Source organism: Nocardioides luti (assembly GCF_014212315.1).
Taxonomy (GTDB): Bacteria; Actinomycetota; Actinomycetes; order Propionibacteriales; family Nocardioidaceae; genus Nocardioides; species Nocardioides luti.
Genome location: NZ_JACKXE010000001.1, coordinates 733395 through 789705 on the forward strand (window position 1 = coordinate 733395; position 56311 = coordinate 789705).

56 protein-coding genes and 1 riboswitch (2 of these 57 only partly in view) are annotated in these 56311 nt (G+C 73.9%); of the genes, 25 read left to right on the plus strand and 31 right to left on the minus strand.

Annotated features, from left to right (window positions below):
* Both H5V45_RS03440 and H5V45_RS03445 read left to right on the plus strand, forming a co-directional pair.
* Positions 1-667: the 3' portion of a polyprenyl synthetase family protein gene (locus H5V45_RS03440; RefSeq protein ID WP_185251654.1), read on the plus strand. It extends 410 nt beyond the left edge of the window; 667 of the gene's 1077 nt are visible here — the last part of the coding sequence; its start codon lies off the left edge, out of view; the stop codon is at positions 665-667.
* A gap of 70 nt (positions 668-737) precedes the next feature.
* Entirely contained in the window at positions 738-1286 is a 549-nt protein-coding gene (locus tag H5V45_RS03445; protein WP_185251655.1) for a GNAT family N-acetyltransferase, read from the plus strand.
* Here H5V45_RS03445 and H5V45_RS03450 read toward each other — a convergent pair.
* The 4 genes from H5V45_RS03450 to H5V45_RS03465 are packed head-to-tail and all read right to left on the minus strand — an operon-like array spanning position 1264 to position 3307.
* Positions 1264-1935: a nucleotidyltransferase domain-containing protein gene (locus H5V45_RS03450; RefSeq protein WP_185251656.1), complete on the minus strand. Its 672-nt coding sequence runs from the start codon at positions 1933-1935 to the stop codon at positions 1264-1266. The two genes, H5V45_RS03445 and H5V45_RS03450, sit on opposite strands and share 23 nt — an antisense overlap.
* 52 nt (positions 1936-1987) lie before the next feature.
* Positions 1988-2428, minus strand: coding sequence for a barstar family protein (locus H5V45_RS03455; protein WP_185251657.1), 441 nt, complete (start codon positions 2426-2428; stop codon positions 1988-1990).
* Entirely contained in the window at positions 2425-2889 is a 465-nt protein-coding gene (locus H5V45_RS03460; RefSeq protein ID WP_185251658.1) for a guanyl-specific ribonuclease, read from the minus strand. The genes H5V45_RS03455 and H5V45_RS03460 overlap by 4 nt, the downstream gene beginning before the upstream one ends.
* Positions 2890-2893: 4 nt before the next feature.
* Complete coding sequence (locus H5V45_RS03465; RefSeq protein WP_185251659.1) at positions 2894-3307, minus strand: Rv2175c family DNA-binding protein; 414 nt, start codon at positions 3305-3307, stop codon at positions 2894-2896.
* Positions 3308-3465: 158 nt separating this feature from the next.
* Between H5V45_RS03465 and H5V45_RS03470 the strand changes: the two genes are divergently transcribed.
* The 8 genes from H5V45_RS03470 to H5V45_RS03505 all read left to right on the plus strand — a co-directional run bounded on the left by H5V45_RS03470 (position 3466) and on the right by H5V45_RS03505 (position 13844).
* Complete coding sequence (locus H5V45_RS03470) at positions 3466-4254, plus strand: transglycosylase SLT domain-containing protein (RefSeq protein ID WP_185251660.1); 789 nt, start codon at positions 3466-3468, stop codon at positions 4252-4254.
* 105 nt (positions 4255-4359) lie between these two features.
* Entirely contained in the window at positions 4360-6414 is a 2055-nt protein-coding gene (pknB, locus tag H5V45_RS03475; protein WP_185251661.1) for a Stk1 family PASTA domain-containing Ser/Thr kinase, read from the plus strand.
* A gap of 183 nt (positions 6415-6597) precedes the next feature.
* Complete coding sequence (locus tag H5V45_RS03480; protein ID WP_185251662.1) at positions 6598-7506, plus strand: deoxyribonuclease IV; 909 nt, start codon at positions 6598-6600, stop codon at positions 7504-7506.
* Positions 7503-8396: a DMT family transporter gene (locus H5V45_RS03485; protein WP_343061400.1), complete on the plus strand. Its 894-nt coding sequence runs from the start codon at positions 7503-7505 to the stop codon at positions 8394-8396. Before H5V45_RS03480 ends, H5V45_RS03485 begins: the two co-directional genes overlap by 4 nt.
* A gap of 225 nt (positions 8397-8621) precedes the next feature.
* Positions 8622-9671, plus strand: coding sequence for a 3-deoxy-7-phosphoheptulonate synthase (aroF, locus tag H5V45_RS03490; RefSeq protein WP_185251663.1), 1050 nt, complete (start codon positions 8622-8624; stop codon positions 9669-9671).
* Positions 9672-9748: 77 nt separating this feature from the next.
* Entirely contained in the window at positions 9749-10843 is a 1095-nt protein-coding gene (locus H5V45_RS03495; protein ID WP_185251664.1) for an NADase-type glycan-binding domain-containing protein, read from the plus strand.
* Between the two features lie 70 nt (positions 10844-10913).
* Positions 10914-12839 (plus strand): zinc ribbon domain-containing protein, encoded by a 1926-nt coding sequence (locus tag H5V45_RS03500; RefSeq protein ID WP_185251665.1) that lies wholly within the window; start codon positions 10914-10916, stop codon positions 12837-12839.
* Between the two features lie 210 nt (positions 12840-13049).
* The gene (locus tag H5V45_RS03505) at positions 13050-13844 is read left to right on the plus strand and encodes an alpha/beta fold hydrolase (protein WP_185251666.1); all 795 of its coding nucleotides are present in this window, start codon (positions 13050-13052) and stop codon (positions 13842-13844) included.
* Positions 13845-13854: 10 nt separating this feature from the next.
* Here the strand turns inward: H5V45_RS03505 and H5V45_RS03510 are convergent, their stop codons facing one another.
* The 10 genes from H5V45_RS03510 to H5V45_RS03555 all read right to left on the minus strand — a co-directional run bounded on the left by H5V45_RS03510 (position 13855) and on the right by H5V45_RS03555 (position 25054).
* The gene (locus H5V45_RS03510; protein ID WP_185251667.1) at positions 13855-14817 is read right to left on the minus strand and encodes a hypothetical protein; all 963 of its coding nucleotides are present in this window, start codon (positions 14815-14817) and stop codon (positions 13855-13857) included.
* Between the two features lie 11 nt (positions 14818-14828).
* Positions 14829-15764 (minus strand): hypothetical protein, encoded by a 936-nt coding sequence (locus H5V45_RS03515; RefSeq protein WP_185251668.1) that lies wholly within the window; start codon positions 15762-15764, stop codon positions 14829-14831.
* 36 nt (positions 15765-15800) lie between these two features.
* A complete protein-coding gene (locus tag H5V45_RS03520; protein ID WP_185251669.1) occupies positions 15801-16619 on the minus strand; it encodes an ABC transporter permease in 819 nt (272 codons plus the stop codon).
* Positions 16616-17596 (minus strand): ABC transporter ATP-binding protein, encoded by a 981-nt coding sequence (locus H5V45_RS03525; RefSeq protein ID WP_185251670.1) that lies wholly within the window; start codon positions 17594-17596, stop codon positions 16616-16618. The genes H5V45_RS03520 and H5V45_RS03525 overlap by 4 nt, the downstream gene beginning before the upstream one ends.
* A complete protein-coding gene (locus H5V45_RS03530) occupies positions 17593-18696 on the minus strand; it encodes a LolA family protein (RefSeq protein ID WP_185251671.1) in 1104 nt (367 codons plus the stop codon). Before H5V45_RS03530 ends, H5V45_RS03525 begins: the two co-directional genes overlap by 4 nt.
* 44 nt (positions 18697-18740) lie before the next feature.
* Entirely contained in the window at positions 18741-19736 is a 996-nt protein-coding gene (locus H5V45_RS03535) for a threonine aldolase family protein (RefSeq protein ID WP_185251672.1), read from the minus strand.
* Entirely contained in the window at positions 19733-21067 is a 1335-nt protein-coding gene (locus H5V45_RS03540) for a class II 3-deoxy-7-phosphoheptulonate synthase (protein WP_185251673.1), read from the minus strand. The genes H5V45_RS03535 and H5V45_RS03540 overlap by 4 nt, the downstream gene beginning before the upstream one ends.
* 81 nt (positions 21068-21148) lie before the next feature.
* Positions 21149-22603 (minus strand): APC family permease, encoded by a 1455-nt coding sequence (locus H5V45_RS03545; protein ID WP_185251674.1) that lies wholly within the window; start codon positions 22601-22603, stop codon positions 21149-21151.
* 87 nt (positions 22604-22690) lie between these two features.
* Positions 22691-23719 carry a 6-phosphofructokinase gene (locus H5V45_RS03550; RefSeq protein WP_185251675.1) on the minus strand — a complete coding sequence of 343 codons (1029 nt, stop codon included), beginning with the start codon at positions 23717-23719 and terminating at the stop codon, positions 22691-22693.
* Between the two features lie 96 nt (positions 23720-23815).
* Positions 23816-25054: an MFS transporter gene (locus H5V45_RS03555; RefSeq protein WP_343061401.1), complete on the minus strand. Its 1239-nt coding sequence runs from the start codon at positions 25052-25054 to the stop codon at positions 23816-23818.
* Positions 25055-25143: 89 nt separating this feature from the next.
* Between H5V45_RS03555 and H5V45_RS03560 the strand changes: the two genes are divergently transcribed.
* Genes H5V45_RS03560 through H5V45_RS03570 form a run of 3 tightly spaced genes read left to right on the plus strand, consistent with a single transcriptional unit; the run spans position 25144 to position 28147 of the window.
* The gene (locus H5V45_RS03560; protein WP_185251676.1) at positions 25144-25998 is read left to right on the plus strand and encodes a DUF1028 domain-containing protein; all 855 of its coding nucleotides are present in this window, start codon (positions 25144-25146) and stop codon (positions 25996-25998) included.
* Complete coding sequence (gene glpK, locus H5V45_RS03565) at positions 25995-27482, plus strand: glycerol kinase GlpK (RefSeq protein WP_185251677.1); 1488 nt, start codon at positions 25995-25997, stop codon at positions 27480-27482. The genes H5V45_RS03560 and glpK overlap by 4 nt, the downstream gene beginning before the upstream one ends.
* Entirely contained in the window at positions 27482-28147 is a 666-nt protein-coding gene (locus H5V45_RS03570; protein WP_221633895.1) for a class I SAM-dependent methyltransferase, read from the plus strand. Before glpK ends, H5V45_RS03570 begins: the two co-directional genes overlap by 1 nt.
* A 17-nt stretch (positions 28148-28164) precedes the next feature.
* On the opposite strand, the gene H5V45_RS03575 is transcribed toward H5V45_RS03570, so the two are convergent.
* The 7 genes from H5V45_RS03575 to H5V45_RS03605 all read right to left on the minus strand — a co-directional run bounded on the left by H5V45_RS03575 (position 28165) and on the right by H5V45_RS03605 (position 33308).
* The gene (locus H5V45_RS03575) at positions 28165-29070 is read right to left on the minus strand and encodes a hypothetical protein (RefSeq protein WP_185251678.1); all 906 of its coding nucleotides are present in this window, start codon (positions 29068-29070) and stop codon (positions 28165-28167) included.
* 145 nt (positions 29071-29215) lie between these two features.
* Positions 29216-29695 carry a GNAT family N-acetyltransferase gene (locus tag H5V45_RS22230; protein WP_185251679.1) on the minus strand — a complete coding sequence of 160 codons (480 nt, stop codon included), beginning with the start codon at positions 29693-29695 and terminating at the stop codon, positions 29216-29218.
* Positions 29692-30183 (minus strand): hypothetical protein, encoded by a 492-nt coding sequence (locus H5V45_RS03585; RefSeq protein ID WP_185251680.1) that lies wholly within the window; start codon positions 30181-30183, stop codon positions 29692-29694. Before H5V45_RS03585 ends, H5V45_RS22230 begins: the two co-directional genes overlap by 4 nt.
* Positions 30173-30862 carry a response regulator gene (locus tag H5V45_RS03590; protein WP_221633896.1) on the minus strand — a complete coding sequence of 230 codons (690 nt, stop codon included), beginning with the start codon at positions 30860-30862 and terminating at the stop codon, positions 30173-30175. Before H5V45_RS03590 ends, H5V45_RS03585 begins: the two co-directional genes overlap by 11 nt.
* 9 nt (positions 30863-30871) lie before the next feature.
* Positions 30872-31405, minus strand: a complete 534-nt coding sequence (locus tag H5V45_RS03595; RefSeq protein WP_185251681.1) for a flavin reductase family protein — start codon at positions 31403-31405, stop codon at positions 30872-30874.
* Positions 31402-32547, minus strand: coding sequence for a MacS family sensor histidine kinase (gene macS / locus H5V45_RS03600; RefSeq protein ID WP_185254442.1), 1146 nt, complete (start codon positions 32545-32547; stop codon positions 31402-31404). The genes H5V45_RS03595 and macS overlap by 4 nt, the downstream gene beginning before the upstream one ends.
* Positions 32544-33308, minus strand: a complete 765-nt coding sequence (locus H5V45_RS03605; RefSeq protein ID WP_185251682.1) for a 1-acyl-sn-glycerol-3-phosphate acyltransferase — start codon at positions 33306-33308, stop codon at positions 32544-32546. Before H5V45_RS03605 ends, macS begins: the two co-directional genes overlap by 4 nt.
* A 108-nt stretch (positions 33309-33416) precedes the next feature.
* On the opposite strand from H5V45_RS03605, the gene H5V45_RS03610 reads away from it, so the two are divergent.
* The 3 genes from H5V45_RS03610 to H5V45_RS03620 all read left to right on the plus strand — a co-directional run bounded on the left by H5V45_RS03610 (position 33417) and on the right by H5V45_RS03620 (position 35949).
* Positions 33417-34187, plus strand: a complete 771-nt coding sequence (locus H5V45_RS03610; RefSeq protein ID WP_185251683.1) for an alpha/beta hydrolase — start codon at positions 33417-33419, stop codon at positions 34185-34187.
* 61 nt (positions 34188-34248) lie between these two features.
* A complete protein-coding gene (locus H5V45_RS03615) occupies positions 34249-34656 on the plus strand; it encodes a hypothetical protein (protein WP_185251684.1) in 408 nt (135 codons plus the stop codon).
* Positions 34657-34704: 48 nt separating this feature from the next.
* Positions 34705-35949 (plus strand): ornithine cyclodeaminase, nickel-pincer nucleotide-dependent, encoded by a 1245-nt coding sequence (locus tag H5V45_RS03620; RefSeq protein ID WP_185251685.1) that lies wholly within the window; start codon positions 34705-34707, stop codon positions 35947-35949.
* On the opposite strand, the gene H5V45_RS03625 is transcribed toward H5V45_RS03620, so the two are convergent.
* The 5 genes from H5V45_RS03625 to H5V45_RS03645 are packed head-to-tail and all read right to left on the minus strand — an operon-like array spanning position 35934 to position 39976.
* Positions 35934-36914 (minus strand): ROK family protein, encoded by a 981-nt coding sequence (locus tag H5V45_RS03625; protein WP_185251686.1) that lies wholly within the window; start codon positions 36912-36914, stop codon positions 35934-35936. The two genes, H5V45_RS03620 and H5V45_RS03625, sit on opposite strands and share 16 nt — an antisense overlap.
* 5 nt (positions 36915-36919) lie before the next feature.
* Positions 36920-37861 carry an ROK family glucokinase gene (locus H5V45_RS03630; protein ID WP_185251687.1) on the minus strand — a complete coding sequence of 314 codons (942 nt, stop codon included), beginning with the start codon at positions 37859-37861 and terminating at the stop codon, positions 36920-36922.
* On the minus strand, positions 37858-38295 hold the full coding sequence (locus H5V45_RS03635; protein ID WP_185251688.1) for a hypothetical protein: 438 nt from the start codon (positions 38293-38295) through the stop codon (positions 37858-37860). The genes H5V45_RS03630 and H5V45_RS03635 overlap by 4 nt, the downstream gene beginning before the upstream one ends.
* Positions 38292-39494 carry a TRC40/GET3/ArsA family transport-energizing ATPase gene (locus H5V45_RS03640; protein WP_185251689.1) on the minus strand — a complete coding sequence of 401 codons (1203 nt, stop codon included), beginning with the start codon at positions 39492-39494 and terminating at the stop codon, positions 38292-38294. The genes H5V45_RS03635 and H5V45_RS03640 overlap by 4 nt, the downstream gene beginning before the upstream one ends.
* A 29-nt stretch (positions 39495-39523) precedes the next feature.
* Complete coding sequence (locus H5V45_RS03645) at positions 39524-39976, minus strand: SRPBCC family protein (protein WP_185251690.1); 453 nt, start codon at positions 39974-39976, stop codon at positions 39524-39526.
* 150 nt (positions 39977-40126) lie between these two features.
* Here H5V45_RS03645 and H5V45_RS03650 point away from each other — a divergent pair, with 150 nt between their 5' ends.
* The 9 genes from H5V45_RS03650 to H5V45_RS03690 all read left to right on the plus strand — a co-directional run bounded on the left by H5V45_RS03650 (position 40127) and on the right by H5V45_RS03690 (position 51195).
* Positions 40127-41917, plus strand: a complete 1791-nt coding sequence (locus H5V45_RS03650) for an AMP-binding protein (RefSeq protein WP_185251691.1) — start codon at positions 40127-40129, stop codon at positions 41915-41917.
* 175 nt (positions 41918-42092) lie between these two features.
* Entirely contained in the window at positions 42093-42827 is a 735-nt protein-coding gene (gene cpaB / locus H5V45_RS03655) for a Flp pilus assembly protein CpaB (protein ID WP_185251692.1), read from the plus strand.
* Between the two features lie 6 nt (positions 42828-42833).
* Positions 42834-44012, plus strand: coding sequence for a CpaE/TadZ family protein (locus H5V45_RS03660; RefSeq protein WP_185251693.1), 1179 nt, complete (start codon positions 42834-42836; stop codon positions 44010-44012).
* 4 nt (positions 44013-44016) lie between these two features.
* Entirely contained in the window at positions 44017-45639 is a 1623-nt protein-coding gene (locus tag H5V45_RS03665) for a TadA family conjugal transfer-associated ATPase (protein ID WP_246415849.1), read from the plus strand.
* Positions 45640-45652: 13 nt separating this feature from the next.
* Positions 45653-47590: a type II secretion system F family protein gene (locus H5V45_RS03670; RefSeq protein WP_185251694.1), complete on the plus strand. Its 1938-nt coding sequence runs from the start codon at positions 45653-45655 to the stop codon at positions 47588-47590.
* Position 47591: 1 nt separating this feature from the next.
* Positions 47592-48512, plus strand: coding sequence for a type II secretion system F family protein (locus H5V45_RS03675; protein ID WP_185251695.1), 921 nt, complete (start codon positions 47592-47594; stop codon positions 48510-48512).
* The gene (locus H5V45_RS22555; RefSeq protein ID WP_185251696.1) at positions 48509-50101 is read left to right on the plus strand and encodes a histidine kinase; all 1593 of its coding nucleotides are present in this window, start codon (positions 48509-48511) and stop codon (positions 50099-50101) included. Before H5V45_RS03675 ends, H5V45_RS22555 begins: the two co-directional genes overlap by 4 nt.
* The gene (locus H5V45_RS03685; protein WP_185251697.1) at positions 50098-50751 is read left to right on the plus strand and encodes a response regulator transcription factor; all 654 of its coding nucleotides are present in this window, start codon (positions 50098-50100) and stop codon (positions 50749-50751) included. The genes H5V45_RS22555 and H5V45_RS03685 overlap by 4 nt, the downstream gene beginning before the upstream one ends.
* A 234-nt stretch (positions 50752-50985) precedes the next feature.
* Entirely contained in the window at positions 50986-51195 is a 210-nt protein-coding gene (locus tag H5V45_RS03690) for a Flp family type IVb pilin (protein ID WP_185251698.1), read from the plus strand.
* 102 nt (positions 51196-51297) lie between these two features.
* Here the strand turns inward: H5V45_RS03690 and H5V45_RS03695 are convergent, their stop codons facing one another.
* From H5V45_RS03695 to H5V45_RS22565, 5 genes are all read right to left on the minus strand, one after another.
* Entirely contained in the window at positions 51298-52599 is a 1302-nt protein-coding gene (locus tag H5V45_RS03695; RefSeq protein ID WP_185251699.1) for a M48 family metalloprotease, read from the minus strand.
* Positions 52596-53804 (minus strand): hypothetical protein, encoded by a 1209-nt coding sequence (locus H5V45_RS03700; RefSeq protein WP_185251700.1) that lies wholly within the window; start codon positions 53802-53804, stop codon positions 52596-52598. Before H5V45_RS03700 ends, H5V45_RS03695 begins: the two co-directional genes overlap by 4 nt.
* A gap of 37 nt (positions 53805-53841) precedes the next feature.
* On the minus strand, positions 53842-54885 hold the full coding sequence (locus tag H5V45_RS22560) for a C40 family peptidase (protein ID WP_343061402.1): 1044 nt from the start codon (positions 54883-54885) through the stop codon (positions 53842-53844).
* Positions 54853-55002: riboswitch (cyclic di-AMP (ydaO/yuaA leader) on the minus strand. Its footprint overlaps the gene before it by 33 nt.
* Before the next feature lie 198 nt (positions 55003-55200).
* The gene (locus H5V45_RS03710; protein WP_185251701.1) at positions 55201-55407 is read right to left on the minus strand and encodes a hypothetical protein; all 207 of its coding nucleotides are present in this window, start codon (positions 55405-55407) and stop codon (positions 55201-55203) included.
* Between the two features lie 83 nt (positions 55408-55490).
* Positions 55491-56311, minus strand: partial view of an NYN domain-containing protein gene (locus H5V45_RS22565; protein ID WP_185251702.1) — the 3' portion only. 442 nt of this gene lie beyond the right edge of the window; 821 of the gene's 1263 nt are visible here — the last part of the coding sequence; its start codon lies off the right edge, out of view — the gene reads right to left on this strand; its stop codon occupies positions 55491-55493.

Below are 56311 nucleotides of genomic sequence, written 5' to 3' on the forward strand. Positions count from 1 at the left end.
CCTGCTCGGCGACCTCCTGCTGAGCTGGTCCGAGGAGCTGCTGCGCCGCTGCGGGCTCCCCCGGGACCAGGTCGCCCCGGCCCTCGACGTCTTCGACCGCTGCCGCTCCGAGGTGATCGCCGGGCAGTTCCTCGACGTGTCCGTCCAGGCGCGCGGCCGGGCCGACGTCGACACCGCGATGACCGTGCTGCGCTACAAGTCGGCGAAGTACTCCATCGAGCGCCCCCTCCACGTCGGCGCCGCGCTCGCGGGTGCGAGCCCCGCCACGATGGCCGAGCTGACGGCGTTCGGTCTGCCGCTGGGCGAGGCCTTCCAGCTGCGCGACGACCTGCTCGGCGTCTTCGGCGACCCGGCCACCACCGGCAAGCCGGCCGGCGACGACCTGGTCGAGGGCAAGCGCACCGTGCTCGTGGCGCTCGCGCTCGACGCGGCCCCCGACGAGGAGGCCGCCCTGCTCGACCGCTCGCTGGGCCGCGACCTCGACGTGGCCGAGGTGCAGCGGCTGCGCGAGGTCATCGACGGCTCCGGCGCGCACGCGTCGGTCGAGGCCGTGATCGGCGAGCTGGCCGCGCACGCGGTCGCGGCGCTCGACCGCGCCGACCTGGACGAGCACGCCCGGGGCGTGCTCCGCGAGCTGGCCTCGGCCGCCACCGACCGCGTCGTCTGAGCACCGCCCTGCCGCACCCCGGCGGGAAACCCCCGCGACCGCCGGCACCGGCCCGGGGCACGATGGCCCCATGCCGCTGCCCACGCCCACGCTGACCACCGACCGGCTGCTGCTGCGGCCCGTCGCGGACACGGACGCCGACGACCTCTTCACGCTGCAGAGCGACGCCCACGTGCTGCGCTACTGGGACTCCCCGCCCTGGCAGGACCCCGCCCGCGCCCAGCGCTTCATCGCCACCTCCCGGGAGCTGGCCGAGGAGGGCTCCGGCGCGCGGCTCGTGCTGGAGCGCACCGAGGACGGGGCGTTCCTCGGCTGGTGCAGCCTGACCAAGTGGGACCCGGTCCACCGCTCCGCGTCGATGGGCTACTGCCTTGCGGAGTCCGCGTGGGGCCAGGGCTACGCGACCGAGGCCGGGCGGGCGGTGCTGCAGTGGGCGTTCGCCACCCTGGACCTCAACCGGGTCCAGGCCGAGACCGACACCCGCAACGTCGCCTCGCGCCGGGTGCTGGAGAAGCTCGGCTTCCGGCTCGAGGGCACGCTCCGCGAGGACTGCGTCGTGGACGGCGTGGTCTCCGACTCGTGGGTCCTAGGCCTGCTCAGGCGGGACCGGACGGCATGACCCACGGGTGCGCCGGGTCCAGGCGGGCCACCGTGTCGCTCAGCCACTGACGCGCCTCGGCGCCCAGCAGCGGCAGGCAGACCTCGGCGTCGACCCGGTCCTTCTCCCGCACCTGCGCGGCCTTGAACATCAGCGTCACCTCCGGCCGGGCGTAGCGCAGCCCGTCCGCGGCCACCCAGGTGACCGCCTCGAGGTCCTCGGTGTGCGCGCGGTGGCGCTTGTTGGTCCACCGCCCGTCGGCGTCCGGGGTGAACGGCACGTCCAGGACCCAGGGCGAGGAGGCGTCGCGGCGCACCCACACCTGGCTGTCCGGCCGCACGTCGGTGAACCGGCTGTCGAACGGGCGGAACCACGACTCGTCGACGTTCCACGGCGTCCAGCGGTCGCCGAGGAACACCCGGAAGGCCTCCGCGTCGCTCGACAGGATCGAGATGTCCATGTCCTCGTGGCTCCGGGAGACACCGGTGAAGGCCTCGATGCTCCAGCCGCCGATGATCCACCAGGGCCGGTCGAAGCCGGCCATGAACTCCCCGATGGTCGTCGGGTCGAGCGGGTCCCAGCCGCCGTACCACCGGTCGAACTCCTCGGGCGGCAGGTGCGGGGCGCCCGGCGGGAGCGGGCGGGGCGGCTCGGCGGGCGGGGTCGACATGGTCGGGCACTCTAGCGGGCAGCCACCCGCCTGGGCCGGTCCGTGACCGGCCTCAGCCGAGGAGGGGTACGCCGGCGGGCGCGGGCCCCGCACCCCGCAGCAGCACCGCGAACGGGCCGCCCCGCTTCGCGTCGGCGCGTACCCCGAGCACGGTCAGCGCGACGGCGAACGCGCTCGGTTGGGCGGTCGCGAGCCGGCCCCAGTCGTCCCAGAGCAGCAGCGTGCCGGCCCGGTCCCCGGCGTCCACGTCGTGCAGGCAGTCGGCCAGGGCGTCGAAGTTGGCCCCGTAGTGCGCCGGGAACTCCAGCGCCTCCCCCAGCGCCGCCAGCAGGGCGGGCTTGGTCGGCGCGCCCGCACCGTCGACGTGGGCGAAGCGCCAGCCGGCCTCGTCGACCAGGCGTCGTACGTCGTCGGGCGCGGCGGTGGCCGGCGGCACCCACCGGAACACGTGCGGCTCCACGTCTCCGGCCAGCAGGTCGGCGAGCGTGCTCATCGGGCCACGATCCGGGCGAAGTGCGCGTAGTGGTCGGGGGTCCAGTACAGCTCGCCCCCGTCCCCCGCGATGATCCGCCGGGCGCCCCGGTCGTCCGAGCCGGGCGTCTCGACGGTGAACTCGCGGTAGTAGCCGCGCTCGTGGTCCGGCAGCAGCCCCTCGTAGTTGCCGAAGGTGCCGCCGTCCTCGTCGTACGGGTACGGCCCCTCGGAGCGGATCAGCGCCAGCGTGCGCGTCGCCTCGGCGGGCAGGTCCGCGATCGTGACGTAGGGCAGGCCGCTGTCGGGGTCGAGGCCGGTGGCACCCCCGCTCGGGAGCGTCTGCTGCTGCGAGGTGCCGCCCGGATCGTCGGCGTGGGTCGCGCCGTCGTCGCCGGACTGCACCCACCACACCAGCACCGCGACGAGCGCGGTGACGACCAGCCCGACGACCTGTCGACGGCTGGTCCGGGTGGTGCTCATCGGCTCAGAGGGCCATCGCCTGGGCGCGGCGCTTGACCTCGGAGCCGCGGTTCTCGCGCAGCGCGTCGATCGGGCGGCCCGGGAGCTCGAGGTCGGTGAACAGCCACGCGATGCACTCGCGGTCGGTGTAGTGGCCGTCGTGCAGCATCGTCAGCAGACCGGGCAGGCCCTTGACGACGAGGCCGTCCTGGATGAAGTCGGCCGGCACCTGCTGGCCGGCACCCTCGCGCGGGACCGCGGCGGCGAGCTCGTGCTCGCGGATCATCGTGCGGACCTTGGCGACGGTCACGCCGAGCTCGCGGGCGGCCTCGGCCCAGTCGATCCAGTCCGGGATCAGGGCGCCGAGGTCGACCTCGGGCGCGTCGGACCCTGCTCCGGACCCGGCGTCGGGCTGCTCGACAGACGGGGAGTCACTCATGGACCCAACTCTTCCACCTGCCCGGTCAGGTGCGAAACCCGTGCCGTCCGCACCGGCCCGTGCGACACGCCTGCCCCACCGTCCACTTGAGTCACAGCGCCGATCCGCCTAGCGTCGATGGCTTTCCTGCGCTCGATCCCCCACGTCAGGAGCTCCTCGTGCACCGGTCCCATGCCATGCCCCGCCCCACGTCCCGTCTCGTCCCCCGTCTCGCCACCGGCCTCGTCGGCGCGGCGCTCGCCGCGTCCGGCGTGCTGGCCGCCCCCGCCCAGGCCGCCGACGGGGCAGCCGACGGGGCCGACCGGCGGATCGTCGAGCACCGCGTCCGCGCCGGGGAGACCGCGACCTCGCTGGCGGTCCGCTTCCACGCCTGGACCGACGAGCTGGTCGCCCGCAACCACCTGGGGCGGCACGCCGCCCTGCAGGTCGGCCAGGTGATCGAGATCCCGGTCGTCGTGTCGGCCACCCGCGGGCACCACCACCGGCACCACGGGCCCGCGACCCAACCGCCCGCCGCGAGCCCGGATCCCGTGGTCCCCGGGCGCGAGCGCGTCCGCCGGGTCGTCGCGCGCACCGCCGTACGCCAGGGGCTGGACCCGCAGCTCGCGCTCGCCGTCGCCTGGCAGGAGTCGGGCTGGCGGATGGGCGTGCGCTCCGACGCCGGTGCGATCGGCGCCCTGCAGGTGCTGCCCGGGACCGGCCGCTGGATGGAGCTGTACGCCGGCCGCCCGCTCGACCTGCGGACGCTGGCCGACAACGCCTACGCCGGCACCCGGCTGCTCGCGCTGCTCCAGGACGAGACCTCGAGCACCCGGCGGGCCGTGGCGGCGTACTACCAGGGCCTCGGCGCGGTCCGCCGCCACGGGCTCTTCGACGAGTCGCGGCCCTACGTGCGCAGCGTCCTGGCGATCCGGGGCAACCTCGAGGCGGGCCGGCCGCCCGCCTGACCCCGGTCCGCGCCACGCCGGGGACGGCTCAGCACCACGGGCGGGGCCTCGATCCGTACGATTGGGGCACCGGATCCTTCCCCGTCCGGCCGCAGGAGGGTCGCTGTGCAGTCAGATCGGCACGCCCGTACGGGCGCTGACGCGGCCAGCAGCGACCCCATCACCGGCCGCCTGCTGGACGGGCGCTACCGCGTCGGGCCGCGCATCGCCCGCGGCGGCATGGCCAGCGTGTACGAAGCCACCGACATCCGCCTGGACCGCGTCGTCGCCGTGAAGGTGATGCACCCCGGTCTCGGCGACGACGACGAGTTCGCCGCCCGCTTCGTGCGCGAGGCGCGCGCCGCGGCCCGGCTCTCGCACCCGAACGTCGTCGCGGTCTACGACCAGGGCGACGAGGACGGCACCGTCTTCCTCGCGATGGAGCTGATCCCGGGGCACACCCTGCGCGACGTGATCCGCAAGGAGAGCCCGATGACGCCGGCGAAGGCGCTGGCCTTCCTCGAGCCCGTCCTCTCCGCCCTGGCCGCGGCGCACCGCGCCGGCCTGATCCACCGCGACATCAAGCCCGAGAACGTCCTCATCGCCGACGACGGGCGGGTCAAGGTCGCCGACTTCGGGCTCGCCAAGGCGGTCAGCGCCGACACCCAGCACACCGCGACCGGCGGCGTGCTCATCGGCACGGTCTCCTACCTCGCGCCCGAGCTGGTCGTCGACGGCCGGGCGGATGCCCGCGCGGACGTGTACGCCGCCGGGGTGGTGCTCTACGAGCTGCTGACCGGCACCAAGCCGCACGAGGGCGAGTCGCCGATCCAGGTCGCCTACAAGCACGTCCACGAGGACGTCCCGCCGCCCTCGGCCAAGGCGCCCGACATCCCGGCGTACGTCGACGCGCTGGTCGCCCGCGCCACCGCCCGCGACCGCGGTCTCCGCCCGGCGGACGCCGCCGTCCTCCTGCACCAGGTGCACCGGGTCTCCTCCGCGCTCGCCGACGGCGTCCGCGAGGACCCCGAGCTGACCGCCGACCTGGCGCCGTTCCTCCTGCACCCCGACAGCGGCGAGCTGGTCGCGACCGAGGAGGGCGGCCGCGGCGACACGGCCGCCGACCCGTTCGACGCGGTCGAGATGGCGGCCCTGCTCGCACCGTCGGCACCGCGGGAGCACACGACCGCGCTCGAGCGCGTCGCCGCACCGCCCCGACCTCCCGTCAGCACCCGGCCGCCCGCCGGCCCCGCCCGTCCCTCGCGCTCGCCGCGCCCGGCCCGGCCCCGCCGCTCGCGCCGCGGGCCGATCCTGCTGGTGCTGGCGCTGCTCGTCGCGGCCGCGGCCGGGGTGGGCGCGTGGTGGTTCGGCTACGCGCGCTACACGTCCACGCCCAGCGTCATCGGCCTGGGCCAGGCGGCCGCCGAGAAGAAGATCGAGGCGACCGGCCTGACCGCGGACCTCGGCGAGACGGCGTACTCCGAGACCGTCCCCGCCGGCAAGGTCATCGACACGAACCCCGACCCCGGCGAGCGGATCCTCGACGACGGCACGGTGACGGTCGTCGTGTCGCTCGGCAAGGAGAGGTACGACGTCCCGAAGGTCGCCGGCATGACCGAGGACCAGGCGCAGGACGAGCTGCTCGGCGCGCACCTGTCCTTCGGCACCTCGATCGGACGCTGGTCGGAGAAGGTGCCCGAGGGCACCGTGATCGGCAGCAGCCCGAAGGCCGGCCAGACGCTGCGCCCCGACGCCGCCGTCGACCTCGTCATCAGCAAGGGCCCGAAGCCCATCACGGTCCGCGACTTCACCGACAAGCCCGCCGACACCGCCACCGAGAAGCTCGAGGCGAAGGGCCTGGTCGTCGAGGTCGCCGAGGAGTCCTACTCCGACACGATCGACGAGGGCAACGTCATCTCGCAGTCGCCCTCCAGCGGCACCCTGCACCGCGGCGACACCGTCCGGATCGTCGTCTCTAAGGGCCCCGAGCTCGTCGAGGTGCCCGGCGGCCTGGTCGCCTCCGGCGTCGAGGCGGCCAAGAGCAAGCTCGAGGCGCTCGGCTTCGTCGTGGACGTCAAGGAGTCCGACGCCTACATCGGCCTCGGCTACGTCTACAAGGTCGACCCCGGCTCCGGGTCGATGGCGCCCCGGGGCAGCACGATCACGCTGTACCTCGTCTGAGGCGGCGCTGCGGATCGGCCGGCGCGAGAGTTTCATCGGTCGACCGACAGAACTCGCGTCGGGCCGATGAAGTTTCACCATCCCGGCGGGAGTTTCAGCGGCCGACAGATGAAACTCCCCCTCGGCTCGGCCAGCACCTCCTCGATGCAGGCCCGGCCACCGCGTCCGGCTAGCGTTTCCGCCATGGTCGACGAGGCGCTGCGCAACCCGGTCGGGACCCACGTGCCGGTCGGCAAGGGGCTCGCGACGGGGGCGCTCGCGACCGCCGTCGAGCTCGGCTGCGAGACCCTGCAGTTCTTCGTCGGCAACCCGCGCGGGTGGGCGCTGTCGGCGGGGCGGCCGGCGGAGGACCGGGCGTTCCGCGACGGGCTGGCGGCCCGCGGGATGCGGGCGTTCATCCACGCGCCGTACCTCGTGAACCTCGGCTCCCCCACGCCCGCGACCTACGAGCGGTCCGTCGCGGTCGTCGCCCACAACCTGAGGCGCGCGGTCGAGATCGGCGCGGAGGGCGTGGTGGTGCACACCGGGTCGTTCGTGGAGCCTCCGTCGGACCCGGCGGACCGGTCGGAGTCGGACGCGCGCTACGCCGCGGCGATGCGGCAGGTCCGCGAGGGGCTGCTGCCGGTCCTCGAGACGCTCGAGGGCGACGACGCCCCGTGGCTGCTGCTCGAGCCGACCGCCGGGCAGGGGCGCTCGCTGTGCGCCGGGGTCGAGGACCTGGCGCCGTACCTCGCCGCACTCGACCACCACCCCAAGGCCGGCATCTGCCTCGACACCTGCCACGTCTTCGCCGCCGGCGCGCACCTCGACGAGCCCGGGGGCGCCACCGCCACCGTCGACCGCGTCGTCGAGATCGGCGGCCCCGGCCGGCTGCGGCTCGTGCACGCGAACGACTCGATGGACGTGCGCGGCGCCTTCAAGGACCGGCACCAGAAGATCGGCCACGGACACATCGGCGTCGACGCCTTCGGCGAGCTGCTCGCGCACCCGGCCACCGACGGGGTGCCGTTCGTGCTCGAGACGCCCGGCTCCCGCGAGGTCGGCGACGAGGGCATCGGGCTGCTGAAGCAGCTCCGGAAGGGTGCCGCGTGACCGAGTCGCGGCGTACGACGCTGCTCGCGACCGCCGCGCTCCTCGCGATGACGGCGTGCTGGGGCTCGACGTTCTTCCTCATCCACGACCTCCTCGACCGGGTGCCGACGCTGGACTTCCTGGCGCTGCGCTTCGCGATGGCCAGCGTCGCGCTGCTCGTCGTGGCGCCCCGCGCCGTCGGCCGTCTGTCGCCCCGGAAGCGGCGGCAGGCGATGGCGCTCGGGCTGCTGTACGGCGTCGCGCAGATCCTCCAGACGGCCGGCCTCGCGCACACGGCCGCGAGCGTGTCCGGCTTCATCACGGGGATGTACGTCGTCTCCACGCCGCTCTTCGCCGCGCTCCTGCTCGGCACCCGGATCACGCGGATGACCTGGGCGGCCGTCGCCCTCGCGACCGCCGGGCTCGGCGTGCTGACCCTCGACGGCCTCTCGATCGGGTACGGCGAGGCGATCACGCTGGTCGCGGCGCTGCTCTACGCGCTGCACATCGTCGGCCTCGGCGCCTGGTCCACGGCCCGTGACGCGCTCGGCATGTCGATCGTGCAGATCCTGGTGATCGCCGTGGTGTGCGGGCTGGCCACCGCGCCGGACGGCGTCGTGCTGCCGGACACCACCCGCGACTGGCTCTCGATCGCCTACATGGCGGTCTTCGCCGGGGCCCTCGCCCTGGTCGGCCAGACCTGGGCGCAGGCCCACCTCTCCCCCACCCGCAGCGCGATCATCATGAGCATGGAGCCGGTCTTCGCGGCGTTCTTCGCGGTGCTCCTGGGTGGCGAGCCGACGACGCTCCGGATGCTGCTCGGCGGGCTGATGGTGCTGAGCGCGATGCTCGTCGTCGAGCTGCTGCCGCGCCGTCGGATCGAGGCCGAGGTCCAGCACATCGCGGTGTGAGCGCGTCCACATCCTGAAAGCCCGCGGCGGTGCGGCGGACGGTCGCCTAGCGTTCTCGCCATGACGCGCACCTATGCCTTTGGACACTCGCCGGGAAGTCCCGTGCGGGCGATCCAGTAGGTCGCGCCCCCACCACCAGACGCCCCCGGCCACCTGCCGCGGGGCGTTTCGCATGTCGGGCCCCGACGACGTGGCCACCCGGGCACCACCAGGAAGAGGAACACCATGGTCGTCGTCATGTCACCGGACGCCACCGACGAGGACGTCGCGCACGTCGTCGAGAAGGTCGAGGGCGTCGGCGGAGAGGCCTTCGTCTCCAAGGGCGTGGTCCGCACCATCATCGGGCTGGTCGGGGACATCGAGTCCTTCCACCACCTCAACCTCCGCACGCTCAAGGGCGTCGCGGACGTGCACCGGATCTCCGACCCGTACAAGCTCGTGAGCCGCCAGCACCACCCCGACCGCTCCACCGTCTGGGTCGGTCCGGCCGGCCACCAGGTGCCGATCGGCCCCGACTCCTTCACGTTCATCGCCGGGCCCTGCGCCGTCGAGACCGCCGAGCAGACCCTCGAGGCGGCCCGGATGTCGAAGTCCGCCGGCGCCACGATCCTGCGCGGCGGGGCGTTCAAGCCGCGGACCTCGCCGTACGCCTTCCAGGGCCTCGGCGTCGCCGGCCTCGAGATCCTCGCCGACGTGCGCCGTGCCACCGGCCTGCCGATCGTGACCGAGGTCGTCGACGCGCGCGACGTGCCGGTGGTGGCGGAGTACGCCGACATGCTGCAGATCGGCACCCGCAACATGGCCAACTTCGGCCTGCTCCAGGCGGCCGGCGACTCCGGCAAGCCGGTGCTGCTCAAGCGCGGGATGACCGCGACGATCGAGGAGTGGCTGATGGCGGCGGAGTACATCTGCCAGCGCGGCAACCTCGACGTCGTCCTCTGCGAGCGCGGCATTCGGACCTTCGAGCCCGCGACCCGCAACACCCTCGACATCTCGGCCGTCCCGGTCGTGCAGGCCACCAGCCACCTGCCGATCATCGTCGACCCGTCGCACGCGGCCGGCCGCAAGGACCTCGTCGTCCCGCTGTCGCGGGCCGCGATCGCCGTCGGCGCCGACGGCGTGATCGTCGACGTCCACCCCGACCCCGAGACCGCGCTGTGCGACGGTCCGCAGGCGCTGCTCGGCAAGGACCTGCGCGACCTCGCCCAGGCCTGCCGCAAGCTGCCGCCGGTCGTCGGGCGGGTGGACGCGGCCGAGCTCGTGCGGACGTCGTGAGGGCGCCGGCCGCGGCGGCTCCGGAGGTGCTTCCTCTACTGTGTCGGTCGGCGGACTGACCCCGAGGAGACGCTGAGATGGACACCTGCGCGCGCTGCGGCCACGTGCTGGGCGTCGGTCGCTTCTGCACCAACTGCGGCGCGCCCGTCGCGCCGCCCCCCGGTGAGGACTGGCGCAGCGGCACCGCCGAGCGCCCCGCCGTACGCCCTCCGGCCGGCCCTCCGACCGGTCGTCCGTCCGGTCCGCCGGTTGACGTCCCGACCACCTCCGCGCCGCGGGTCCCGGTGACGCCGCCGCCCGCCGCGGCGGTGCCGCCGCCGGGCGCGCGCTACCCGCTGTTCGCCGACGAGGTGGCCGAGGGCGGGGCGTACGCCGCCGCACCGACCCCGTCCCACCTGGCGCCGCACGGCGGGCACCCGGGCGGGGCCCCGGTCCCTCACAGCGGGACGCACCAGCACCGGCAGCCGCGGCGCTGGGTGCCGTGGGTGGCCGGCTTCGCCGCGATGGCCCTCGTCGCTGCCCTGGGGGCGTGGCTGCTGCTCAGCGGGAACGACGACGGTGGCTCCGTCGCGCAGGACCGCCCGACGGAGCCCACCCGGAGCCGCTCCGCCTCCGACACGCCCTCGACGTCCCCCACGCCCAGCGCCTCGGACTCCCCGTCGGCCAGCCCGAAGCCGGGCAAGCCCGAGGACGTCGCGCGCCTGGCCACCGCACAGGTGCCGGCCACCGCCCCGCCGAACGAGGACACCAGCGGCAACCTGGTCCGCTACGAGGCCCGCAACATGCTCGACGGCGTCGCGACCACGTGCTGGCGGATGCCCGGCGACGGCACCGGCGACACCCTCACCTTCGAGCTCGACGAGCCCACGACGCTGCGCGAGGTGGGGCTGATCAACGGCTACGCCAAGACCGCGACCGACGCGCAGGGCAGGCCCCTCGACTGGTACCACGGCAACCGGCGCATCCTCACCGTCGAGTGGTCCTTCGACGACGGCACCACCGTGCAACAGTCGCTCCGCGACACCCGGGACCTGCAGACCGTGCGGGTCGACGCCGGCGCGACCCGGACCGTGCGGCTGCGCCTGGTGTCGGTGTCGCCGCAGGGCACCGGCCGCGCGGCCCGCGACTACACCGCCGTCAGCGACGTCGCCCTGGTGGGCACCCCCGGCTGAGGGACGTTTCGGCCGGGGCCGTCCGGGACACGATGACCCCCGCCAGCACTCCTCGACGACGGGACCCACCTTGCCGACCTGCGCCCGCTGCGGGACCCAGAACCCGGACGGCCACCGCTTCTGCGGCGGCTGCGGCCAGCCGCTCGTCCCCGCCTCGGCCGCCCCGTCCGCGCCGCGCGCGACACGAGAGGGCTCGCCTGCCTCGGCCGCACGCTCGCCGTACGCCCGGCCCGTGCCCGGCGCCGCGGACCCGGCTGACGACCCGGTGGCCGAGACCGCGCCGTACCGTCGATCTTCCCTGGTCCCGCCTGCCGGCCCGCCGGTGCTGCCGCCCGCACCCTCCACCGCGCCGTACGCCGCCGGGCCGGTCGACCGGGTCGGGTCGGGCCCGTCCGGGCCGGGCGCCGGACCCGCCTTCGACTGGCAGCGCCTGGTGCGCGGCAACTGGCGGGGCGCCGGGCTCACCGCGCTCACGGCGTTCGGCATCGCGGGGGTGCTGTCCCTCGTGCTGGCCGTGCTCGCGAAGCCGGTCGACTTCGGGGTGGACAACGGGCTGAGCCTGGTCGCCACGCTGCTGGGGGCCACCTTCGGCGCCGACCTGGTGCTGCACCTCGACCAGCCCGAGCGGGGCAAGGAGCTCTACTCCGCCCACCTGGGCGTCGTCTCGCTGACGGTCGCGCTGGTCGCGCTGGTCGCCGCGGTGTACGTCTTCCGGCGCGTCACCGCCCGCTACCCCAAGCCGCTCGACGCGGTCCTCGACGCCGCCCGTGCCGGCCTGCTGCTCGGGCTCGGCGTGATGGTGTGCGCGATCGTCTTCCGCGCCGACAACGACGAGATGGGCCGGGGCTGGGGCGCGATGCTCGCGACCCGGGCCACCGGGATCGAGGCCACCTGGGGCGCCAGCGTCGCGGGCGCCCTGCTGCTGAGCGCCCTCGTGCTGTTCGCGACCCTCGCGCTGGCGAGCCTCGCCGTCCGCCCCGACGGCTGGCCGGCCCCGGTCGAGCGTGCCCGGGAGTGGCTCGCCGCCCCGTTGTACGGCCTCGCCACGATCCTGCTGACCCTGCCCGTCGCGGGGCTGATCGGGCTGCTGCTGCTGATCGTCACCGGGAGCGAGCTGAGCGACAACGACCCCACCGACGACGACCTCTCGGCCGCGATCGCGCTGATCGTCGGGCTGCTCGCCAGCGGCGGCTTCTGGTTGCTCGCGCTCGGCGGCGGCGCCGGCTTCGGCTCCTCCTCGCACGAGTCGGGTGCGTCCTTCAGCGCCAGCACCGACCGCTCCGGCGTGCACCGGCTGGCGTACTACGCCGACGACACCCCCGGTCTCTGGGCCGCGCCCGTCGTGCTCGTGGCGGTGCTGCTGCTGGCGGCGTACGTCGTCGTGCGCCGGAGCTCCGCGCCCGCGCGCGTCCTGCCGAACCTCGCGGTGTGGGTGGCCACGCTGCTCGTGGTGCTCCCGCTGCTCGCGCGCGTGACGTCGCTGCAGGGCGGGATCGACTCGGACAACGCCCCCGGCTACCACGCCGGCTTCCGCCTCGGCGTGACCGGCTGGGAGACCACGCTGCTGCTGACCCTGGTCGGGCTGGTCTGCGCCGTGCTCGTGGCGCTGCTGACCGGCTCGGTCGACCGGGCCGGGCTGCGGGCCGGTGCGTCCGGGCTGGCCGGCCGGCTGCAGTCCGACCCGTCGCGACCCGCCGGTGCCGCTGGTGCTGGTGGTCCCGGTGCTGGTGCGCCCGGTGCTGGTCGTCCCGGTGCGGGCTGGGCGCCGGCCGGTGCGCCGCAGGCGCCGCCGGCCGGCTGGCACCCGCCCGGCACCGAGCCGCTCGCGGACCCGACCCCGCCCGCACCGGTCCCGGGCTCCCCCTGGCCGAGCACCGGGCCGACCCCGCCGACGCAGCCGCTGCCCGAGGCGGCCCCGCCGCCCTGGCCGCCCGCCGACAGCGGCCCGGACGACGGCCGCACCCGGATCCGCCCGGCGCAGCCACCCCGCGACTGACCCCGGCCCGCGCGGCGACCGGTGGGACGTCATACGGACGGGGCACCCGCTTGCTCTCACCGCATGACGTCCCCGGCATCCCCCGGGCCCCGCCCCCGGGACGTCATACGGACGGAGCAACCCCCACCACCCACCGCATGACGTCCCACGCCGCGCAGCGACCCGGCGAACCGGCCGACCCGACGACCACCGGGCTGACAGGATCGGGACGTGCTCGACGCGATGGCCCCGGCCCGTCGGCGGCTGTTCCTGGTCGTCGGGGGGATGGTCGTGCTCGCGGTCGTCGCCACCGCGGTCCTGCTGGTCCTCCGCAGCCAGCGCGGCGGGGTGACCCCGGTCGCGCAGGACGAGCAGGGGCCGGTGCTGCTGGTGCCGGGGTACGGCGGCGACACCTCCTCCCTCGACGTGCTGGCGCAGGCGCTGCGGAGGACAGGCCGCGAGGTCGTGCTCGTCGACGCACCCGGTGACGGCACCGGCGACCTCGACGCGCAGGCCGAGCACCTGGCCTCGGTCGCGGCGACGACGATGCGGGACGCGGGCGCCGGGTCGGTCGACGTGGTCGGCTACTCCGCCGGCGGGGTCGTCGTCCGGCTCTGGGTCGCCGACCACGGCGGCGGTGACGTCGTACGCCGGGCGGTCACCCTCGCCTCGCCGCACCACGGCACCGACCTCGCCGGGCTGGCCGGCGACCTCGCGCCCGACTCCTGCCCCGAGGCGTGCCAGCAGCTGGCCACCGGCAGCGATCTGGTCCGGGCGCTGAACGCCGGCGACGAGACCCCGCCCGGCCCGCGGTGGGTGGCGCTCTGGACGACCGACGACAAGACCGTGGTCCCACCGAGCTCGGGCGCGCTGGAGGGCGCGACCAGCTTCTCCCTCCAGTCGGTCTGCCCCGACCTCACGGTCTCCCACGCCGACGTCCCGCGCACCCCGGCCGTCATCGCGATCGTCGAGCGGGAGCTCGGCACCGCCGCCCCGACGGTCCCGGACAGCACCGTCTGCCGCTGAGCCGACGCGGTCAGCTCGTCATGCCCCGCAGCATCAGGCCCGTGCGCGCGTCGTACAACCACATGCCCCGCAGCCACCCGGGTCGTGGCGGGTGGAACAGCGGGCGGTCGTAGGAGGGCTGGTCCACGTCGAAGCCGTGGAACGTGTCCGCGAACTCGAGCCGCACGAAGTCCGGGACGTAGGTCGCCGTCCCGATCACCCACGCCGGGTGCCAGGCCAGGACGCCCGTCCCGCCACCGGACCGGTAGTCCACGCGGCCGATGACGTAGCGCCGACCGTCGTCCGGCAGCCGCAGCGCCTCCGCCCGGCTGACGGCGGGACGGGCGGGCCCGGTGTACGGCCGCAGGAACCCCTCGTCGGTCTGGCGCTGCAGGGTCCGCATCGTCCACCGCGCCGGCCGCGGCACGCGGGTGTGGTCGTGGGTGAGCGTGAGGTCGTACGCCGGGCACTCGCCGGCCGCGGACCGACCGGTCTCGGAGCAGGCCCGCGCACCACGGGCGAGCAGCTGGACGTGCCCGACCCGGGCCACGCGGTACTGCACGACCGCACCGTGCCGCGCGACCCGCACCACCGCGGGCCCGGACGGCCGGAGCACCGGGACGACCGGACGACCCTGCCGGTCCGTCGTGAGCCGGACGTAGAAGACCGACCCGGGCACCAGCGTGAGGCGGGGGGTGAACTCCGACAGCACCCCGACGCAGTCCCCGGCCTCGACGTCGTGCCCGCCCTCCTGCAGCACGTAGGACAGCCCGCACGGGTGCACGTCGCGGAAGGCGCGCGGGAGCGGCGGCGGGGCGAAGGCGACCGTCGCGACGCCGGGGGCCGGTGACGCGGGGCCCGAGGGCGACGCGGACGGCGACCGGGAGGGCATCGCCCCGGGCCGCGTCGCCGGGTCCGACGTGCAGCCGGCCGCGGCCAGCGTCACTGCCAGCCCCAGCTCGAGCGCTCCCAGGCGCCCCGACCACCCCGACATCGGACGCCGCCTCAGAAGCTCGCGCCGACGACCATCGCGCCGGTGCGCACGTCGTACGTCGTGATGCCGCGGAACCAGCCGGCCCGGGGAGGGTGGTGGGCCGTCAGGGAGACGTAGGGCCACCTCCCGCCGACCACGCCGGCCGCGACGTCCGGGACGAGGCGCTGCTCGGTGACCACCCAGACCGACCGCCAGTCGACTGCCCCGCTCTCGTGCACGAGGCCGACGTCCCACGTCCCGAGGGTGCGGGCGTCCGCGCCGGCGCGGCGGAGCACCGTGGCACGGGTGACGGGCGGCCTGACCGGCCCGGTGTAGGGACGGAACGCCTGCGCCTGCATGCGGTGGCGCACCACCCGCATGGTGATGGCCGGCGGACGAGGAGGTCGGGGCGGGTGGTCCGCGACGACCAGGTGGTACGCCGGACACGACCCGGCACGTGGGGCGGTCGCCTCGCAGAGCGAGGTGCGACGGGCCACGAGGTCGACCGGGCCGGGGCGGATGGCGCGGTACTGCGCGACCTGCCCGCGCACGTCCACCAGCACGACCCTGCGCCGTGACGGCTGCGGGACCGGCGCCACGGACTCACCGGCCCGCGAGCGAGCCACCCGCACGTAGAAGACCGTCCCCGGGGCCAGCACCTGCTGCGCCGCCCGCGCCGGCAGGCTCCGGCTGCACCGCCCGCTCTCGAGGTCGTAGCCGTCGGCCTGCAGCACGTAGGCGAAGCGGCACGAGCGCACCGTCCGGAAGGGCCGCGGGGGCACGGGCGGCGCGAAGGCGACCGTGCTCGTCTCGAGCTCGAGCGTCCCCTTCGCCGACCCCCCGCTGCCCGGCACGGCGAGCGACCCCGCCGCCGGCCGGGGCGCGGGGTCCGACGTGCAGCCAGCCGCGGCCAGCGTCACCGCCAGCCCCACCACCAGCGCCCCCAGGCGCCCCGACCACTGCCTCACCCGCCGATCGTCGCACGGCACCGCCGCCTGCGGAGGTCAGTCGGTGATGTCCTTGGTCGCGAAGTTCGCCCACCCGGCGGCGAGGAACACCACGACGTAGACCACCTGCAGCAGCACGCCCCGCACGACGTCGCGCCACAGGATCGGGTCGCGGAAGAGGTCGACGAACGCGAGCCAGTAGCGCGTCGGCAGGTAGGGCTGGATCCCGTGCGCCGCGTCGAGCGTGAGCAGGATCGTCGACGCGACCAGCACCGCCATCGTGCCCATCGCCGCGCCCAGCGGCGACTCGACGACCGTGGACAGGAACAGCGCGATCGCGGCCACGCCCAGCATGCAGAGCATCGCGTAGGCCAGGGCGATGAGCGTGCGGAAGACCAGCTCCGAGGTGCTGAGCGTGGTGCCGGAGACGCTGACGGCCCGCCCGCCGAGGACGTCCTGCTGGCCGAGCAGCAACGAGCCGACGACGTACGCCGTGGCCGCGACGACCAGCACCGTGACCACCACGAACGCCATCACCGCGACGAGCTTGGCGACCAGCAGGCGGGTGCGGCCGACCGGCCGGATCAGCAGGTAGCGCAGGGTGCCGTTCTGCGCCTCCCCCGCGATCGCCTCCCCGGCCGTGACGGCCACCGCGATCGGCAGGAAGAGCGGCAGCACGATGGCCAACGCCGCGAGCGGGAAGAGCGTCCCGTCGGTCAGGACGGCGGACAGGAAGGCCGGCCCGGTGCCGGGTCGCGGCCCCAGGTCGGTGAGCGAGAGGAGCACGGCCACCAGGGTCGGCAGGGCGTCGATGAGCAGGATCGTGGCCCAGGTGCGCCGCGACCCCAGCATCTTGCGGAGCTCGACGAGGATCATCGGACCTCCTCGGCGGCGTCGGGGGCATCGACCCCGGCCGCAGCGTCGCCCGGTGGAGAAGGGGGTCCGTCGGCGCGGGAGAACCGGTCCGAGCCGTTGCTCGTCGCGGCGAGCACGACCTCCTCGAGCGTGCGTCGCTCCTCGGCGAGCGCGGTGACCCGGACGCCCGCGGCGACCAGCGTGGCGTTGAGGTCGGCGGGGTCGTCGCCCCGGACCACCAGGCGGTGGCCGTCGCTGACCTCGATGCGGCCGTCCAGCACGCTCGTCGCCCGCTCCACGTCGGGGGTCTCCAGCACGATCCGACCGGTGGCCCGGCGCAGGTCGTCGAGCTGCTCCTGCAGCACCATCCGGCCCCCGTCGAGGACCCCGACGCGGGTGCACATCTGCTCGATCTCGGCGAGCAGGTGGCTGGACAGGAAGACGGTCGTGCCGGCGGCGTTCAGCTCGAGCAGCAGCGAGCGGATCTCCTTGATGCCCTGCGGGTCGAGCCCGTTCGTGGGCTCGTCGAGGATGAGCAGGCGCGGTCCGCGCAGCAGCGCGTTGGCCAGGCCGAGGCGCTGGCGCATGCCGAGGGAGTACGCCGCGACCGGACGGTCGTCGACGGCCCCGAGGCCGACGCGGTCCAGGACGTCGTCGACGCGCCGGGCGCGCGAGGCCCGGGGGCCGCCGCGGTCCATCGCGTCGAAGAGCGCGAGGTTGGCCCGACCGGACCGGTGGGCGTAGGCCGCCGGACCCTCGACCAGCGCCCCGACCTGGGGCAGCACCTGCCGGGCCGACCGCGGCATCGGCTCGCCGAGCAGCTCGATGTCACCCGAGGTGGCGAGCACCAGGCCGAGCACCATCCGCACGGTCGTCGTCTTCCCGGACCCGTTGGCCCCGAGGAAGCCGTAGACGTCCCCCTCGCGGACGTCGAGGTCGAGGTCCCGGACGGCCGTCACGGGGCCGAAGCGCTTGGTCAGTCCACGGGTCCTGATCATCGGCCTGCTCCGTCGACGTAGCGGGTGCCGCTGGCCAGGTCGGCCGCGGCGCGGACGAGCGTCTCCTCGGTCACGGTGCCGGCGATCAGCCAACCGCCGTCGCCGGGTGCCCCCGTCAGCAGCAGTCCCAGCGGCCCGACGGCGACCACCGTGCCGCCCTCGACGAGGTGCGAGCCGATCGTCGTGCCGAGCTGCTCGCGCAGCGGGTCGGCCTCCCGGTCCCGCAGCGGGATGGTGATGAGCTGCGTGACGCCGGTGCCGTAGATCCCGACAGCACGGTCCGCGTCCGGCGACTTCGCGAGGCCGCCGACCGTCGCCGGCGGGATCACCGGGGCGTACTGGTTCGCCGCGTCCGCGATGTCGAGCACCTCCTCGAAGGACAGGTCGGTGCCGGGCGGTGCCCGGAAGCTGGTGTCCTCCACCGACGGCGTGGCCGGGTCGAAGGAGCGGAACTGCGAGACGAAGACCGGGTTGCGGTCGCCCGCGTCGTCGTAGACCTCGACCCGCAGCGGGACCGCGGTGTCGCGGTCCACCCAGAGGTCGACGTGGTCGATGCTCGACTGCGGCGCCCCCGGGGAGAGGCGCAGCCCGAGGGCGTCCCGCCCGGCGACCCGACGCGCAGGCAACCGGGCCAGGTCGCCGGCGTCGACGTCCTCGAGCAACCGGTGGCCCAAGGCGGGCGGCAGCAGGTCCGCGGTGCGGGGCAGCCGGATCTGCGGGTCCACCGACTGACGGGCCGTGGCGTCCTCGTAGTCCCACTGGGTCGTCAGCGCGTCGGCGTGCACGAGGTCGGTCTCCCCCGACACGAGCAGCTTGTCCACCCGCCAGGCGCGCTCGCCGCGCCACCAGACCCGCATCCGCGTCCGCTCACCCACCAGCGCACCGACATCGGTGAACTTGCTGGTGACGGGCAGCTGCAGGGCACCCTGCGACTCGACGAACCCCGAGTAGGCGTGGCCGTCCGAGGCCCGGACCCGCGCGACGAGGTCGGCGGCGCTCACCGGGTCGTCGTCCGCGGGCAGCGCCCGCCAGGCCAGCGGGGCGAGGATGACCAGGAGGGTCACGGCGGCGACGACGCACCACCGCTTCGATCTGGTCATACCGCAATCTACGTCGGGACGCCTGACCTGGTTCGGGCCCGCTCTCAGGCGAGGCGGGCCAGCGCGGCCGCGGCCCGCTCGGAGTCCTCGCGGCTGACGTCGAGGTGGGTGACCAGGCGGACCGCCGTGGGACCGACCAGCGCGACCAGCACGCCCGCCTCGCGGGCACCGGCCACGAAGTCGCCGGCGTCGGAGCGGGGTACGACGACGATGTTGGTGTCGACCGAGGCCGGGTCCACCCCGCAGGCCTCCGCGATCAGCCGCGCGTGCGCGTGGTCGTCGGCCAGCCGCTCGACGTGGTGGTCGAGCGCGTGCAGGCCGGCGGCCGCCAGGATGCCGACCTGGCGCATCCCGCCGCCCATCCGCTTGCGCCAGATGCGCGCCTCCGCGATCGCGTCCGCGGTGCCGAGCATCAGCGACCCGACGGGGGCGCCCAGCCCCTTGGACAGGCAGACCGCCATGACGTCGGCGCAGGCGCCGTACTCCGCGAGCGGGACACCGGTGGCGACGTGGGCGTTCCAGATCCGGGCGCCGTCCATGTGCACGGCCGCGCCGGCACCGGCGGCGTACTCGTGCAGGTCGCGCAGGTCGTCGACCGGGAGCACCGCGCCGCCGGCGAAGTTGTGGGTGTTCTCGACCGAGATCGCGGCCGTGGCCACGAAGAACGGGCCCATGTCCGGCGCGAAGAGCGACTGGATCACCGGCAGGTCGACCTGGCCGCGCGGGTCGATCCAGGTGCGCATGGTGACGCCGGAGTAGGCGCCGTGCGCACCGAGCTCGGCGCGGGCGATGTGCGCCCGCGACTCGCAGAGCACCTCTTGGCCGGGCGCCACGACCGAGCGGACCGCGAGCACGTTGGCCATCGAGCCGGTCGGCGTGAACAGCGCGGCCTCGTGGCCGAACAGCCCGGCGACCCGCTCCTCCAGCGCCTGCACGGTCGGGTCCTCGCCGTAGACGTCGTCGCCGACCTCGGCGTCGGCCATCGCGCGCCGCATCGCGGCGGTCGGGCGGGTGAGGGTGTCGGAGCGGAGGTCGATCATGCCTTGCGGAGCATCTCGGCCACGAGGAACGCGAGCTCCAGCGACTGGACGCGGTTCAGGCGCGGGTCGCAGACCGACTCGTAGCGGCCGCCGAGGTCGGCCTCGAGCAGCTCCTCGCCGCCGCCGACGCACTCGGTGACGTCGTCGCCGGTGAGCTCGACGTGGACGCCGCCGGGCCAGGTGCCGAGCGAGCGGTGCACGTCGAAGAAGCCCTGGACCTCCTCGATGACGTCGTCGAAGCGACGGGTCTTGTAGCCCGAGCTCGCCTCGAAGGTGTTGCCGTGCATGGGGTCGCAGACCCAGGCGACCTCGACGCCCGCGGCGTTCACCTTCTCGACCAGGTGCGGCAGGCCGTCGCGGATCTTGCCGGCGCCGAAGCGGGTGATGAAGGTCAGCCGGCCCGGCTCGTTCTCGGGGTTGAGCTTGGCGGCCAGCGCGAGGGCGTCGTCGGGCGTCGTCGTGGGGCCGAGCTTCACGCCGATGGGGTTGCGGATGTGGCTCAGCAGCTCGACGTGGGCGTTGTCGAGCTGGCGGGTCCGCTCGCCGATCCACACGAAGTGGCCGGAGACGTCGTACGGCGTGTTCGTGCGCGAGTCCACGCGGGTCATGGCGTGCTCGTACTCGAGCACGAGCGCCTCGTGGCTGGAGTGGAAGTCGACGCGGTGGAACTCGTCGGGGTCGGCGCCGATGGCCTGCATGAAGGTCAGGGCTCGCTCGATCTCGCCGGCGATCTGCTCGTAGCGCTGGCCGACCGGTGACTCGCGGACGAAGTCGGTGTTCCAGGTGTGCACCTGGCGCAGGTCGGCGTAGCCGCCGGTGACGAACGCGCGGACGAGGTTGAGCGTCGCGGCCGAGGAGTTGTAGACGTCGACGAGCCGCTGCGGGTCGGGCACGCGGGACTCGGGGGTGAAGTCGAAGCCGTTGACGGCGTCGCCGCGGTACGCCGGCAGCGTGACCCCGTCGCGCGTCTCGAGGTCGCTGGAGCGGGGCTTGGCGTACTGCCCCGCGATCCGGCCGACCTTCACGACGGGCACGGAGGCGGCGTAGGTCAGCACGACCGCCATCTGCAGCAGCACCCGCAGCTTGTTGCGGACGTTGTCGGCGGTGACGCCGGCGAAGGTCTCGGCGCAGTCGCCGCCCTGCAGCAGGAACGCCTCGCCGCGCGCGACGGCGGCGATCTTGGTCTTGAGGTCGTCGCACTCCCCCGCGAAGACCAGCGGCGGGGCGGTGCGCAGGCGGGCCACGGCGCCGTCGACGGCACCCCGGTCGGGGTACGTCGGCTGCTGCGCGGGTCCGAGGGCGTGCAGGGCCGCGAGGTCGGGAATGCTCACCGATCCAGACTACGCGGCAGGCGCGGTCGCCCCGAACTCGGCGACCGCGCCCGAGACGCGGTGGTGACGGGTGCCCGGCCCTCAGTCCTCGAGGTGCTCGATGTCGCGGAAGCCGGTCTTCTTGGCGCGGACGCCGCGGTTGGTCAGCCAGGTGACGAGCCAGAGCGCGATGCCGAGGGCCAGCAGGCCGGCGGCGATCTTGTACTGGACGAAGTCCGCCTCCAGCCGGGCCCACGGGCCGAGCAGGAAGGCGCACGCCAGCGCCCCGATCACCGGGATCGCCGTCGGCGCCTTGAACCGGCCGCGCTCCGGGTCGCGGCGCAGCACCAGGCAGGCCACGTTGACGACGGTGAAGACCGCGAGCAGCAGCAGCGACGTGGTGCCGGACAGGGCCACCACGATGGTGCTCTCGGCCTGCAGCCGGACCACCACGATCAGGGCCAGCGCCATCAGCGTGGTGAACACGATGGCGGCGTACGGCGAGCGCCGCTTGGCCGAGACCTTGCCGAGCGTGCGCGGCAGGACGTCCTGCGTGGCCATGCCGTAGATCAGCCGGCTGGCCATCAGCATGTTGATGAGGGCGGTGTTGGCGACGGCGAAGACCGTCATGAACGGGAAGAACTTGTCGATCGGCAGGTCCGGGGCGCCGATGCGGACGACGTCGAGGAGGATGCCGGCCTCGGGGTTCTTCGGGGTGGCGATGTCGCCGGCCGGGATCACCGCGACGACGGAGACCGCCACGAGCATGTAGATGATGACCGCGATGCCGAGGCCGGTCAGCATCATCTTCGGGAAGATCTTCTCCGGGTCCTTGGTCTCCTCGACCATGTTGACCGAGTCCTCGAAGCCGACCATCGAGAAGAACGCGATCGCGGTGGCGATCGTGACGGCCGCGAACAGCCCCTTCTCGTCGGGGTTCTCGAAGACCGTGATCCGCGAGACGTCGCCGTCGCCGCCGCCGATCGCGACGAAGCCGATGACGATGACGATCGCCAGCGCGGCCATCTCGACGATGGTCAGCAGCACGTTGAACTTCACGCTCTCCCCGACACCGCGCAGGTTGATCAGCGCGAGCACCACCATGAAGAGCAGTGCCACGATCAGCGTGGCGGCGTCACCGGTCGGCACCCCCGGGAAGATCTCGTCGAGACCGATGAGGAGGTTGGAGGCGAGCAGGCCCGACGAGGTCGAGGCGCTCGTGATGCCCGAGCAGACCACGGTGAACGCCACGAGGAACGTGACGAAGTGGATGCCGAAGGCCTTGTGCGCGTAGAGCGCGGCCCCGGCTGCCTGGGGGTACTTCGTGACGAGCTCGAGGTAGGAGAACGCGGTCAGGGTCGCGACCGCGAAGGCCACCAGGAACGGCAGCCAGGCGATGCCGCCGACCTGTCCCGCGAGCTTGCCGGTCACGGCGTACACGCCGGATCCGAGGATGTCGCCGACGATGAAGAGCAACAGGAGCTTCGGCCCCATCACCCGCTTGAGGTCGGGCTCCGGCCCGTTGACGTCGAGGGTGTCGGTCGCGCTGCTGGCCATCAGGGGCCTCCGTCTCCGAGGTGAAGGGATCGCCTCATCGTGCCAGAGAACCTGCCAACAGCCTGCCAGCAGCGGTCGGCGATCTCCTCAGCCGAAGAAGACCTCGGCCTCGGCGTACTCCTCGGGGCTGACCAGCTTGAGCTCGCCGGTGCCCTCGCTCAGCGGCACCCGGACGATCTTCGTGCCGCGCAGCGCCATCATCGTGCCGAAGTCCCCGTCGGCCACTGCGTCGATCGCCTGGAGGCCGAAGCGGCTGGCGAGCCAGCGGTCGAACGCCGTCGGCGTGCCGCCGCGCTGCACGTGGCCGAGCACGACCGCGCGGGCCTCGGCGCCGGTGCGCTGCTCGATCTCGGAGGCGATCCGGTCGCCGATCCCGCCGAGGCGGACGTGGCCGAAGGCGTCCTGCTCCCCCGAGACCAGCGTCATGTCGCCGCCCTCCTTCGGGACCGCGCCCTCGGAGACGACCAGGATCGGGGCGTAGTGCGACTCGAAGCGGCTCTGCACGAGCCGGCAGACCTCCTCGATGTCGAAGGGCTGCTCCGGGATGAGCACGATGTTGGCGCCACCGGCGATGCCCGCGTGCAGGGCGATCCAGCCGGCGTGCCGGCCCATCACCTCGACGACGAGGACGCGGTGGTGCGACTCGGCGGTGGTGTGCAGCCGGTCGATGGCGTCGGTCGCGATGTTGACGGCAGTGTCGAAGCCGAAGGTGAAGTCGGTGCCGGAGAGGTCGTTGTCGATCGTCTTGGGGACGCCGACGACGTTCACGCCCAGCTCGGCGAGCTTCGTGGCGACGCCGAGGGTGTCCTCGCCGCCGATCGCGACGAGGGCGTCGACGCCGTCGCGGGCGAGGTTCTCCTTGATCCGCTCCACGCCGTTCTCGAGCGCGAAGGGGTTGGTGCGCGAGGAGCCCAGGATGGTGCCGCCGCGCGGCAGGATGCCGCGGCACTGCTGCACGCCGAGCTCCATGGTCAGCCCCTCGAGGGGGCCCTTCCACCCGTCGCGGTAGCCGACGAAGTCGAAGCCGTGCTGGCGCACGCCCTTGCGGACGACCGCCCGGATGACGGCGTTGAGTCCGGGGCAGTCCCCGCCTCCGGTGAGAACTCCGACGCGCATGACCACTCCTGGATTGGATCGTTCACATAAGGGCGTGACGACTGTAGTGCCCGGGCCGGTCCGCGGCCAGCACCGTTCACGGGACGAACGGGCGGCTCAGGCGCCGCTGGGCTCCACGGAGCGGTTGGTGACGCGCAGGGCGGCGTCGGGCATGGTCGCGCCGAGCCGGGCGGCCAGCAGCGCCCCCAGCACCGAGATCGCGAGCATCGCCGACCAGATCTCCCAGGCGCCACGGTCGAGCAGCCAGGCGAAGGTGATCGGCGCGACGGTGCCGGCGATGCCCCAGGCGAGCTGGATGAGGGAGAGGTAGCGGCCGCGCAGCGCCTCCGGCGCGGCCTCCGCCGCGAGGGCGCTGTGCACCGGGCCGCCGAGCAGCTCGCCGGCGGTGTAGACGACCGACCCGAGGAGCAGCACGACGATCGCGAGCGCCGCCGACAACCGGCTGCCGCCCAGCAGGATGAGGAACGACCCGGCGAAGACGGCGTTGGTCAGGAGCAGGACCCGCCAGCGCACCGCGCCGGTCATCGCACGCACCACGAGACCCTGGCCGAGCCCGACCATCACCGTGTTGATCGTGAAGATCGCCCCGGTGACCCAGCCGGGCAGGTCGAGCACCGTGGTGGCGTAGACGGGCAGCGCGAAGTTCAGCACCATCATCGCCGTCGAGAAGGTGAGCTGGGCCGCGAAGAGCAGGCGGTAGGGACGGTCGCGCAGCACCACGCCCCAGGCCCCCGGGTGGGACAGGTGGCCGGTTGCGGCCGCCGTCGGCACCGCGAGCAGCAGCAGGAACGCCAGCGCGTAGGAGACGGCGTTCGCGACGACGACCGCGGCGTACGCCGTCTGCGTGCCGACCGTGATCGCGAGGCCCGAGACCAGCCCGCCCATCGCGAAGCCGACGTTGCGCAGCGCGCCGAGGAAGCCGAACCACTTCTCCCGCTCCCCCGGCAGCGCGATCGCCGCGACGATGTTGCCGTAGGAGCCCCAGAACGCCGTGCGGCCGACCGTGACCACGACCGTCCAGACGATCAGGCCGATGAACGTGTCGGTGACGAGGTACGCCGCGAAGCCGAGCCCCTGCAGGACGTTGCCCGCGAGCAGCACCCGTTTCGCGCCGTACTGGTCGACGATGCCGCCGAGCAGCGGGCCGACCGGCAGCGCGACGGCGGAGGCCAGCGAGATCGCCGCGCCGATCTGCACGAGGCTCAGGTCGGTCGTGACGAGGAAGTACAGGATGCAGATGGGCATGAACACGCCGGAGCCCACGGCGTCGACCGCGATCGCCGCGACGAAGCGACGATGCGTGCCGACGGAGGGGAATCCGAGACGTTCGAGCACCCGGACATCTTGCCGTCTCGACGACGTCAACGGGGGAATCTCCGCGATCTTCTCGCGGGCGTGCCGCGGGTCCGCACTAGATTGCCGCCATGACCTTCTCGATCGTCGCCCGGTCCGCTGACGGAGAGTCCTGGGGGGTCGCCGTCGCCTCGAAGTTCCTGGCCGTGGGCTCGGCGGTGCCCGCCGCGGTCGCCCAGGTCGGCGCGATCGCGACCCAGGCCGAGGCCAACGTCGCCTACAAGGGCCTGGCCCTCTCGCACCTCGACGACGGCGCGACCGCGGAGGTCTCCCTGCAGCGGCTGCTGGAGGAGGACGACGGCCGCGACCACCGCCAGGTCGGTCTCGTCGACGTCGAGGGCGGTGCCGCGACCCACACCGGGCCCGCGTGCCTGGACTGGGCGGGCGGCGTGACCGGACCCGGCTACGCCATCCAGGGCAACATCCTGGTCGGCGCCGAGGTCGTCGACGCGATGGAGGCGGCCTGGATCGCCTCCGGCGAGGACACCCCCCTGGCCCGGCGCCTTCTGGCGGCCCTGGCCGCCGGCGACGAGGCCGGCGGCGACCGGCGCGGGCGCCAGTCGGCTGCGGTCCTCGTCGTGCGCGACGGAGCGGGGTACGGCGGGCTCGACGACATCGCCGTCGACCTGCGCGTCGACGACGCGGCGACGTGCGGGGGCCGGCCGGTGGCCGAGCTGACGCGGCTCCTGGACCTGAACGACCTCTACCTCACCGCCTCGACCGAGGACGAGCAGGTGCCGGTCACCCCCGACCTGGAGCGCGAGCTCGAGGAGCGCGCGCAGGCGCTCGGCGCCCGCGACTTCCACGCCTGGGTGGGTGCCGAGAACTACGAGATGCGGGTCGCGCCCGACGGCTCCTGGGTCGACGAGAAGGTGCTCGCCGCGCTCCGGGCCGCCGACGCCGAGCGGGACGGGGACCGGGCATGAGCATCCTCGCGATCGACGCCGGCACGACCGGCGTGACCGCGGTCGTCGTCACGCCCGAGGGCACGATCGCGGCCAAGGGCTACCAGGAGTTCTCCCAGCACTTCCCCCGGCCCGGCTGGGTCGAGCACGCGCCGGAGGAGATCTGGCAGGCCACCCTCGAGGCCACCCGTGAGGTGCTGGGCAAGGTCGACGCGTCCGAGCTCCGCGGCATCGGCATCACCAACCAGCGCGAGACCATCCTGCTCTGGGACCGCGAGACCCTGGGCTCGCCGCGGCGCGCGATCGTCTGGCAGGACCGGCGTACGGCCGACATCTGCTCGCGGCTGCGCGACGAGGGCCACGAGGACCGCGTCCGGGAGCTGACCGGCCTGCGCCTGGACCCGTACTTCTCCGGCACGAAGCTGATGTGGCTCGCCGAGCACGAGCCGCGCACCTGGGACCTCGTTCAGTCCGGCCGCTACGCGATCGGCACCGTCGACTCCTACCTGATCGCCCGGATGACGCGCGGCACCTGGCACGTCACCGACGTCTCGAACGCCTGCCGCACCCTCCTGCTCGACCTGTCCACCGGCGACTGGTCCGACGAGCTGTGCTCGCTCTTCGGCGTCCCCCGCGACGCGCTCCCCGAGCTGGTGCCCAACTGGGGCGAGATCGCGGTCAGCGACCCGAAGTCGTTCTGCGACCTGTCGCTGCCGATCGCCGGGGTGGCCGGCGACCAGCAGTCCGCCCTGTTCGGCCAGACCTGCTTCGACGAGGGCGACTCGAAGTGCACCTACGGCACCGGGTCCTTCATCCTCACCAACACCGGCACCACGCTCGAGCGTTCCGACGCCGGGCTCCTCTCGACCGCCGCCTGGCGCTCCCCCGACGGGGTGCTGACCTACGCGCTCGAGGGGGCGATTTTCGTGACCGGCGCGGCCGTGCAGTGGCTGCGCGACGGGCTGCAGATCGTCGGGTCGGCCGCGGAGACCGCGGCGATCGCCGCGACCGTGGACGACACCGAGGGCGTGGTGTTCGTCCCGGCGCTCACCGGGCTCGGCGCCCCGCACTGGGACCCGCACGCCCGCGGCCTGCTCATCGGCCTGACCCGCGGGACCACCCGTGGCCACATCGTCCGCGCCACCCTCGAGGCGATCGCCTTCGAGGTCCGCGACGTGCTCGAGACGGTGCCCGGCTTCCAGCCCGGCTCCGCGTCGACCCTGCGCGTGGACGGCGGGGCGAGCGCGAACGACCTGCTCTGCCAGATCCAGGCCGACCAGGTCGGGGTCGCCGTCGAGCGGCCCAAGATCGTCGAGACCACCGCGCTCGGGGCGGCCTTCCTGGCCGGGCTGGGCACCGGCGTGTGGTCCTCGACCGACGACCTGCGCGAGACCTGGCAGCTCGACCGCCGCTTCGACCCGGCCGGCGACCGCGCGGCCGCCGACGCCGGGCACGCACGCTGGATCGAGGCCGTCGAGCGGTCGAAGGGCTGGGCGACGCTGTAGTGCCGGCCGGCCCCTTCGACGCCGCGGGCGTGCAGCACGCCTACGACACGGTCGCCGCGGACTACGCCGCCCGGCTCCCCGACACCCGGGCGGAGACGCCGCTCGACCTGGCGATGGTCGACGCGTTCGCCGAGGCGGTGGTGGGGGCCGCAGGTGGGGACGGGCTCGTGCTCGACGCCGGCTGCGGCACCGGGCGGATGAGCCGTCACCTGGCCGGCCGCGGCCTTCGGACCGTCGGCCTGGACCTGTCGCACGGGATGGTGACGATGGCCCGCCGGGCGCAGCCCGGGACGTCGTACGTCGTGGGCGCCCTGGGGGCGCTGCCGTACGCCGACGCGAGCTTCGCCGGCGTGCTGCTGTGGTACTCCACCATCCACACGCCGCCCGACGAGCAGTCCGCCCTCCTCTCCGAGGCGGCCCGGGTGCTGCGGCCGGGTGGACACCTGCTCGTCGGCTTCCAGGCCGGGACCGGCGTGCGCGACGTGGCGCCGGCGTACCGCGCCCTCGGCCACGAGGTGGTGCTCGAGCGCCACCTCGCCTCCCCCGACGAGATGGGCACCCGGCTGGCCGACGCGGGGCTGGTCGAGGTCGCGCGACTGGTGCGCCGGGCCGTGGGGTCCGAGCGCGACGACCAGGCGGCGCTGCTCGCCCGCCGGCCCGACTGACCCCGCCTGACTCCCGGCTAGTCCTCGAGCCGCGCCAGCGCGGTCGCGGCCGCGTCGCGCTGGGTGGTCGCGAGCGCGACGGCGTCGTCGGCCTCCGCGCGCACGTCCTCGGCGTCGGCGAGCTCGTCGTCGACCTCCTCGGCGCTGCTCTCGAGCTCGGCCAGCCGGCGGCGGAGCTCGTCGATCTCGGCCTGGAGCTGCATGCTGCGCGCCTCGAGCTCCTCGACCTCGGTCGCGGCGGCGTCGCGGGCCTGCGTCGCCTCGGCCAGGTCGGCGTCGGCCTCGTCCAGCACGGCCTGCGCGGCGGCACGCGCCTTCGCGTCCGCCTCGGGGTCGGGCACGACGTGGAGGTCGGGGCGCCCCGTCGGCTCGTCGGCTGCCGCGCGAGCCGTGGCCGCGAAGCCGAGCGCGTCCGGCAGCGCCACCGCCCCGGCCACCTCGGAGGCCTCCACCCCGGTGCTGGTCAGGGCCGCCACCAGCAGACCGCTGCGGACCGCCCGCGCGCACTCCTCGTCGACCATCGCCGCGGTCAGCGTCGCCTCGACCTGGTCCGACACCGCGGTCGTCACCTTGACGCCCAGCTCGCCGGCGAGCGCCCGCGCCCGGGTCGTCACGGCCGCGGTCAGCTGCCGCCGCTGCCGGGTCAGCGCCCGGAGCTCGTCCCCGTCGAGGTTGGCCTGGGCCTCGCGCAGGGCGGCCCCCACGGCCAGCACCTGCTCGACCTGCTCGGCCTCGTGGCGCACGAGCGCGTTGACCACCCACGCCGCGACCGACGGCTTCTTCAACGCCTTCAGCCGGGCGGCGAGGTCCTTGTCGTCGGCCTTGAGCGCCTTGGCCCGGGCGTCGCGCGTCGGCGTGAACTCCGGTAGCCCGAGCGCGTAGAGCTCGTCGGCGATCTCGAGGAGACCCGGGTTCTCGACCATCCGGGGATCCTAGGTGACCCCCATCCCGGTCCGGCCGGTGGTGGCGGACCGGACCGAGTCGGCGCATCTGCAGGCCCCGCGGGCTCGAGTCTGCAGATGCGCCGACTCGGCACCCTCCACGTCTGCAGATGCGCCGACTCGGCGGTCAGGCCGTGTCGACGGCGTACTCCAGCTCCTCGGGGTGCGGCACCCACTCGGCGCGACGCACAACGCCGGTCTCGCGCCAGCCGAGGTGCTCGTAGAGGCCGCGGGCGCGGTGGTTCTCGCGCAGGCACCAGAGCACGACCCGGGGCTCCCCCGCCGCCCGCGCGGACGCCACCGCCCGGTCGACCGCCTGGCGGCCCAGGCCGCGTCCCCACGCGTCCGGGTGGAGGGCGAGGTGCCGCAGCGTCGTGACGTCGTACGCCGTCACGGCGGCGAGCCCGCCCGAGGGGTCGTCCACCACGTCCACGCGCACCCCGGGCTCGGCGAGCGTGCGTCGCCAGCGGTCGAGGACGGCGTCGTCGGGGTAGGGGAAGCGGTCCGGCGGGAACACGTGCCCCAGCGAGGCGAGGTTGGCGGCCCGCTCGAGGTCGCGCAGCGCGGCCGCGTCGCCGGCCGTCGCCGGACGCCAGGCGGCGCTCACCGGGCCGGGTCGAAGAGCCGGGGCACGAAGCCCGCGAGCCCCGGGTCGGCCCCGAGGGCGGCGATCGCCGCCGCCCGCGCCTCGTCCCCGATCCGCTCGGCGCGGCAGTAGACGTCGACGCCGGCCGGGGTGAAGAGCGTCTTCTCGAAGGCGGTCACCGCCCAGCGGCCCCACGCCTCGGGCGGGTCCTCGTCGAAGGCCAGCACCCGCCAGGTGCTGGAGGTCAGCCGGGTGAGCGGGGTCAGCCCGCGCCAGTGCCAGGTGCCGTCGGGCGCCGGGGTGTCGGCGCCGAGCACCAGCCGGTCGGCACCGCGGCTGCGGTAGTGCACGGCGTCCAGCACCCGCCCGTCCGGCAGCGGCGCGTAGGTCACGCCGGGCGCGCTGCGCCGGCGCCAGAACGGCAGGCTGGTCGCGACGACGAACCACGTGCCGCTGACCGGGCCGTTCAGCGAACCGCCCGCCGGACCAGAGGCGGGGTCACTCGTCATCGTCGTCGTCCAGCCCCTGCTCGATCGCGTAGCGGGTCAGCTCGACCCGGTTGTGCATCTGCAGCTTGCGCAGGGTGTTCTGGACGTGGTTCTGCACCGTGCGGTGCGAGAGCACCAGCCGCTCGGCGATCTGCTTGTAGGACATCCCCTTCGCGACCATCTTGAGCACCTCGGTCTCGCGCTCGGTCAGCTCGGGGTGGAAGGTGTCGGGCTCGGTGGTCGGGTCCGCGAGCCGGCGGAACTCCCCCAGCACCAGCCCGGCGAGGCCGGGCGTGAAGACGGTGTCACCGCCGGCCACGCGTCGTACGGCGGAGAGCAGCTCGTCCCGGGAGGCCGACTTCACCAGGTAGCCGGTGGCGCCCGCCTTCACCGCGTCGAGCACGTCGCCCTGCTCGCCGGAGGCCGAGAGGATCAGCACCCGCGCGGACGGGTCCTGACGGACCACCTCGGCGGTCACCTCGACGCCGTTCGGGGCGGGGATCTGCAGGTCGAGCACGACCACCTGCGGCCGCGCGGCCGGGAAGCGGGCCAGCGCCTCGCCCCCGCTGGACGCCACGGCGACGACCTCGAAGCCGGCGTCCTCCAGGTCGCGCTCGACGGCGTCGCGCCACATCGGGTGGTCGTCGACGACCATGACGCGGATCGGCGGGCTGGTCGGCGGCTGCGCGGTGTCGGCCATGCCGGGAGACTAGACGAGCGGTCCGGCCGGTGGGCGCACGTAGCGGCCTCGTCGGTGCACCAGCGGATCGACGTCCTCGCCCAGCACGACCTCCTCGACCACGCAGGTCACCAGGCGCGACCACCCGACCTCGGTGGCCGACTCCAGCACCACACCGGCGTGGGCGGGCGCGTCGAGGAGCCGAGGTCCCCAGGCGGTGGGCTCGAACGCCGCCTGCCGGAACGGGCCGCCCGGCGCGGGGGCGGTGCCGGCGAAGGCCTCGGCGAGGTCGCGGTGCTCCCACGCCAGCAGGTGGACGACGGCCCGCCCCGTGTCCGCCAGCGCGTCGGCCAGGTCGGAGTCGGGGTCGACGAGCGCGAGCACCCGGGCCGGCTCGCCGTGGGCGACCATGACCGAGGAGACGGTCAGCCCGGCCCACCCGTCCCCGGCGGTCGGGCCGGTACCGGAGGTCCACAGCGTGACGGCACCGCCGAGGCGGCCCCGGAAGCGCCGCAGCGGGTCCGGCTCGGCGTCCGCGAACGGGTGCGTCGTGTGGATCGTCATCGGGGCACCACGATCTCCCACTCGGTGCCGTAGGAGCCGGTGTGCAGGGTGGCCGTCCCGCCCAGCTCGAGGGCCCTCCCCCGGATCGACTCGCTGACCCCGAGCCGGCCCTCGCGGGCGGCCTCGTCGAGGCGCCCGGCGGGGATGCCCGGGCCCTCGTCGCGCACCGAGAGCTCGACCCGGTCGCCGAACGCCTCGAGGAGCACCCAGGCGGGGGCGTCCGCGCCGACGTGGGTGGCGACGTTGTCCAGGCAGGCGCCCACGACGGCGACGAGCTCGTCGACCGTGGCCCCGCGCAGCAGCACCGGCTCGGCCGGCGCCGCCACGGTCACCGGACGGACCGCCTCGAGGCGGCTCAGCGCGTCCGTCAGGTCGCGCTCGGCCCGGTCGTCGGCGAGGGCCGGGGCGACGACGGCGTCCTGGCGGCGGATCAGGGTGCGCAGGGCGGCCTCCTGCTCGCCGGCCAGCCGCCCCAGCTCGGCCACGTCGCCGCCGAGCTCGGCGCCCCGGCGCTGCACCAGGGCCAGCACCTGCAGCACCCCGTCGTGGACGGCCCGGGCCAGCCGGGCCCGCTCGGCCGCGGCCGCGGCGGCCCGCTCGGCGACGTCCCGCTCGTCGGCCATCCGGGTCAGCGACGCGCACATGAAGCCGACGAGGGGGCCGCCGACGAGGATCAGGAAGAGGTTGCCGTAGTTCGCCTGGGTGAGGGTGTCCCGCACCGCCAGGTCGGCGAGCGCCAGCACGACGCCCGCGACCAGGCCCCCCACCCAGCGCCAGTGCACCGCCCACGCGAGCAGCGCGCCCATCACCCAGAAGCCGGGCACGGTCGCCTGCATGGCGGCGCCCTTGATCGCCGGGGAGAGCAGCAGCAGGGAGACGGCCATCGCGAGGTCGACGACGAGCAGGGCAGGCGTACGTCGCACCGGCTGGTGGTAGCCCCAGATCGCGACGGCGGTCCAGCCGACCATCACCAGGGTCGCCGCGACGCCGGCGCCGGGGTGCGCGAAGTTGCCGGCGCGGTAGAGGTTGAGCGCGACGGCGTTGAGCAGCACGATCACGCGCAGCACGGCGAGCGCGCGGAAGAGGCGGTCCTCGACGGCCAGGGCCGCGGGTCCGGTGCCCGGCGGTGCGGACGAGGTCAGGACGCCTTCTTCTGCTCGTCCTCGGCCTCGGCGTCGGCCTTCGCCTTGGCCTGGGCGGTCGCCTCGGCGGCCTCCTTGTCGAGGCGCTTCGACTCCTCCTTGGCCCGGGTGGCGTAGAGGTCGACGTACTCCTGGCCGGAGAGCCGCATGATCTCGTACATGATCTCGTCGGTGATCGAGCGCAGGATGTAGCGGTCGTTCTCCATGCCCTCGTAGCGCGAGAAGTCCAGCGGCCGGCCGAAGCGGACGACGGGGCGGGTGAACGTGCCGAACTTCTTGCCCGGGGGCGCCACCACGTCGGTGCCGACGACCGCGACGGGGATCACGGGGACCCGGGTCTCGAGCGCGAGCCGGGCCACGCCGGTCTTGCCGCGGTAGAGCTTGCCGTCGTGCGAGCGGGTGCCCTCGGGGTAGATCCCGAAGAGGTCGCCCTGCTCGAGGATCCGCTTGGCCGCCGACAGCGCGCCCTCGGCCGCCGAGGCGCCCGACCGGTCGATCGGCACCTGGCCGGAGCCGGCGAAGAACTTCTTCTGGAACCAGCCCTTGATGCCCGGGCTGTTGAAGTACTCCGCCTTGGCGACGAAGGTGACCCGGCGGGTCAGGGTCAGCGGCATGAAGAGCCAGTCGGCGTACGACAGGTGGTTGCTGGCCAGGATGGCCGCGCCGTCGTCCGGCACGTGCTCGGCACCCTCGACGTGGGGGCGGAAGACGATGCGGAGGAGAGGACCGATCGCGACCCACTTCAGGAACCAGTAGAACACCCTGCGACCTCCCCAAGATCCTCGTCGACCACGCGGTCATCCGCTCGGACGAACACTAGACCCTGCGGGTCCGGGACAGCACGCCCGCGCTGGTGCAGAATGCGGCGCATGACCGTCCACCCGCTCGCCGCCCCCCTCTCCGTCGCCGCTCGTCCGGAGCTCACCGGGGGCCGGAGCGTCGGCGTCCTCCTCAGCCACGGCTTCACCGGCTCGCCGTTCTCGATGAAGCCCTGGGGCGAGCACCTCGCCGCGCTCGGGTACGCCGTCGAGGTGCCCCGGCTCCCCGGGCACGGCACCACGTGGCAGGAGATGAACACCACCCGGTGGGAGGACTGGTACGCCGAGGTCAGCCGTGCCTTCGACAAGCTGAGCACCGAGAACGACGCGGTCGTGCTCGCCGGGCTGTCGATGGGCGGGGCCCTGGTGCTGCGCCTCGCCGCCGACCACCCCGACCGCGTGTCGGGCGTCGTGGTCGTCAACCCGGCCGTGGCCACCAAGCGGCTCGACGTGAAGCTGCTGCCGGTGCTCAAGCACCTGGTGCCGTCCTTCCCCGGGATCGTCAACGACATCAAGAAGCCCGGCACGGACGAGCACGGCTACCCCAAGACGCCCCTGAAGGCGGCCCACTCGATGTTCAGCGCCTGGCCGGCCCTCGTCGCCGACCTGCCCAAGGTCACCGCGCCGCTGCTCTACTTCCGCTCCACCGTGGACCACGTCGTCGACGAGCTCTCCCAGCCGCTCATCACGAGCAAGGTCTCCTCGCGCGAGATCACCGAGCGACGCCTCGAGGACAGCTACCACGTGGCCACGATCGACAACGACGCCCAGCAGATCTTCGACGAGTCCGCGGCGTTCGTCGCCCGCGTGACCTCGGCCTGAACCCGGGCCCGCGTCCCACCGGCAGCCCGCACGACTTCGTCCGGCGGTCTACCCTCGTCCCGTGCAACGCGACAGCGATGACGACGCCTGGCGCGCGATCGTCGACAACTACGGCGCCCGGGCCGACCTCGAGCCCGAGCCGGGCGACCTCCCGCAGCAGCGTCACGAGCTGCCGGACCTGCCCGACGAGCCCGACGAGACGCCCGCCGAGGCGGCCGCCCGGGACGAGGACCGCTTCGTGCCGCCCGCACCCCCGCCGGTCCCCCGGGCCACGCCGGACCGCTTCGCCGCCTGGCTCGGGCTGTTCGGGGCGCCCGCGGTCCTGCTGGCCGCGCTCGTGCTCAACCTGCCGCTGCCCGGCTGGGCGGGCTACCTGCTCGTCGCCGCCTTCGTGGGCGGCTTCGGCTACCTCGTCGTGCAGATGCCGCGCGGCCCCCGCGACCCGGGCGACGACGGCGCCCGGCTCTGACCCCCCGCGCGTCGGCACCGGCGCGCCACCTTGGCTAGGGTCGCGCCCATGAGCGTGAGCGAGACCGTCGAGATCACCGGCCACCTGATGGACCACGGGGTGCTGTCCCGCGTCCTGGACGACATCCGCGAGTACAACGGCGACTACACCATCGACCGGTTCGACGTGGGTCGCGAGACCGACGACATGTCGCACGCGGTCATCACGGTGATCACCGACGACGACGAGGGCCTGCAGCGGCTGCTGATGCGCCTGCAGACCCGCGCGGTCAACATGGTCGACCCCGGCGAGGCCGAGGTCTCGCTGACCCTGGCCGACGGTGTCTTCCCGGACGGCTTCTACTCGACCACCAACCTCGAGACGCGGGTGCGCGTCGACGGTCGGTGGCTGCAGGTCGGCAACCCGGAGATGGACTGCGGCCTGATCCTCGAGCGCAACGAGGACGGCGAGCCGGTCCGCGTCTACACGCTCCCGATGTCCGACGTCCGCTCCGGCATGCTCGTCGTCTGCGGCGCCTCCGGCATCAAGGTCAGCATCCCGAAGGTCGACAAGGGCGGCGAGGCGTTCGGCTTCATGGAGTCCGACGTCTCCTCCGAGAAGCCCCAGGCGGTGCTGGTGCGCCAGGTCGCCGACGGCATGCGGGAGGCCAAGGCCGCCGGCAAGAAGGTGCTCTGGGTGGGCGGACCCGGCGTCGTCCACACCGGTGCGGCGCCCGCCATGGTCGCGATGGTCGACGCGGGGTACGTCGACGTGCTGTTCGCCGGCAACGCGCTCGCCACGCACGACATCGAGTCGTCGCTCTACGGCACCAGCCTGGGCGTCGACCTGGCCCAGGGCCGCGGCGTCGAGCACGGGCACGAGCACCACATCCGGGCGCTCAACACGATCCGCAAGCAGGGCTCCATCAAGGCGGCCGTCGAGAACGGCGTGCTGACCGGCGGCATCATGCACGCGCTGGTCCGCCACGAGAAGAAGTTCGTCCTCGTCGGCTCGGTGCGCGACGACGGCCCGCTGCCGGACGTCTACACCGACGTGCTCGACGGCCAGCGGGCGATGCGGGCGGAGCTGACCGACGTCGGCTTCTGCCTGATGGTGGCGACGATGCTGCACTCGGTCGCGACCGGCAACATCCTGCCGGCGTCGATCCCGCTCGTCTGCGTCGACATCAACCCCGCCACCGTCACCAAGCTGGCCGACCGGGGCTCCTCGCAGGCCCGCGGCATCGTCACCGACGTGGGGCTCTTCCTCGAGCAGCTCGCGCAGGAGCTGGTCGAGGACTACCGCAGGGCCTGACCCGAGGGCCCGGCCCCGGACGCCGCCTCGGCGCGGGCCAGGTCGGCCGCGCCGACGACGCCGGCCTCCGGGCCCAGGGTCGCGAGCAGCAGCGGCGGCACCTCGCGGTCGGCCGCGCCGACCAGCGAGCGCAGCAGCGCGTGGCGGGCCGGCTCCAGCAGCCGGTCCCCCGCGGCGGAGACCCCGCCGCCGACGACCACGCAGTCGGGGTCGAGCGCGGCGACGAGGTTCGCGACCCCGACGCCCAGCCAGTCGCCGACCGAGGCGAACGCCTGCCGGGCGACGAGGTCGCCGTCCTCCGCGGCCGCGGTCACCATCGGCCCGGTGATCTGCTCGGGGTTGCCGCCGCACGCCTCCTCGAGAACGGTCGGCTCACGGCCGATCCGGTCCCGGGCGTAGCGGACCAGGGCGTTGCCGCTGGAGTACTGCTCCCAGCAGCCGCGGCCGCCGCACTGGCAGGGCTGGCCCTCGGGGACGACCTGCATGTGGCCGAACTCCCCCGCCATCCCGTTGCGGCCGCGGTGCACGCGGCCCCCGAGGAGCAGCGCGCCGCCGATCCCGGTGCCGAGCGTCAGCACGACGGCGTCGTCGATCCCTCGGGCCGCCCCGTGCGCGTGCTCGGCCCGGGCCGCGCAGTTGGCGTCGTTGTCGAGCGCGACCAGGGTGCGCCAGCGAGTGCTCAGCCGGGCCCTGACGTCCTCGCCCCGCCACGGCAGGTGCGGGGCGAACATCACCCGCTCGCCGGCCCGGTCCACGAAGCCGGCCGCCGCGATCCCGACCCCGTCCACCGGGCGGCCGTCCGCGACCTCGGCGACCGCCGCGGTCAGGGCGTCCTCGACCAGCGCCGCATCGACACGCCGGCCGGGCGTCGTACGACGGGCGGTGCGACGCAGCTCGCCGCCGCTCGAGACCTCGGCCGCGAGCACCTTGGTGCCGCCCACGTCGACCCCGATGAACAGCGCCACGGGTCCTACCGTCGCGCCAGGTCGGCAGCGCCGATCAGGCCGGCCCGGTTGCCGAGCCGTGCCTTGCGGATCTCCAGCGCGGGGCGGTGCCCGCGACCGGTGAGCTGGGAGGCGAACGCGGCCCGGGTCGGGGCCAGCAGCAGCTCGTCGGCCTCGCTGACGCCGCCGCCGATGACGACGACGGCCGGGTCCAGCACCGCGGTCAGCGAGGCGATGCCCTCGCCCAGCCAGCGCCCGAGGGCGGCCAGCTGCTCGACCGCGAAGGGGTCGCCGTCGCGGGCCGCCTCGGTGATCAGGGGGCCGGTGATCTTGTCCGGGTCACCACCGGCGCGGTCCAGCAGGCCGCGGGCCAGCAGCGAGCCGCCCCGCGCCGCGGCCCGGGCCTCGCGGACCAGGGCCGAGCCGCTGCCGTACTGCTCGAAGCAGCCGTGGTTGCCGCAGCCGCAGAGGATGCCGTCCGGCACCACCCGCATGTGGCCGATCTCGGCGCCGACGCCGAACGCGCCGCGGTACAGCGAGCCGTCCAGCACGACCCCTCCGCCGACGCCGGTGCCGACCGTGACCAGCAGCAGGTCGTCCACGTCGTGGCCCGCGCCGAAGCGGAACTCGCCCCACGCCGCTGCGTTGGCGTCGTTCTCGATGACGACGGGCAGGTCGACCCGGGCCTCGAGCTCGGCCTTGAGGTCCACGTTGCGCCAGGCGATGTTGGGCGCGAACATCACGACCGCGCGCGAGCGGTCGATGTAGCCGGCGGCCCCGACGCCCACGGCGGAGATCTCGTGGCGGGAGCTCAGCTCCTTGACGAGGCCGGCGATGGCCTCCTCGATCGCCTCGGCGTCGGTCGCCGGCGACTCCACGCGGTGCTCCTCGAGGATGGTGCCGTCCTCGTCGATCACGCCACCGGCGATCTTCGTGCCTCCGACATCGACCCCACAGGTCAGCGTCATGCGTCGTCCTCCCCGGGCCAGGCCCCGGTCGTGTCCCCGTCGTCGTCCAGGTCGATCCGTTCCACCGCGCCGCGACCGGCAGCCGGCCCCGCGCGGCCCCCGCCGGCGCCGTCCGGCACCGCCGTCGCCAGGATCCCCGCGGCCGCCTGCATCAACGAGGCGGCGGCGCTCGCCAGGTGGGCGCGCACCTCGGGGCTGGTCTGGCGGACGACGTGGACGGTGCGGCAGATCGGGCAGTAGGTGCACTCGGCGCTGCCGGTCGCGACGTGCTCGTCGACCTGCTGCGCGGCGCTCACGGCGTGCGTGGCCAGCCCGGACAGGCCCTGCCCCAGGTCGGAGCCGTGGTCCTTGGCCCAGTCGGAGAGCGCACCGAAGAGCTTGGCCGCCTCGTCGGCGACGCTGCCCACGGGCTCGTCGTGCGGCGGCTCGCTCACGTGCTGCTCCCCCGGTCCTGGTCCTGGTCGCGTGCGGCGGCCTCGACGAAGCGCACCTGCAGCTCACCCTGCTCGACCCGGGCCCCGGCCACCCGGTGGCGCGAGAGCCCCGAGGGCAGCGTGAGGAGACGACGATACGACCCCACGGTCACGACCAGGTCGTCGCCATGGCGGGCGAGGTCGACGTCGCTGCGGACGACGTTCGGCAGGGCCAGCCGCAGCAGCGCCCCCGCCGAGCTCCGGGTGACGCGGTAGGGGCCGTCGCCGCGCGGCACCGCGAGCGGGTCGTCGCCGTCGTACACCTCCCGCGCGAGCTGGGTCAGGGCCGCCACGCCGACCGGCTCGCCGGGGCGGTAGACCGAGCGCCAGATCGGCAGCCCGGCGAAGGACTGCTCGGCCTGCAGCAGCACCTCGTCCTGCGCGACCACCCATCCCGCGCGCCAGTCGTCGGCGCCCTCGGCGGGGAAGACGCGGTTCGCGACGACGCCGTCGACGCGGTAGCCGTAGAGCGACAGCGTCGTGTAGGAGCGGCGGGCCTCGGCGAGCACCACGCTCTCCGGGGTCAGCACCAGGCGCACGCTGCTGTCCGGGCCGGACAGCAGCGCCCGGACCTCCTCGAGCTCGGCGTGCAGCCGCTCGACGGCGTCGAAGACGCTGTCTCCGGGCATCGGCACGCCGGCGGCCCGCTGCAGCACCGGGCGCAGCGCCTTGACCACGCGGCGCTCCATCGGCAGCACGCGCTGCATGTACCACCCGAGCGCCTCCGGGAGCGCCAGCAGGCGCAGGGTCTCGGCGGTCGGCGCGCAGTCGACGACGATGACGTCCCACTCGTCGGAGAGGGCGTGCAGCCGCAGCTCGAGCAGCGCCAGCACCTCCTCGGCGCCCGGGATGACCGTCAGCTCCTCCGCCGCGACCGGGTCGACCCCGGCGACGTCGAGGACCGAGAGCAGGTAGCCCTGGATCTCCGCCCACGACTGCTCGAAGCGGAGCTGGGCGTCGACCTGCTGCACGAAGAGGTACGGCGCCACCTCGGTCGGCTCGGGGCCGACGAGCGCCCCGAAGGCGTCGGCGAGCGAGTGCGCCGGGTCGGTGGAGAGCACCAGGGTGCGGTGGCCGCCGGCGGCCGCGAGCGCCGCCGTACCGGCCGCGACCGTGGACTTGCCGACGCCGCCCTTGCCGGTGAAGAGGAGGATGCGCACGATGTCCGGGTGCCTCGGGGAGCCCGGCGTCAGCCGAGCTGCTCGACGCGCTTCTTCAGTCCCTTGAGCGCGGTGTCGATCAGGATCTTCTCGCCCTTGCGCTTGAGCATGCCGATCAGCGGGATCGAGACGTCGAGGGCGAGCCGGTAGGTCACCTCGGTCGAGCCGTCGCCGCGGTCCTCGAGGACGTAGGCCCCGTCCAGCGCGCGCAGCATCTTGCCCTCGACGAGGGTCCAGGTGACCTGGCGGTCCGCGTCCCAGGTGTAGGCGAGGGTGTACTCGTCCTTGATCGGCGACACGTCGAGGATGAAGAAGACCTGCTCGGCGCGGCCCTGGGCGGCGCCCTTGTCGTAGGTCGACACGACGTCCGCGGTCTTCACGCCCTTGGCCCAGGCGGGGTAGGCGTCGAAGTCGGCGATGACCGCCATCACGTCGGCGGCGGGCGCGTCGATGACGATCGAGGACGTCGTCTGCTCGGCCATCGTGAGCCTGCTTTCGAGACATGGGCACGGAGCCCGGCGGCGTGCGCGTTGCGCTGCGAGCGTACCGGATGGAACGGGCGCGCTCACGCAGCGGTAACCTCCCCGATGAGCCCCGGGACGCGAGTTCCGGGTGGGTCCTGAGGAGGCATCGTGCGTGAGTTCTCCACGCCCCTGACGATCGAGGTCCCGGCCACCGGGAACCTCACCGACGACGTCGTCGCCAACGCCCGGGAGGCGGCCGACCAGGCCGTCTTCAGCCGGCGCGTCGACGGCACCTGGCAGGACGTCACCTCGGCGACGTTCCTCGCGGAGGTGAGTGCGGTCGCCAAGGGCCTGATCGCGGCGGGCCTCGAGCCCGGCGACCGCGTCGCCCTCATCTCCAAGACCCGCTACGAGTGGACGCTGCTCGACTACGCCATCTGGTTCGCCGGGTGCGTGACCGTGCCCGTCTACGAGACCTCCTCCTCCGAGCAGGTCGCCTGGATCCTGCGCGACTCCGGCGCGCGTGCCGTCGTGGCCGAGGGCCCCGAGCACATGGCCCGGGTCAACGAGGCCCGCGGCGACCTCGAGCACCTCAACCACGTGTGGTCGCTGGCCGACAACGCGGTCGACGTGCTCGGCCGGCTGGGCGCCGACATCTCCGACGCCGACCTCGAGACGCGGCGTACGACCGCGACCCCCCTCGACCTCGCGACGCTGATCTACACCTCCGGGACCACCGGCCGCCCCAAGGGCTGCATGCTCACGCACGGCAACTTCATGTTCGAGCTGGGCGTGGCCGTCGACGAGCTCGAGAAGCTCTTCTCGACCGAGGGCGCCTCGACGCTGCTCTTCCTGCCGCTGGCCCACGTGTTCGCCCGGATCATCCAGGTCGGCTCGGTGAAGTCCCGGACCCGCCTGGGCCACAGCGCCGACATCAAGAACCTCGTCGCGGACCTGCAGGAGTTCCGGCCGACCTTCGTGCTGGCCGTGCCCCGGGTCTTCGAGAAGGTCTTCAACACCGCCTCGCAGCGCGCAGCCGCCGACGGCAAGGGCAAGATCTTCGACCGGGCGGCCGAGACCGCGATCGCCTACTCGCGCGGCCTGGACCGGGGCCGGCCCTCGCTGGCCGTCCGCGCGCAGCACGCGCTCTTCAGCCGGCTGGTCTACGGCAAGCTGCGCGAGGCCCTCGGCGGGGCGTGCGAGTACGCCGTCTCCGGCGGTGCCCCGCTCGGTGACCGCCTCGGCCACTTCTACCGCGGCATCGGCCTCGTCGTCCTCGAGGGCTACGGCCTCACCGAGACCAGCGCCGCGCTCACCGTGAACCTGCCGGACGCCACCAAGATCGGCACCGTCGGGCGCCCGCTGCCCGGCACCGCGGTCCGCGTCGCCGACGACGGCGAGCTCCTCTTCAAGGGGGGCCAGGTCTTCGCCGGCTACTGGGAGAACGAGGAGGCCACCCGCGAGGCGCTCGAGCGCGACGGCTGGTTCCACACCGGCGACGTCGGCGAGGTCGACGACGAGGGCTTCGTGCGGATCACCGGGCGCAAGAAGGAGATCCTCGTGACGGCGGGCGGCAAGAACGTCGCCCCCGCGGTGCTCGAGGACCGGCTCCGCGCGCACGCGCTGGTCAGCCAGTGCATGGTCGTCGGCGACGGCCAGCCCTTCATCGCGGCGCTGGTCACGATCGACCCCGAGTCCTTCCCGGCCTGGGCGGAGGCGCACGGCAAGTCCGGCAGCGTCGCCGACCTCGTCGACGACCCCGACCTGCGTGCCGCGGTCCAGTCGGCCGTCGACGACGCCAACAAGGCGGTCTCCAAGGCCGAGTCGATCCGCAAGTTCACGATCCTCCCGGAGGACTGGACCGAGGAGGGCGGGCAGCTCACCCCCAGCCTCAAGCTGAAGCGCAACGTCGTGATGCGCGAGTTCCGCGAGGACGTCGCGGCGCTCTACCCGTCCTGACCGGGCCAGACGTCGGACGACACATGTCCCCAATTGCCGACGTCTGGGGTGCGACTCTCCTAGAGTGACGCGTGGTGCCAGCGCCTCCTCGGGTGGGACGCGGTGCTCGAACGCGAAAGATCCGGCTGCTAGGCGGGGGCTCCCAGCCGTACGACAGTCCGGAAAGAGGCCGATGATGGATCGACGCAGAGTGCTGCTCATCGCGGCTGCCGTGGTGGCCGCGCTCGGCACCGTGCTCGTGTTCCTCTACGTCAAGGGCGCCGACACCCGCGCCGCGCAGCAGTTCGACACCGTCCTGGTCCTGCGGGCGATCGCGCCCATCGAGGCAGGCGAGACGATCGAGGACGCGGCGGCCAACGGCAAGCTGGACTCCCAGCCGGTGCCGCAGTCGCAGCTGCTGCCGGACTACCAGACCAGCATCGACGGCCTCAAGGGCCTCGTCGCGCTGACCCGCATCTACCCCGGCGAGCAGATCATCAGCGACAAGTTCGGCGGCCAGGCCGAGGCGGCCACGTCCCTGCAGATCCCCAAGGGCCAGCTCGCGATCTCCGTCAACCTGACCGACCCGGCGCGTGTGGCCGGCTTCGTGAACCCCGGCTCCGAGGTCGCGGTCTTCCTCAACGGTGCCGACGCCACCACCGGCGACCCGTTCACCCGGGTGCTCCTCGACCGGGTGACGGTCCTGGGGGTCGGGTCGACCACCCCGGTCTCCACGACCACCACCGACCAGTCCGGGCAGCAGACCACCGAGCAGCTGCCGCGGACCCTGCTCACGCTCTCCCTCGACCAGAAGGACGCCCAGCGCGTGCTGTTCGCCTCCGCGAACGGCGAGCTCGCCTTCGCGCTGCTCACGGGCTCCAGCTCGGTGTCGTCCGGTCCGGCCGTCACGTCCCTCAACCTCTTCAAGTGAGCCCCGATGCCTGCCGCCGTTGACCCCGACAACGCGATCGTCACGTCGCTGCTGACGGTGCTGCCCAGCGGCGCCCACGGCGTCGACTCCACCGACCGCCTGGTCGCGTGGCTGGCCCAGCACAGCGAGGAGTACGTCGTCGTCCTCGGGCCCAACCTCGCCCTCGACGACGCCGTCCGCCTCACCGAGAACCTCCGCACCAGCCGGCCCACGGTCAGCGTCGTCCTGGTCCGCCACGACCTGACGACCGACGTGCTCACCCAGGCCATGAAGGCCGGCATCCGCGACGTCGTGCCGCACGGCGACCTCGCCTCGGTCGGCGACGCCGTCAGCCGCGCCCACCAGCTCTACGTCGCGCTGCGTGGCCCGTCCGGTGCCGTGCACCTCGGCAAGGTCGTCACGGTCTTCTCCCCCAAGGGCGGGGTCGGCAAGACGACGATGGCGGTCAACCTCGCCCTCGCCCTGGCCGACCGCGGCGCCCGGCAGGTCTGCCTGGTCGACCTCGACCTGGCCTTCGGCGACGTCGCGATCACCATGCAGCTCTTCCCCAGCCACTCCATCGAGCACGCGATCGGCTCCGAGGACTCCCTCGACACCGCGCTGCTCGACGGCCTGCTGACCCGCCACCAGGACTCCCTCATGGTGCTGGCCGCCCCGAGCCACCCCGACGTCCGGGACCGGATCACCCCCGCCCTCATCTCCCGGGTGCTGCGGACCCTGCGCGAGTCCTTCGACTACGTCGTGGTCGACACCGCCCCGTCGTTCGACGAGCAGACGCTGACCGCCCTGGACGAGACCGACGAGTGCGTCATCGTGGCGACGCTCGACGTGCCGACGCTCAAGAACGTCAAGGTCGCCCTCGAGACCCTCGAGATGCTCAACATCGCCCGCGGCCACCGGCACCTCCTGCTCAACCGGGCCGACGACGCCGTCGGCATCGGCGCCGACAAGGTCGAGGCCATCCTCGGGATGGCCGTCGCCGCGCAGGTCGCCACGTCGCTGGAGATCGCGGCCGCCACCAACGCCGGCACCCCGATCGTCGTCGGCACGCCCGGTCACGCGGCCTCGGGCGCGATCCGGGTGCTCGCCACCCAGCTCGCCGGGGAGCCGGCCGCCCCGCAGCCCGTCGACCAGGTCGACGGTGAGCAGGAGAAGACCGGCCGCCGCTTCAGGATCCGGAGGTGACCCGATGAGCAGCCTCGCCGACCGCCTCGCCGCAGCGCGCCGCGCCGACCGCGCCGAGGCCGCCGCCGCCCGGGCCGCCGCCGACGAGGCCGCCGCCCTGCTCGCCGCCGAGGGTGCCGCCGCCGGGGACGCCCCGCCGGCCCCCGCGTCCGCCGCTGCGGACCCGGCCTCGGAGCTCGCCGTCACGCCGACCCCGGAGACGGGATCGCCCGCCGCGACCATCGCCGCGGCCACCGCCGCCCCGGTCGCCGGCAAGCGCCGGGCCGCGACGCCCGAGCAGCCGGTCCCCGCCACGGCACCGTCGCCCGCCCCGGCGCCCGTCACCCCCCGTCGTACGACCCTCGCGAGCGGGGGCGACCGGATCGAGGAGCTCAAGGCCAACGTGCACGTCGAGCTGCTCAAGCAGCTCGGGCCGCACCTCTACGACGCCGACATGGACCAGAACGAGCTGGACCAGCGGGTCCGCGCGGTGCTCGGCGACGTGCTCTCGGCCCAGGACCGGCCGCTGAGCAGCAGCGACCGCGCCCGGGTGACGCAGGAGATCAGCGACGACATCCTCGGCTACGGCCCGATCGAGCCGTTCCTGCGCGACCCGGACGTCTCCGAGGTCATGGTGAACCGCCACGACAAGATCTTCCTCGAGAAGAGCGGACGCCTCGTCGTCGCGAACGCGCACTTCACCGACGAGGCGCACCTGCGCCGGACCATCGACAAGATCGTGTCGCGCATCGGCCGCCGCGTCGACGAGTCCAGCCCGATGGTCGACGCCCGCCTGCCCGACGGCAGCCGCGTCAACGCCGTCATCCCCCCGCTGGCCGTCGACGGCTCGGCGCTCACCATCCGCAAGTTCGCCACCGACCCGCTGACGGCCGACGACCTGGTGAAGTTCGGCTCGCTGACGCCGCGCACCAAGGACTTCCTGGACGCGTGCGTGCGCGGCCGGCTGAACGTGATCGTGTCGGGCAGCACCGGGGCGGGCAAGACGACGACGCTCAACGTGCTCTCGTCGTTCATCCCCGAGGACGAGCGGATCGTCACCATCGAGGACGCCGCGGAGCTGCAGCTCAAGCAGGAGCACGTGGTCCGGCTCGAGTCCCGCCCGTCGAACATCGAGGGCAAGGGCGCGGTCGACATCCGCGACCTGGTCAAGAACAGCCTGCGGATGCGGCCCGACCGGATCATCGTCGGCGAGGTCCGCGACGCGTCCGCGCTCGACATGCTCCAGGCCATGAACACCGGCCACGACGGCTCCATCTGCACCCTGCACTCCAACGGGCCCCGCGACACCCTGGCCCGCATGGAGACGATGGTGCTGATGGCCGGGATGGACCTGCCCGTCCGCGCCATCCGCGAGCAGGTCGCCTCCGCGGTCGACCTCATCGTCCACCAGACCCGCTTCAAGGACGGCAGCCGCCGGATCACCCACATCACCGAGGTCGAGCGGATGGAGGGCGACGTGATCACGCTCCAGGACGTCTTCGTCTTCGACAACTCGGCCGGCTTCGACGCCGAGGGCCACGCCCTGGGGCGGCTGCGCTCGACCGGCCTGCGACCGAAGTTCCTCGAGAAGATGGCCTACGCCAACGTGACCGTGGACCCCATGCTGTTCGCGACGGACATGATGTGAGCCGGAGACCCCCGTGCCCCGGCTGACCTCCTCCCCCTCCACCACCCTGGCCCGACACGTGCTCCGGGCCGGCGCCCTGGCCACGGTCCTCCTGCTCGGCACCGCACCCGCGGCGCTGGCGGCCGACGACGGCCCCTCCATCGCCCACGTGGAGTCGTCGCGCACCGGCCTGCAGGTCCTGGTCAACGTGCCGGCCGACGCGACCGTCGACCTGAGCGGCGTCGCGGTGACCGTCGACGACCGGGTCGCGGAGTCCGAGGCCCGCCTGGCCGCCACGACCACCGACGTGCGCCGGACCGCGGTGCTCGCGATCGACACGAGCAACTCCATGCGCGGCCTGCGCTTCGCCGCCGCCCAGTCCGCCGCCCTGGCCTTCCTCGACGCCGTCCCCGACGACGTCGAGGTCGGGGTCGTCTCGTTCGCCGGCGAGGTGTCGCCGCTTCTGGAGCCGACCACGGACCGGGACCGCGCCCGCGAGGTGGTCGGGGCCCTGTCGCTGAGCAGGCAGACGAAGCTGTACGACGGGGTGCTCGCCGCCGCCGACATGGCCGGCACCGAGGGCCAGCGCACGCTCGTCGTGCTCTCCGACGGGGCGGACACGACCGACACCCCGCTCGCCGACGTGACCGACGCGATCACGGGCGCCGAGCTGATCGTGGACGTGGTCTCGCTCGACCAGACCGGCTCCGCCGTCGCCCCGCTCCGCGCGATGGCGAAGGCCGGCTCCGGCCGCGTCGTCACCGCCGACTCCGGCGCCCTGCGCCGGGCGTTCGCCCGCGAGGCCGACGTCCTCGCCCGGCAGGTGCTCGTGACCGCGCAGGTCCCGGCCGGGGTCACCGCGACCGAGGCCACCGTCGCGGTGACCCTGCCCACCGACACCGGCGACCTCGAGGCCCGTGCCTTCACCACCATCGGCTCCGACCGCGCACCGGCCGCCACCGCCGCCGCCGGTCCCGCTGCGGAGCCGGGCTGGGCACCGCCCGCCTGGATGATGTACGCCGGCACCGGGGCGCTCGGCGTCGGCCTGGTCGCCGTGCTGCTCCTGCTCGTCCCGGCCAAGCCGGCCCCGCTCAGCGCCGAGACCGTCGTGACGACGTACACCGACACCGTCGGGGGCCGCACCCCCGCGCCGCGCGCCGACACCGAGCAGGCGCTGGCCCAGGCGACCCACGCCGCGACCGAGGTGCTGCAGCGCAACAAGTCGCTCGACGCCCGGATCTCGCAGCGGCTGCAGTCCGCCGGCAGCGACCTCAAGGCCGCCGAGTGGCTGCTGCTCCACACAGCGATCGTGGTGGGGGCCGGAGTCCTCGGGCTGCTGCTCGGCACCGGCAGCCTGATGATCGGCCTGCTGTTCCTCGCCCTGGGCCTGGTCGGCCCGTGGATCTACCTCGGCGTGCGTGGCTCGCGCCGCCGCAAGGCCTTCGACACCTCCCTGCCCGACACCCTGCAGCTGATGTCCGGCTCGCTGGCCGCGGGCCTCTCCCTGGCCCAGTCCGTCGACACGATCGTCCGCGAGGGCGTCGAGCCGGTCGCCTCGGAGTTCAAGCGGGTGCTGATCGAGACCCGCCTCGGCGTGCCGCTCGAGGACGCCCTCGAGGGCGTCGGCGAGCGCTTCGAGAGCAAGGACTTCGCCTGGGTCGTGATGGCGATCAAGATCCAGCGCCAGGTGGGCGGCAACCTCGCCGAGCTCCTCGAGAACGTCGCGGGCACGATGCGCGAGCGCGAGTACATGCGCCGCCAGGTGGCGGCGCTCGCCGCCGAGGGCAAGCTGTCCGCGTGGGTGCTGGGCGGCCTGCCCCCGGCGTTCCTGCTCTACCTCGTGGTCGCCAACGGCGACTACGTGCACCCGCTCTTCGTGACGCCGATCGGCATCGCGATGCTGATCGGTGCCGGGCTGCTGCTCTCGGTCGGCGTCTTCTGGATGAGCCGGATGATCAAGGTGGAGGTCTGAGATGACCCTGCTGCTGGTGCTGGGCTTCGTGCTCGTCGTGGTCGCCCTGGTCCTCGTCGCGCTGGCCCTCGGTCCCTCGGAGGCCGCGGGCGTCACCCGCTCCCTGGCCGTGCTCGAGGCGATGACCTCCGCACCGAAGGAGCTCACGAAGGAGCTCGACCGGCCCTTCGCCGAGCGGGTCCTCGCCCCGCTGCAGCAACGCACCCTCGGGCTGGGCCGCCGCCTGTCGGGCGGCGACTCCGCGGAGCGGATCCGCGCGAAGCTCGACCTCGCCGGGAACCCCCCGGGCTGGTCCGTGGACCGCGTGACCTCGAGCAAGGTGATCGGGGCGGTGGCCGGCCTGGCGATCGCGCTGGTCTTCTCGCTGATGCTCGGACAGAGCCTGTCGGTCCGCCTGGTCATGCTCGTCGTGGGGCTCGTGATCGGCTTCTTCGCCCCGAACCTCTACCTCTACCAGAAGATCTACGACCGCTCGCAGCGGCTGCAGCGGGAGCTGCCCGACGCGATCGACCTGCTCACCATCAGCGTGGAGTCCGGCCTCGGCTTCGACGCCGCCATCCAGCAGGTGGCCCGGCACACCGAGGGTCCGCTGGCCGACGAGTTCGCCCGCGTGCTGCGCGAGATGCAGATCGGCCAGGGCAGGTCGGCGGCGCTGCGCGGGCTCGCCGACCGCACGAACGTCCCCGACGTGCGTACATTCGTCGGAGCGATGGTCCAGGCGGACGCGTTCGGCATCCCGGTCGGCCAGGTCCTGCGCATCCAGTCCCAGGAGATCCGCGTCAAGCGGCGTCAACGAGCCGAGGAGAAGGCCCAGCAAGTGCCGGTCAAGATGACGATTCCCCTCATCTTCTGCATCCTCCCCTGCCTGTTCATCGCGGTCATGGGCCCCGCCGCCATCAGCATCATGGACAACCTCAAGTGACCGCCCGCGACCTGCAGTTCGTCCGCCTGAGCGGCGCCGCGCGCGGCTTCGCCACGCTCGCGCTCGTCGCGCCGGTGCTGTGGTCGCGCGACAAGCCGGCGCTGCTCGCCCTCGGCGCCGTGTTCCTCATCTGGGCGCTCGTGCAGCTGGCCCAGACGCGGCTGCGCTTCTCCCCCACGTCCACGGCCGCCGTGGAGGCCCTGGCGATCGGCGCGGTGTGCGGCTTCTCCATCCACACCTCGGTGGCCGTGCTGGGCGCCCTCAGCGTGCCGCCGTTCGCCGCCGGGCTCCGGCTCGGCTGGCGCGGCGTCGTCACGTCGCTGATGGTCGAGGCGGTCGCGGTCGCGCTGATCCCGATGCTGCTCTTCACCCACCTCACGGTGGACCAGAGCTTCGCCGCGTTCACCTGGTGCGTGACCGGGCTCGGCCTCGGCCTGATCGCGAGCTTCGTCCACTCGACCTTCCAGTTCTCGCCGGACCCGCTGGCGCCGTACCGCTACGCCCAGTCGCTGATCCGCGAGCTGATCGACCTCTCCGGCGGCCTCAGCTCCGGCCTGGACCCCGTCCCGCTCGGCTCCATCATCCTGAGCACGGTGCGCGACGACCTGCCGACGGCCGCGCTGGCCCTCTACGTGCCCCGCGCGGACTCCCTCACCCCGCTCGTCACCAAGACCGTCACGTCGTCCACCGACCTGACCTCGGTCGACGAGCTGGCGCTCGAGGCCTGGGCGCTGAGCCGGCCCGTCATGGGCGGGCGCACCTTCGCCTTCCCGCTGGTCAGCGAGGCCGGCACCACCGCCGTCGTGGGCGGGCTGCTCTCCGAGCGGCTCGATCCCGCCCAGCTCGGGCTCGAGCAGCGGATCCGGGACCTCAGCGCCCGCCTGACGCCGAGCGCCGTGCACCTCGACACCGCCCTGCTCTTCGCCGCGTTCCGCGACGCCGCCACCGCCGACGAGCGCCGCCGCCTGGCCCGCGAGATGCACGACGGCGTCGCCCAGGACATCGCCTCGCTCGGCTACCTCGTGGACGCGCTCGCGGCCCGGCCCGCCTCGCCGGAGCAGGCCGAGCGGATCGAGGTCCTCCGCGACCGGATCACCGCCGTCGTCGCGGAGGTACGCCGCTCCGTCGTCACGCTCCGCACCGATGCGGGTGCGAGCGAGAGCCTCGGCGCGGCGATCGGCTCGATCGCCCGCAACCTCACCGAGGTCTCCGGCGTCCCCATCCACGTCACGCTCGACGAGCGGACCACCCGGCTGCGTCCCGAGGTCGAGGCGGAGCTGTTCCGCATCGCGCAGGAGGCGATGACGAACGCCGTCCGGCACTCCCGCGCCACGCGCATCGACGTGCACTGCCAGGTGCACGCTCCCGGCGCCCTGATCACGGTGACCGACGACGGCCAGGGGCTCCAGGCCGGGCGCGAGGACTCCCACGGCCTCGAGATCATGCGCGAGCGGGCCCTCCTCATCGGGGCCGCGCTCTCGATCGCGAACGGTCCCGACGGCGGCACCGTCGTCGCCGTGCGCACCACGCCCGAACCGGGCGGCGCCTCCCGGGATTCGGACGACACGGGTGCGATAGTCATCGCATGAGCTCCGACCCCATCCGTGTCCTGCTGGTCGACGACCACGAGCTGATCCGCAGCGGTCTCGCGGGGATCTTCGAGCTCGAGTCCGACATGACGATCGTCGGCGAGGCCGGCAGCGTCGCCGAGTCCCTCGCGGTCTGGACCGCCGAGTCCCCCGACGTCATCGTCGCGGACCTGCAGCTGCAGGACGGCACCGGCCTCGACATCGTCCGCGCGGTCCGCAAGCAGAGCCAGACCGTCGGTCTCGTCGTCCTCACGATGCACTCCGGCGACGACCAGATCTTCGCCGCGATGGAGGCCGGCGCGTCCGGCTTCGTCGGCAAGGACGCGCCCTCCTCCGAGGTCGTCAAGGCGGCCCGGCACGCCTCGGTCGCGCCGCGGTCGTTCATCTGCAGCGGCCTCGGCGGCGCGATGATGCGGCGTACGGCCGCCAGCTCCACGCGCCTGTCCGAGCGCGAGCACGAGGTGCTGCTGCTGCTCGCGGACGGCCTCGGTGCCGCCGCCATCGGCGAGCGCCTCTTCATGAGCGAGTCGACCGCGAAGTCGCACATCGCCCGGATCTACCAGAAGCTCGGCGTCGGCAACCGCGCCCAGGCGCTGGTCACCGCGATGCGCATCGGGCTGCTCAGCAGCGTGCGCCCGAACGGTCGCTGACCGACCGGTCCATCGGCCCGTCCCCCTCGGCAACCGCCGCGCCCCGGCGGTGGTGCGCTCGCGCTCCCGGCGTGCCCGGTCGGCGTCGCCGATCGCTGGGGGTGAGTAGTCCGAAGTGACTATCCCGCTCGACACCTTCACCGGGTCCGGTGCGACGCGCCATCCCCGACGCTTGGGGTCGTGAGGCAGCCCCCCGCCTCACTCTCGGTTTCACGACATCCAAGGAGCATCACCATGGTCGAGTACCTCCGCATCCTGCTCAACGCCCGCTTCGAGAAGATGGACGAGCGCGGCGCCTCGGCCGTCGAGTACGGCCTGCTCATCGCCGGCATCGCCGCCCTCATCGTCGTCGTCGTCTTCGCCTTCGGCGACAACATCACCGCCATCTTCGACAACACCTGCAAGGCCGTCGGCGACGGCGCGTCCACCGGGTCGTCCTGCTGACCCGACCGGGGGCGTGAGACCCGTCCTCGGGGACGGACACGGAGCGCGACCCACAGCACCACCCGACGCCGGTCGGGAGCCCAGGCTCCCGACCGGCGTCGGTCATTTCGTGAGGTCGCCGTTGCCCCGCAGCTGTTCGGCGATCGCGATCCGGCCCAGCGTCGTCGGGTGGCTGCCGAACCACAGCTGCGACCACGCCGGCGGCGTCGGGTCGGAGAGCGAGCGCAGTGCGAGCTGGCGCTGCATGGCGATGAAGGCGTCGGGGTCGTGCGTGGCCTCGAGGGCGTCGACGTCGGCCCGGGTCTCGATCTGTCGACTGACGGCGTTCTCGACGGGGCTCGAGAGCAGCGTCCCGAAAGCCACCAGGGCCAGCACCAGCGGGACCACGGCCGGGTCGGCCATCCCGGTCCGCCGCCGCTCGCCGGGACGAGCCGCAGCGCCGGTGCCTCCGACCGCCCCGACCACGAGGGCCAGCAGCCCGATGCCGAAGGCGCCGCCCACGGCCCCGAGGACCGAGCCGGTGACGACGTCGCCCTCGCGGGCGTGGCCGAGCTCGTGCGCGACCACCGAGAGGGCCTCGTCCTGCGGGAGGTCGTCGACCAGGTTGTCGTAGACGACGACCCGACGGGTGCTGCCGAGACCGGACACGTAGGCGTTCAGGGTCGTCGTACGCCGGGAGGCGTCGGCGACGAGGACGTCGTCGACGTGCACGCCCTCCTCGTCGGCGAGGCGCAGGATCTGGGTCCGCAGCGGGCCGTCCGGCAGCGGGGTGAACGAGTTGAAGAGCGGCTCGACCAGGACCGGGTAGACGAACGAGCCGACCAGCACCAGCGCGGCCACCAGTCCCCCGGCCACCGCGGGCCAGGCGCGCGGCCAGCGGCGGGCGCACGCGACCACGACCAGCAGGCCGAGCGACGTGCTCACGATGGTGACCACCTGGCCCACCGCCTGGTCGCGGGCGAAGCCGCTCCAGGCCTGGGTGCTGAGCCCGTACTGCAGCTGCTCGCGGCGCAGCAGCACCGCGAACGGCAGCGTCACCACGCGGCCCACGAGGGCGAGCGCAGCGACCGCGACCACCACCCGGAACCACCACGGCCCGCGGAGCCGCTCCACCCAGCGCCGCCCGGTGCGCGAGAGGCCGAGGAAGCCGGCGACCAGCAGCGAGACGACCAGCGAGCTCCAGCTCCAGACGCGGGCCCAGCGGGAGAAGTCCTCGGCCCGGGAGATCTGCTCCGCCGAGAACACCGACCCCGGGTCGGCGGGAGGCGGCGTGCCGCCGGGCACCGGGTGCCACGGCACCAGCCAGAGGGCCAGGACCACGAAGGCCAGGCCGGAGACGACGGTGACGACGAGGGCCACCGTCCTGTCGCCGCGCGGGTCGGACGGTCGGTCGTGGTGCGTCACGCCGCCAAGTCTGACAGGCGGTCCTGCCAGGCCCGGGTGAACGACCGCACGCTCAGCCCGAAGCCCGTCTCGAGTGCGCGGCCCAGGGGCGTGCCGTCGTCGACCCGGTCGTAGAGGCGGACCAGCGCCCGCTCGCCGCCGCGGTCGGCCAGCACGCGGCAGGCGATCCAGGCGGCTTCGTACGACGCCCCCAGGTGCGTGGTCGTGGTGTCGAACTCGGCGGCCCCCGGCAGGTGACCCGGCGGTCCGTCGCGACGGACCTGCCGGATGATCTGGCCGGCGGTCGTGCCGATGGGCAGCCGGACGTCGCGCAGGGCGACGTAGTCGGCGAACCCCTCGAGCAGCCACAGCGGCATCGAGCTGAGGGCCGCGTCCGTCGCCACGTGGGTGGCCTCGTGGCTCATCACGACCTGGGCGCCCTCGGGCTGGAGCTGGGCGAAGACGTCGGGGTTGACGAAGACGTGGACCGGGGCGTCCGGCGCCAGCGACCCGTCGGCGGTCGTGGTGACGGCAGCGATGTTGGCGTACTGCTCGGGCTCCGCGTCGAGCACCCGGTCCAGGCCCGCGCCGGTGCGGGGCACCTCGACGACCAGGCGCGGGCGCCAGTCGGTGACCACCCGTCGTACGACGGGCACGGCGGCGTCCGCGCGGCGGGCGTAGCCGTCGGCGGTGCCCCGGCTGCCGTCGACCAGCACGAGCGTGGTGGGGGTCCGGCGCACCTGCAACGGACCGCTCAGCCAGAGCGGGGAGCGGTCGTCGCCGCCGCCGACCCCGGTCAGGCCCACGGCGCCGTCGCCCGCGACGAAGTGGAAGAGCACCTCGGTGTCGGCCGGCGCGGTGTCGAAGCCGCCGAAGGCCCAGGTCACGTCGACCGAGGCCGTCCAGGCGCCGGCGTCCGAGACGGCGCTCTCCTCGTCGACGTAGCGGACGGTGAAGTCCCGCAGGTGCAGGGCTTCGGCATTGGTGACGATCCCGGCCAGCAGGTCGGCCGCGGCGTCGTCACCGGACGGTGCCAGGGCGCGCGCCGCGGCGGGGTCCCGGCGGTCGACGGCCTCCTGCAGCCGGCCGAGGGTCTGCGCGGCCAGGGCGGGCTGGGCCTGGACGCCGCGGCTCTGCGGGGGCCGGGCGACGTAGGGCCGGTCGTCGACGACGCGCCAGGCGACCAGCCCGACGACGACCAGCAGGGACAGCGAAAGGCCGGCCACCCACCAACGTGGACGACCGGCCTTCGTGCGCGGGGCGTCAGCCAGGACGGACCGCACCGACGTACGGCATCGAGTGCAGGCTGCTCACCTGGACACCGGCGCTGGGGTTCAGGGCGTTCACGATCATGCCGTTGCCGATGTACATGCCGACGTGGCTGATCGGGCTGTAGTAGAAGACCAGGTCGCCGGGCATCAGGTCGCTCTCGGCGATGTGCGGGCCGGAGGAGTACTGCGCGCTCGAGGAGTGCGGCAGGGCCACGCCCGCCTGCGCCCAGGCCATCATGGTGAGGCCGGAGCAGTCGAACGCGTTCGGGCCGGCGGCGCCGTACACGTAGGCCTTGCCGACCTGGGCCATGGCGTACTGCACCGCGGCCGCGGCGCGACCGGAGGCCGGCACGCTGGCGGGGGTCCGGACGTCGCCGCGGGACACGATCGCCTCGCGGGCCTCGGCCTTGAGCTTGCCGAGCAGCGACTTCGCCTCGGCGAGGTTCGTGTCGATGGTGGCCTTCTCGGCCGCCAGCTGCTTCTTCGTCGCGGTGACCTGCGCCTGGCGCTTCTCGGTCGCCGTGCGGCGGATGTCGAGGGCCTTGAGCTCGGTCGCGTAGTCGTCGAACATCTGCGACTGCATGTCGTTGAACGCCGACATCGTCGAGAGCTGCGAGAGGAACTTGCCGGGGTCGTCGGAGACGAGCACCTGGCCGACCGACGAGAGGCTCTCGCCTTCGTACTGGCGCACGACCGACTGCTGGACCTGCTCCTGGACGACGTCGAGACGGTCGTCCTGGCGGCCCTGGTCGGCCTCGAGGGCCTTGAGGTCGCGGGTGAGGTCGCGCAGCTCGAGCCTGGCGTCGTTGTACCGCTCCGAGGCCTGTTCGGCCTGGTGGTACAGACGGTCCACGCGCGCCTGGACGGTGTCGATGTCGGGCTCGGCCTGGGCCGGGGTCGACGGAACGAGTCCGACGCCGACGACGAGGGCGAGGCCCGAGAGGGCAGTGATGAGTCGCTTCCGGCCGTTGAGCACGAGCGGGCGGTCTCCCTTGTGAGTCGTACGCCTACCGGGTGAGCTGACGGATTCGGGCACGACTTGCCCTACCCCCGCTCCTCGGTGGCACCTGCGTGCCGCCGCCTTGCGAGGGATTCACCCCAGAAGAGTTGGTTCCCCGGCTCTCTCCCCGCCTGGACGGTTCGAGACTCAGCGCGGTGCCCGCGCGGACCCTGACTGGCCCACTCCCACGGTCACCTGAGCGACTGACAGTAGTGGCGGGAGCGGGTGCTGACCAAACTTCCGGGGCGTGTTTCGTCACATGCGAGGTATTGCGGAGCGGTCTCCTGTCACACAGGTCACATCCGTCACGCCTGCCACGCAGGCCCGGGGGCTCGGTGCCTCCCCGGACACCTAGGCCGACTCCACCTCGGGTGCGGTCACCGACTGCACCAGCCGCAGCGGCGGCACCAGTCCTCCCCGGGCCAGGACGTCGAGCGCGCGGCGCTCGTCGTCGTCGAAGGTCAGCTCCGGCGGCGGTCCCAGGAGCACGGTCACCACGCAGTCGTGGCACGCCAGCCCGCGCACCACGCAGGTGTCACAGTCGATTCGCGTCGTCATGGGAGTGACGCTCCCAGCGGCCACCGACAGTCCGTCCCGGACCTCCGGCGTACGGCGTGTCGCGCGCCTGTTCCGTGTTCGGGTCAGGTCTGCAGGAGCGACTCGAGCGTGCGCGCCGGGACGGTCCGGGCACCCCGCCGCTCGACGCTGGTCGCGAGCTCCCGGTCGTCCGTCACGACGAGCACGAGGCGCCCCGTGGGCTCGGCGTCCACGAGGTCGCGGATCACGTCGTCGGCGATGACGCCCTGGGGGCTGAAGAGCACCTTCACCCCGCGCGGCGTCGCCACGACCGGGCGCTGGCTCGAGGAGGCCGCGTCGAACACGACCGTGGTCTCGACGCCGGAGCGGGCGACCAGCGGGGCGAGCCCGTTGAGCAGCCGGATCCGCTGGGCCTCGAGGGAGGAGGCGGGCCACACCGCCTTGGTGACGTTGTAGCCGTCCACGACCAGCCGGGCGCCGGGCATCGCGAGCTGCTGCTCGAGCACCGCCGGGCTCGGTGCGGCGGACCGCGCCGACGGGGCCGCCGCGGCGGCAGCGGCCTCGACCTCGGCCTCGACCCGGTCGCCGGGGGCGCCCGTCGTCGACGGCAGGCCCAGCTCGCGCTGGAGGCCGGCGGCGGCCTCGATGACCGTGGTGAGCAGCAGCCGGGCCCGCACCGTCGCCTCCTCGCGATCGACACGCACCGAGCGGCGTGAGGCCGCCGCGTCGGCGTCGTGCTGGGCGACCTGGGCACGCAGCCGGCGGAGCTCCTTGTCCTGGGCGGCGATCCGCTCCCCGGCCTCGGCCAGCGCCGCGACGTCGTCGCGGACGGCGTCGGCCAGCTCGGCCCGGGTGGCGCGCTCGGTCGCCCGGGCCTCGCCGAGCTTGCGCCGGAGCGTGGTGTTCTCGCCCTTCAGCTCGTCGA

Bases quoted from the DNA above. Each gene is read 5' to 3' on its own strand.
- H5V45_RS03460 (WP_185251658.1), bottom strand. From the start codon at position 2,889: ATGAGCACCACCCGGACCAGCCGTCGACAGGTCGTCGGGCTGGTCGTC.
- H5V45_RS03585 (WP_185251680.1), bottom strand. From the start codon at position 30,183: ATGACGAGTGACCCCGCCTCTGGTCCGGCGGGCGGTTCGCTGAACGGC.
- H5V45_RS03530 (WP_185251671.1), bottom strand. From the start codon at position 18,696: ATGACCAGATCGAAGCGGTGGTGCGTCGTCGCCGCCGTGACCCTCCTG.
- H5V45_RS03520 (WP_185251669.1), bottom strand. From the start codon at position 16,619: ATGATCCTCGTCGAGCTCCGCAAGATGCTGGGGTCGCGGCGCACCTGG.
- aroF (WP_185251663.1), top strand. From the start codon at position 8,622: ATGGTCGTCGTCATGTCACCGGACGCCACCGACGAGGACGTCGCGCAC.
- H5V45_RS03595 (WP_185251681.1), bottom strand. From the start codon at position 31,405: ATGACGATCCACACGACGCACCCGTTCGCGGACGCCGAGCCGGACCCG.
- H5V45_RS03525 (WP_185251670.1), bottom strand. From the start codon at position 17,596: ATGATCAGGACCCGTGGACTGACCAAGCGCTTCGGCCCCGTGACGGCC.
- H5V45_RS03610 (WP_185251683.1), top strand. From the start codon at position 33,417: ATGACCGTCCACCCGCTCGCCGCCCCCCTCTCCGTCGCCGCTCGTCCG.
- H5V45_RS03660 (WP_185251693.1), top strand. From the start codon at position 42,834: ATGCCTGCCGCCGTTGACCCCGACAACGCGATCGTCACGTCGCTGCTG.
- H5V45_RS03495 (WP_185251664.1), top strand. From the start codon at position 9,749: ATGGACACCTGCGCGCGCTGCGGCCACGTGCTGGGCGTCGGTCGCTTC.
- H5V45_RS03675 (WP_185251695.1), top strand. From the start codon at position 47,592: ATGACCCTGCTGCTGGTGCTGGGCTTCGTGCTCGTCGTGGTCGCCCTG.
- cpaB (WP_185251692.1), top strand. From the start codon at position 42,093: ATGGATCGACGCAGAGTGCTGCTCATCGCGGCTGCCGTGGTGGCCGCG.
- H5V45_RS03630 (WP_185251687.1), bottom strand. From the start codon at position 37,861: ATGACGCTGACCTGTGGGGTCGATGTCGGAGGCACGAAGATCGCCGGT.
- H5V45_RS03480 (WP_185251662.1), top strand. From the start codon at position 6,598: ATGGTCGACGAGGCGCTGCGCAACCCGGTCGGGACCCACGTGCCGGTC.
- H5V45_RS03560 (WP_185251676.1), top strand. From the start codon at position 25,144: ATGACCTTCTCGATCGTCGCCCGGTCCGCTGACGGAGAGTCCTGGGGG.
- H5V45_RS03450 (WP_185251656.1), bottom strand. From the start codon at position 1,935: ATGTCGACCCCGCCCGCCGAGCCGCCCCGCCCGCTCCCGCCGGGCGCC.
- glpK (WP_185251677.1), top strand. From the start codon at position 25,995: ATGAGCATCCTCGCGATCGACGCCGGCACGACCGGCGTGACCGCGGTC.
- H5V45_RS03710 (WP_185251701.1), bottom strand. From the start codon at position 55,407: ATGACGACGCGAATCGACTGTGACACCTGCGTGGTGCGCGGGCTGGCG.
- H5V45_RS03690 (WP_185251698.1), top strand. From the start codon at position 50,986: ATGGTCGAGTACCTCCGCATCCTGCTCAACGCCCGCTTCGAGAAGATG.
- H5V45_RS03535 (WP_185251672.1), bottom strand. From the start codon at position 19,736: ATGATCGACCTCCGCTCCGACACCCTCACCCGCCCGACCGCCGCGATG.
- H5V45_RS03575 (WP_185251678.1), bottom strand. From the start codon at position 29,070: ATGGTCGAGAACCCGGGTCTCCTCGAGATCGCCGACGAGCTCTACGCG.
- H5V45_RS03510 (WP_185251667.1), bottom strand. From the start codon at position 14,817: ATGTCGGGGTGGTCGGGGCGCCTGGGAGCGCTCGAGCTGGGGCTGGCA.
- H5V45_RS03665 (WP_246415849.1), top strand. From the start codon at position 44,017: ATGAGCAGCCTCGCCGACCGCCTCGCCGCAGCGCGCCGCGCCGACCGC.
- H5V45_RS03685 (WP_185251697.1), top strand. From the start codon at position 50,098: ATGAGCTCCGACCCCATCCGTGTCCTGCTGGTCGACGACCACGAGCTG.
- H5V45_RS03550 (WP_185251675.1), bottom strand. From the start codon at position 23,719: ATGCGCGTCGGAGTTCTCACCGGAGGCGGGGACTGCCCCGGACTCAAC.
- H5V45_RS03590 (WP_221633896.1), bottom strand. From the start codon at position 30,862: ATGGCCGACACCGCGCAGCCGCCGACCAGCCCGCCGATCCGCGTCATG.
- H5V45_RS03620 (WP_185251685.1), top strand. From the start codon at position 34,705: ATGAGCGTGAGCGAGACCGTCGAGATCACCGGCCACCTGATGGACCAC.
- H5V45_RS03645 (WP_185251690.1), bottom strand. From the start codon at position 39,976: ATGGCCGAGCAGACGACGTCCTCGATCGTCATCGACGCGCCCGCCGCC.
- H5V45_RS03545 (WP_185251674.1), bottom strand. From the start codon at position 22,603: ATGGCCAGCAGCGCGACCGACACCCTCGACGTCAACGGGCCGGAGCCC.
- H5V45_RS03465 (WP_185251659.1), bottom strand. From the start codon at position 3,307: ATGAGTGACTCCCCGTCTGTCGAGCAGCCCGACGCCGGGTCCGGAGCA.
- H5V45_RS03445 (WP_185251655.1), top strand. From the start codon at position 738: ATGCCGCTGCCCACGCCCACGCTGACCACCGACCGGCTGCTGCTGCGG.
- H5V45_RS03455 (WP_185251657.1), bottom strand. From the start codon at position 2,428: ATGAGCACGCTCGCCGACCTGCTGGCCGGAGACGTGGAGCCGCACGTG.